This is a genomic window from Ruegeria sp. G7 (genome assembly GCF_056535465.1).
In genome coordinates, this window is sequence record NZ_JBQFIL010000001.1 from 1,806,115 (window position 1) to 1,863,785 (window position 57,671).

Genomic DNA, 57,671 nt, shown 5'->3' on the forward strand with positions numbered 1-57,671 from the left:
AGGACCGCTCGGTCGACATGGCGTTTATTGCGCGCAAAAGCTTTGATCAGATTTACCGGGGCTCGACCCGCCCGATGGATTTCACGTCGCTCTGGTTAGAGCCGCTGTATCTGGGGGTTCGAAAAGGTCATCCGCTGAGTAGCAAACGCAGCATCTGGGCGCATGAAGTTCCCGCAGATCAGCTGATCCGGTTCCCGATATCCTTCGGTTATGATCTGGAACAAGACTTGCCAGAGGCCTCGGATACCGTGGCTGAAGAAACCGGGATTGACGTGACGACCGCCCGGTTCGAAACGGTCTGCCGGTATGTGGCGCAAAGCGATGCCTGCACCATGGTCAATGCCATCGCCGCGGAGCAGTTCAAACGCGACGGGTTTGGACTGACTTTTCTGCCGTTCGATGACAAGGGCAATATGCGCGAATTGGGGGCCCTGACACGACCCCAATATCCCAATCCTGAGATTATCGAGGCGATGAGCAGGCAAATCCATCTTGATCCGCCGCATGGCACTGTTGCGTCGCGCAACGCGAATCTGGTCAAACGACCCATCCCGTCCAACAGCTGATGCGTCCCGCGCGGCTGATCGGATATGGAAATCACCGCTGCCGAACATCACATAGCCCAACTAATTCGTGAATTCATGTCACCGAATAAATGCGCGGTGACAGTCTTTGAGATCTAAGTATCTGACAAAAATGCACTAAATTTCTGACGACCTCGCAGGTTATGTGACTATTTGCGAAGGTTATATGCCCCATTCAAAGGAAGAATTTCAAAAGCTTATGGCGACCCGCAACTGATGAGACAGCGGACAAACGGCCCCGGGTTTGATGTCCGTCCGATTTGAACTCATCAGGGAGATTCCCAATGCTTTCCGACTTTCTCGCATCCCTGCGCGCCAGATTGCTGACGACCTCGTCACTGGCCCAGGAAACGGTCCGTGACGGGCAGACACTGTCCAACGGCTTTTTTCAGAACACCGTGGTCGACAACACCCCGGCCTTTGTTCTGGACAATGATTTCGCGCGCCTTCTGAACTTTGGCCAGATCACCACCAACAACGCCGTGGCGGCCGTTTCGGTCGAAGGTGAAAACGCGCAGGTCTTCAACTTCCGCTCAGGCAGCATCGAGGCGAACTCGGGCCCCGACGCGCTGGCCACCGGCATTCAGGTCACCGGCAGCGCCGACATTCGCAACTTTGGCGAGATCGCGGGTGAGTTTAACGGCGTTCAGTTTGCGGGCGCAGGCAGCTCGGGCACTCTGGACAACTTCCGGGGCGGCGTGATTTCCTCGGACAGCCGCGCAGTTGATATTCAGGGCGAAGGTGTCAGCGTTCGCAACTTTGGCGACATCATCGGCACTGGCGATCAGCGCAACGGCACGATCTACACCAACTCGACCGCCGAAGACGTCACCATTTCGAACTTTACCGGTGGCACCATCGACGCGGGCGCAGAAAACTTCGGCGCGGGCGTGTCATTCCAGGTCGGTGATGAGGTTGGTGACCGCGTGTCCAATACCTTGTTCAACGGATTTGGCGCGACCATTCAGGGTCGTGGTCAGGAAGCGTCGAACACGCCCGGCGCCGGTGACGGTATCCGCATCAACAATGGTGCCGAAGGTACAATCTCGGAAACCGACATTGTCAACAGCGGCCTGATTTCGTCCGACAGCGATCAGGGCACCGCAGGTGGTATCCGCATCGCCGACGGCGCAGCAGCTGAGGGCCGTATCCTGAACACCTCGACCGGTGTGATCGAAGGTGTGCGCAATGGTCTGTATATCGGTGAGGCCGAGCATGATCTGGACGTGCTGAACTTTGGCACCATCCAGTCGGGCAGCCGCGCGGTGAACATCGACGGCACCGGAGTTGATCTGACCAACGGTGGTACCATTCTGGGCACCGATGATCAGCGCAACGGCACGGTTTATGCCGATGGCACGGCGGATGACTTCTCGGTCCGCAATCTGGCCAATGGTCTGATCGATGCGGGCGACGGCAATCAGGGTTCGGGCGTTGGTGCCGAAATCGGCGGGGCCGAAGACGGTGCAAACACCTTCACGCTGGAAAATGACGGTATCATCATCGGTCGTGGCAATGCTGCCGCCAATGTTGGTCTGGCTGGTGACGGTGTGCGCGTCGGCAATGTCGGCAACTCGGGCACAACCGATGCCACCATCACCAACACTGGAACCATCCTGTCGGAAGGCGCAAACGGTACTGTCGCCGGTGTGCGCGTCGTCAACGATGTGAACTTCAGGGGTACGCTGACCAACTCGGGCCTGATTGCAGGGGTGCAGAACGGTGTCTACTTCGGCACGGGTGATCACTCGGGCGGGTCGTTCCTGAACACGGGCATCGTGACCTCGGACAGCCGCGCGCTGAACATTGACGGCTTTGGTCTGGATGTGCGCAACGAAGGTGATATTCTGGGCACAGGCGACCAGCGTAACGGGACTGTCTACGCTGACGGAACAGCCGATAACTATACCTTCACCAACACCGGTCTCGTGGATGCGGGCTTTGACTACAGAGGCTCGGCTGTGTCGCTGCAAACCGGCGATGTGGATGGGGACGTGGTTTCGGCTGCGATCTTCAACGAAGGCACCTTCCAGGGTCGCGGCGACGCAACCGAAGGCAATCAGGTTGGCGACGGCCTGCGCCTGTTCAGCAATGTCGAAGACGCAAGCTTTGCCGGTCTGGTGCAGAACAGCGGCTTGATCGCAGGGTCTGAAGACAGCGACGCTGCAGCCGGTATCCGCATCGATGGCGGGCTCGAGCTTTTGGGTGCCATCATCAACGAAGGTGAAATCCGCGGTCAGATCAACGCGATCGACGCGACCGAGGCAGGCTCAGTGACATTCGTTAACGATGACGAAGGTGTAGTAAATGGTAACGTGTTGCTGGGTGCCGGAGACGACATCGTTGTAGACCTCGGTCAGATCAATGGTGTCGTCGACGGCGGAGCTGGTGATGACGTTCTGATCACTGGTAACGGTGACAACGTGATCGTCGGCGGCCTCGGAAACGACTTCATCGAGGGTGGCGAAGGCTTTGACACAGCCGATTTCTCGGATCTGGATGTGTCTGTCGAAGTCAGCCTGGATGCCAATGGCAACGGTACGGCTGTCCGTGACACCGGGTTCAACGTCAGCGTTGTGAACCAGGCCGTGACGGCACCTGGCCAGTTCGGCTCGGCCATTGCGGATGGAGCGGCGTTTGTAGAACAGGCTGCAGCCAACAACCTGTACTACAACATCCACACAGCAGACTTCCCAGGTGGTGAGATCCGCGGCCAACTGCTGGTCGATAGCGATGTCACCGTGGACGGTATCCGTACCATCACGCTGAGTGGTCCGCTGGATGCGGCGCAAGAGCCTGGACCGTTGTCCGACAGTGAGGCGACCGGTTTTGCCACGGCTGTTGTTGTTCAGAACCTGGAAACCGGTGAGGTCACCTATTCCAGCGAACTGAGCGTCACCGGTCTGAACGAAGCCGATCTGCTGACCCCGATCCCGGGTGTTGTCTCGGCCATCCACCTGCACAACGCACCTGCTGGTCAGAATGGCCCGGTGGTTCAGGACACGCTGGTCGATGCAGGCGCGACGCTGGATGTGGACGCCGTGGGCGGCACCGGAGTTGTTGGGCTGGACGTCATCGACAACCAGATCGAGACCGACATCCTCAGCTCGATCGAGCGGGTTGTGGGCTCGGGTGACAGCGACACCATCGATGTGTCGGGCTTCAACGGTGTCACCGTTGATCTGGACCTCAGCGGTCCGGCCCCGAACCCGGCTGGCAATGGCGACGAAGGTCCGCAGGACGGTGCAATCATCCAGAACGGGGTGATCGTTGCAGAAGTCGATGACTTTGAAAACGTCATCGGCACCAGCGGAAATGACCTGCTGCTTGGCAACAACGAGTTCAATGTACTCGACGGCGGTGCCGGAAACGATGCGATCCACTCGTTCGGTGGGGCCGACATCATCATCGGTGGTGAAGGCATCGATACCGCGCTGTTCACTGCAGGCCCGGGCGTTGTTCTGGACCTTGATGAGGATGGCAACGGTGTTGCCCAGGTCAACGCGCCGGATGGTGCCACCCTGGATCAGGTCTTCGGTTTCGAGAACATCAGCGGCTCGAACAACGCAGGTAGCCCGAATGGTGGTGACGACATCCTGTCCGGCAACTCGGGGTCGAACACCCTGAGCGGTCAGGCGGGTGACGATGTGCTGAACGGTGAGGGTGGCGATGACATCCTGATCGGTGGCGCAGGCAACGACACCTTCGTGTTCGAGGGCGACTTCGGCAACGACGTCATTCAGGACTTCCAGGCTGGCTTCGACCAGTTGGCATTCGGTGACTTCGAAGGCCCGCTGAACGTCAGCCAGGATGGGGCCGACGTGGTTCTGTCCTTCTCCTCGGACAACTCGGTCCGTTTGGCGGGCGTCAATGCCAGCGACCTGACAGACGACGACTTCGTCGCTTGATCAAAAGACCAAGGGGTGGCGGCGCAGGTCGCCACCCATTCACCCTGAAAAGAGATCACCGTCATGTTTCAGAAAAAATCATCCGTCAAAACAGCCTGGGCCTCGCTACGAGGTGGCTTTTTCGCAATCGGCTTTTTCAGCCTTGTTCTCAACCTTCTCATGCTCGCCGGTCCGCTTTACATGCTGCAGGTCTATGACCGCGTATTGACCAGTCAGAACATGGACACCCTGATCGCCCTGACCTTGCTGCTGGGTGGCGTGTTCCTTGTCACCGGCCTGCTGGACCTGATGCGGGTGCGCATCCTGAACCGGCTGGGTGCGCGGTTCGAACTGAAGATCGGCGCGCCGCTGTTGCAGGCCTCGATCCGTCGCCGCCTGCAGGGTAAATCCGCAGCCGGGGATAACCCGGCCGCAGACATCACCGGTCTGCGCGACTTCATCTCGGGGCCCACGCTGATTGCGTTCTTCGATGCGCCGTGGATTCCGATCTACCTGGCGGTGCTTTACATGCTGCACCCCTATCTGGGCGCGCTTGGCCTTGCCGGAGCGCTGACCCTCACAATTCTGGCCCTGATCAACAATTCGCGCGCCGCCGGCGTCATGCAGGACGCATCCCGCGCGCGCAGCAGGTCCGACGCTTTGTTCACCACAAGTGAGCAGAATGCAGAGCTTGTCCACGCCATGGGCATGAATGGTGATCTCGCCCGTCGCTGGACAGCTCTGCAACAGGATGCCCATGCGCTGAAGACCCGCGTGGCCGACCGCATCGCCAGTTTCTCGGTTCTGTCCAAGACGATCCGTATGGCACTGCAATCGGGCATGCTGGGTCTGGGCGCGGCGCTGGCTATCACTGGACAGGCCACCGCCGGTGTTATGATCGCGGCAACCATCGTGCTGGCCCGCGCGCTGGCCCCGATCGACCAATTGATCGGCCAATGGCGCGGTTTTCTGGCGGCGCGCGGGTCTTACAAAAACCTGCGGGCGTTGGACGAGGCATTCCCCGCGCAACCCAAGCGCCTGCGCCTGCCGCGTCCGCAGTTTTCGATCAATACCGTGATCGCTCAGGCTGGTCCGCCGTTGGCGCGCAATGCAACGATCAGCGATATCGAGTTCGCGTTATCGGCTGGTGACGTCATGGCCGTCATCGGTCACAGCGGTTCGGGCAAAAGCACGCTGGCGCGGATGCTTGCCGGCATCTGGACGCCCCAGCGCGGCGCGATCCGGCTGGACGGGACGCCGATGGCGAAATGGGACCCGGAAGAACTCGGCCAAATGGTTGGCTATCTGCCGCAGGACGTGCAGCTGTTCGACGGCACCATTCGCGAGAACATTGCCCGTTTTGCGACCTCGGTCGATGACGCCAAGGTGTTCGAAGCTGCCGTTGCAGCCGATGTGCATGGCCTGATCAGCAACCTGCCTGATGGCTATGACACCCAGTTGGGCGATGGGTTCCACCTGTCCGGGGGCCAGCGTCAGCGTATCGCCCTGGCGCGTGCGTTGTATGGCGACCCGTTCATTCTGGTGCTGGACGAACCGAACTCGGACCTTGATGCGCAAGGAGAGCTTGCCCTGCGCAACGCCATCCGTGCAGCCAGCGCGCGCGGGGCGATCACCTTTGTGATGACCCACCGCCCCAGCACGCTGGAAGCGGTGAACAAGGTCCTGACGCTGAGCAAAGGGACGCAGACCGGTTTTGGGAACAAAGACGATATCCTGCGTCCGCGGCAGCAGACCGGCCTGCCGCCGCAGGCCCCCCCTCAGATCGCGGCGCATGACGCGCAGCAGCCCGCACAGAAAGGAGCAGCCCAATGACACCTGCAGTTTACAACAGCCCCGATCAAGGTCTTCTGCGCCTTGAGGACTATAACAGGGTCGAACAGAAGGCCCCCGGTGCAGGTATCAAGGGTTTTGTGATCCTTGGTCTTCTGATCGTGGCGGGATTTGTCGGAGGCTCGGTCTACTGGGCGGCGGCGTCGAAACTGGACGGCGCGGTTGTCGCCCCGGCCTCATTCGTGGTCGAGGGCAACCGCAAGACGGTCGAACATCTGGACGGCGGCATCGTGCGTACCATTCTGGTCGCCAATGGTGATCTGGTTGAGGCGGGGCAGACGCTGGTCGAACTAGACAGCACCGATCTGGACGTCAATCTGGACGTGATCAAAAGCCAACTGGGCGAGCTGACGGTCCGTCGCGCCCGTCTGGTGGCGCAGATCCGTGACGAAGGCCGGTTCGAACGCGCGGATGTCGATCAGATGATGCGTGTCGAAATGGATCGTGGTGACTGGCAAGACGCATTCCTGACCCAAAAGCTTTTGTTCGACGCAGAACGGCGCACCCGCGCGGCGGAACAGAATCTGCTGAACCAGCAGATCGCCAACCTGCAGGACCAGATCACCGGGCTGCAAGCGCAGCGTCAGGCCAACTCCCGCCAGATGGACATCACCCGCGAAGAGTTGGGCAATCTGGAGACCCTGCAGGCCAAAGGTCTGGTCGCCGCCAACCGCGTCAACGGCCGCCGGGTTGAGGTCGAGCGTCTGATTGGGGTCGAGGCCTCATTGACCACGCAAGAGGCGCAGGCCCGCAACCAGATCAGCGAACTGCAACTGGCCAGCATCGGCCAGCAGACCCAGCGCGCCGAGGCGGTTTCGACCGAGCTGGCGCAGGTCGAGGCGCTGCTGGCCACGCTTGAGCCGCAGTATGTCGGCGCTGCCGAGCGGCGCAAACGCGTTGCGGTGACGGCTCCGGTCAGCGGACGGGTCGTCGGCCTGACGGTGTTTACCTCGGGTGGCGTTGTGCGTCCGGGCGAGCCCATTATGGACATTGTTCCAGCCGATCAACCTTTGATCGTCGAAGCGCGGGTGAACACCGCCGATATCGAAAAGCTGTTCGTCGGCCAATCCACCCGCGTGCGCCTGTCGGCCTTCGATCAGGGTGAGGTGCCCGAGGCGACCGGAAAGATCACCGATATCTCGGCCGACAGTCTTGAGGATGACCGCACCGGGCAGCCTTATTACCTGGCGCAAATCAAGCTGGATGAGGCGCAGCCCGAACAGGTCGCCTCGTTGGATCTGGTGCCGGGCATGCCTGCGGACCTGTTTGTGAATACAGGCGAGCGTACCGCTCTCAGCTATCTGGCACAGCCCTTGCGCGACCGGCTGGCGCGCACCTTCATCGAGTGACTTTTGTGGCCGCCGGCATTTGCGTCGGCGGCTACGCTAACTGAGCGACAGGGCTTGTTGCAGCGCGTGGTAAGATGCCTTGGGCGTGCGCTGCAGCGTGTCGAAATCCACATCGACCAGCCCGAAACGCTTTTCATATCCCAGCGCCCATTCGTAATTGTCCAGCAGTGACCAGACGAAATATCCTTTGACCGGTACGCCCGCATCCAGCGCCGCTCGGACCTCGGCCAGATGCTGATCCAGATAGTCGATGCGGTCCTGATCCTGCCTCCGCTCCGGGCTCGCCATGCCGTTCTCAGTGACGTAAATCGGCAGATCACTGGTGTAGTCTTTTGCGGTGCGGATCAGGAAGCGCGAAAGCGCAGCGGCGTCGATCTCCCATCCCATCTGGGTTTTGGGCAGGGGGCCCGGCACTTCTGTCAACGACGGCCACGGGCTGTCTGCAGGCGCGATCAGCTTGCGGGTGTAGTAGTTCAGCCCGCACCAGTCGACAGGCGTCCCGATCACGTCGAAATCATCCTGCCAGCCTGCGGGCAGATGGGGCGCCAGACCCTCAAGAACATTCTCGGGGTAGGATTTGTTGAACACGCCGCCCAGAAAGAACCGATTGTATATCCCGTCATAAAGCGCCGCCGCGGTCCGGGCCGCGTCGCTGTCATCCGCCGGTTCAGCCCATTCCAGATTGAACACGGCGCCCAGATTGGACATGCCCAGCCCCCGCATCACCTGAATGGCGCGACCATGGGCCAGCAGCACGTGATGCATCGCGCGGGCGGTCGCGCGGACGTCGCGCAGGCCGGGGGCGTGGTGACCGTCGAAATGGCTCAGCCAGCTGACACACCAAGGTTCATTGATCGGCGCAACACTGTGCATCCGGTCGCCGATACGCCCCATGATGACCTGTGTAAAGTCTGCAAACCATCCCGCGATATCGGGGTTACGCCAACCGCCAAGATCGGCCAGCGGCGAGGGTAGCTCCCAATGATACAGCGTGGCACAAGGCTTGATGCCACGTTCCAGCAGCGCGTCCGTCAGTCGGTCATAGAAATCCAACCCTTCCGGGTTCGCTTGTCCGCGCCCTTCAGGCAGAACCCGCGCCCAGCTGGTCGAGAAGCGGTAGCAATCGAAACCTGCATCCCGGATCAGGTCAAAATCCTCTTCGAACCGGTTGTAGTGGTCGCAGGCCACATCCCCGTTCTCAGCCTGTGCAACATTACCCGGTGTGGCGGCGAAACTGTCCCAGTGGGTCACCCCTGCGCCACCCTGCGCATGCCCTTCGATCTGATAGGCCGAGGTCGCAACACCAAACAGGAAGTCTGGCGGAAAATCTGCGCGTTTGTGTTTCATATCAAGACCTTTGTGGTGCCGGGCCCGTTGAACTGCCGACAACCAACTCGGCTTCTAATAGGCATGTTTTAGGAGGGGCGTTCGGGACGTTGATGCGTTCGATCAGCATTTCTGCGGCCAGTTCTCCGGCATGGCGCACGGACGAGCGTGTCGCCGTGAAAATGGGCACATCCCTGCCATTGCGCATGTAGGACAAATCATCGTCATGGGCGATAACAGATACATCATGCCCCATCCTCAGGCCGTTCTCTTCCAACGCACGTCGTACGCCAACGGCCGAGATAATGGACGAAGCCAGTATGGCGGTCGGAGGATCATCGCGCCTGAGCATTTCACAGGCGGTCTGATGACCATAAATCTCGGTCATTTCGGCGCTGCGCAGCAGGTCCGCATCTGGCGCAATGCCGGCCTCAGCCAGAGCAGCCATATAGCCGTTTCTGCGGCGCTGGGCGAAATCCATTTCTTCCAGACCGTTGATCAGTGCGATGCGCCGATGCCCAAGGTCAATCAGGAACCGGGTCGCGCGTTCGAAAGATCGCTGGTTGTTCACATCGATCCAGTCATAGGGCATATCGGCCCCGGTCGATCTGCCATGAACAATGAACGGCACGCCCATCTGCGACAGAACCGCGATCCGGGGCTCATTCACTTTGGGCCCCTGCAACACCACGCCATCGACCACGCCACGATTGAACAGACTGCGATATGAGGCTTCGATCGATGTGTCAGGCGCGTGTGTGAACATCATGTCATAGTTGTTTTCAGCGTATTTCTGGGCCGCGCCAGCAACAAAATCCCCGAAGATAGGGTTGACCATCTCGTGTTGCGAAGAGGTTGGAATCACATGGCCAATCACCATAGAGCGCCCTGTTGCCAGCCCCTTGGCGCGGCTGTTGGGGCGGTATCCGTGCTTGTCGGCGGCGGCCTGAACCCGAATGCGCGTATCCTCTTTCACCTCCGGGTAGCCGTTCAATGCACGACTGACTGTCGTCTGCGAAAGACCGAGGATTTCCGATAGTTGCTTTAGGTTCATATTCTCAAAGCGCCTTCAAATTTGGGCTGATAGAGTTGTGTTGTGAATCTCTTCCGTCGTCAACCTGTTTCGTCACGGCGTGCGTATTGCGCCTGAAAATTGATAAAGAGCTAACGAAATGTTGACAGGGCACAAATGTTAGCGGATAAACCTGATTGTCCAAAGCGCTTTGAAAAAGAATCTCGACGCGCGGAACACAGTGGGAGGAAAATTCATGAAACACTCGCTTTACGCAGGCGCGGCCACGTTCGCCCTGATGGCGGGCGCGGCGCAGGCCGACAAGGTGACCGTGTTCGGGCCCTGGCTTGGGCCGGACCAGGAAAATGTCGAAAAGGTTCTGGATGGCTTCGCCGCCGCGACGGGTCATGAATATGCCTATGTCGGCTCGGACAGTTTCGAGCAGCAGATCAGAATCGATGCCGAGGCCGGATCGGCCCCGAACGTCGCCGTCTTCCCGCAGCCCGGTCTGGCGGCGGATATGGCCAAGTCGGGCTTTCTGACCCCGCTGGGTGACGGCACCGCCGATTGGATTCGCGACAACTATGCCGCCGGTCAGTCCTGGGTCGATCTGGGCACCTATGCCGGGCCGGACGGGGCGGACCACCTGTACGGGTTCTTCTACAAGGTCGATGTGAAGTCGCTGGTCTGGTACGTGCCCGAGAATTTTGAGGACGCAGGCTATGAGGTCCCGACGACGATGGAAGAGCTCAAGGCGCTGACCGACCAGATCGTCGCTGACGGCGAGACGCCGTGGTGCATCGGTCTGGGGTCCGGCGGCGCGACCGGCTGGCCGGCGACCGACTGGGTCGAGGATATGATGCTACGCACCCAATCGCCCGAGGATTACGATGCCTGGGTCGCCAACGAAATGAAGTTCAACGACCCCAAAGTGATCGAAGCCATCGAGGAATTCGGAGCGTTCGCCCGCAATGACGACTATGTTGCTGGCGGCGCGGGCGCGGTGGCGACCACTGATTTCCGCGACAGCCCCAAGGGCATGTTCAGCTCCCCCCCGCAATGCTATCTGCATCGTCAGGCCTCGTTCATTCCGGCCTTCTTCCCCGAAGGCACCATTGTGGGTGAGGATGTCGATTTCTTCTACTTCCCGGCCTATGAAGGCAAGGATCTGGGTAGCCCGGTTCTGGGGGCCGGGACGCTCTGGGCGATCACCAATGACAGCCCCGCGGCGCATGATCTGATTACCTATCTGCAAACGCCCGAAGCGCATGAGATATGGATGCAGCTGACCGGCTTCCTGACCCCGCATAAGGGCGTCGACACGTCGCTGTTCTCGGATCCCACGCTGGCGAAGATGAACGACATCCTGCTGGGCGCGACCACCTTCCGGTTTGACGGGTCCGACCTGATGCCGGGCGGTGTGGGTGCGGGCACCTTCTGGACCGGCATGGTCGACTACGCCGGCGGCAAGCCCGCGCAAGAGGTGGCCGACGAAATCCAATCCTCCTGGGATGCGCTGGACTAAGCGCGTCTGACAGCGGGCGGTCTGCGCGTCAGGCCGCCCAATCCCCCTTTCGCAACGGAGAGCGTCATGCATCCGGCACTTCAGGGCCTGCTGACCATCGCCATCGGCGTGTCGGGCTGTGTGGGCTATTTCTACCTGTCGAACCAGTTTCTCGACAAGATTCTGTTGCCGGCGCGCGGGCCGAATGCAGGTCGCAATATCAACCGCGCCAACATGATCCGGCCCTGGCTGTTCCTGTTTCCCGCGCTGCTGGCGCTGGGTCTCTATCTGGCCTACCCGGTGGTCGAGACGCTGCGCCTGTCGCTGACCGATCGCATCCCCGGCGGCGGCTACGAATGGGTCGGGCTGGACAATTATCGCCAGATGGCCGCCGAGCCGAAATTCTGGGAGGCCATGCGCAACAACATGCTGTGGTTGATCGTGGTCCCGGCGATGTCGACCGCGTTCGGGCTGCTGGTGGCGCAGCTGACGGATCGTATCCGCTGGGGCAACGTGGCCAAGGCGCTGATCTTCATGCCGATGGCGATCTCATTCGTGGGGGCTTCGGTGATCTGGAAGCTGGTCTATGACACACGGCCTGCGGAACAGGATCAGATCGGCATCCTGAACGCGCTTTACATCTTCTTTGGCGGGACCGAGCCGCAGACATGGCTGACCATCCCGTTCTGGAACAGCTTTTTTCTGATGATCGTTCTGGTCTGGATTCAGACCGGCTTTGCCATGGTGATCCTGTCGGCTGCGCTGCGTGGCATCCCCGAGGAAACCATCGAGGCCGCCATTCTGGACGGTGCCAACCCGTTCCAGATTTTTTTCAAGATCAAGGTGCCGCAGATCAAGACCACGATTCTGGTGGTGTGGACGACGATCACCATCACCGTGCTCAAGGTCTTTGACATCGTATTCGCCATGACCAACGGGCAATGGGAAACACAGGTTCTGGCCAATTATATGTTCGACAAGCTGTTCCGCGCCAATGACTGGGGCGTGGGATCGGCTTCGGCCATGGTGATCATGCTGCTGGTGACGCCGATCCTTGTCTGGAACGTGCGCAATGCGCGCAAGGAAATGGAATAGGGGGTGGGCATGAACGATATTGCAGGAACCAAACCGGCCCTCAGATGGGTGGTCCATGCCTCGGTCCTGTTTCTGGTGGTGCTGTGGGTGTTTCCGACGCTGGGTTTGCTGATCTCATCCTTCCGGACGGCGGATCAGATCGCGACCAGCGGCTGGTGGCGGTCGCTGTTCCCGTCCGAGCAGAACCTGACCCTGCGCAGCGCCGCACCCGAGACGCAGGTGCTGGAGAACGGGCTCTATGTGATCGAGGGCAATCTGTTTGATGCAGGTGTCACGGCGAAGATTTCGAAATGGGGCGTCAGTTCCCGCGCGGTCGATGCGTTCACGCCGGGCGAGACCGCCGAGCTGCGCCGGGGTGGCACGATCACCGTCGATGCCGATGGCAATTACCGGATGGAAAACCCCGAGGAATTCTCGGGCAGCCGGGGCGCGCGTGTCTTTGTGACGGCCGAGTTGCCCCCCGAATTCACGCTCGACAACTATCACAAGGTGCTGCTGGCCGAAGACAGCACCGACAGCATGGGCAAGGCCTTTTTCAACACGCTCACTGTGACGATCCCGGCAACGATCATCCCGATCCTTGTCGCCGCCTTTGCGGCCTATGCGCTGGCATGGATGGATTTCCCGGGCCGCGCCCTGCTGATTGCAGCGGTGGTCGGATTGCTGGTTGTTCCCTTGCAACTGGCGCTGATCCCGCTGCTGAAACTTCACCTGAATATCGGGATACCCAAAGGCTATCTGGGCGTCTGGCTGGCGCATACCGGGTTCGGGATGCCGCTGGCGATCTACCTCTTGCGCAACTACATGGCCGGACTGCCGCGCGATCTGATCGAAAACGCCCGGGTCGATGGCGCGACCGAGTTCCAGATCTTCACCAAACTGATCCTGCCGCTCAGCTTCCCGGCGCTGGCCTCGTTTGCGATCTTCCAGTTCCTGTGGACATGGAACGATCTGCTGGTCGCCAAGGTGTTCCTGATCGATGCCACCGGCCAGACCACGGTGATGACCAACCGTATTGTCGAGCTGTTGGGCACCCGTGGCGGCAACTGGGAAATCCTTGCCACGGCAGCGTTTGTCTCGATCGCGGTGCCGCTGGTGGTCTTCTTTGCAATGCAAAAATATCTGGTCCGCGGTCTGCTGGCCGGGTCCGTAAAATAAGGGCGTGTGATGAACGTGCAAACCACAGCATTCAAATCAACCGAAGCAAAGTCGGACTGGTGGCGCGGCGGCGTGATCTATCAGATCTATCCGCGCAGCTTTCAGGACAGCAATGGCGACGGGATCGGAGACCTCAGGGGCATCACCCAGCGGCTGGGCTATATCGCCTCGCTGGGGGTCGATGCGATCTGGATTTCGCCGTTCTTCAAGTCTCCGATGAAGGATTTCGGATATGATGTCAGTGATTACCGCGATGTTGATCCGATGTTCGGCACCATGGCGGATTTCAAGGAATTGCTGGATCAGGCCCATGCGCATGGGCTGAAGGTGATGATCGACCTCGTGCTGTCGCACACATCGGACCAGCACCCGTGGTTCAGCGAAAGCCGCGCCGACCGCGAGAACGCGAAATCCGATTGGTATGTCTGGGCTGATCCCAAACCTGACGGGACGCCGCCGAACAACTGGCTGTCGATCTTTGGCGGCTCGGCCTGGCAATGGGATGCGCGGCGGCTGCAATATTACCTGCACAACTTCCTGACCTCGCAGCCGGACCTGAACTTTCATTGCCCCGACGTGCAGGATGCGTTGCTGGATGTCGCCCGGTTCTGGCTTGATCTGGGGGTCGACGGGTTCCGTCTGGACACGATCAACTTCTATTTCCACGACGCGCAGCTGCGCGACAATCCCGGCCTGCCGATGGATCAGCGCAATGCCTCGATCGCGCCGATGGTGAACCCCTATAACCATCAGGATCACCTGTATTCCAAAAGTCAGCCCGAGAATATCGCCTTCCTCGAACGCCTGCGCGCCCTGACCGACGAATACGAAGGCCGCGCCTGTCTGGGTGAGGTCGGCGATGCGCAGCGCGGGCTTGAGATCATGGGCGAATACACCACCGGCGATAAGCGGATGCATATGTGCTACGCGTTCGAATTCCTTGAAAAGCGCGCGCTGACCGCAGCCTATGCCAAGCAGGTGTTCAATCAGCTTGAGGACAAGGCAGGCGACGCATGGCCCTGCTGGGCTTTCTCGAATCATGACGTGCAGCGCCATGCCTCACGCTGGGGGCTGGATGATGCGGCGATCCGGCAGCACGCGGTTCTGATGATGTGTCTGCGCGGGTCTGCGTGCCTCTATCAGGGTGAGGAACTGGGCCTGCCCGAGGCCGACGTGGCGTTCGAGGATCTGCAGGATCCCTATGGCATCGAATTCTGGCCCGAGTTCAAGGGCCGCGACGGATGCCGCACGCCGATGGTCTGGGCCGCGCAGGACCAACAATCCGGGTTCAGCACAGGCCGTCCGTGGTTGCCGGTCAGCTCGCCTCAGGCCGAGCGGGCGGTGGACCGGCTGGAGCAGGACCCGGCGTCGATGCTGCACCACTACCGCCGCGCCATCGCGCTGCGTCACGCGCATTCGGCGCTGATGTCCGGGGCGCAGTCGGGGATGGCGCAGTCCGGATCGGTGCTGACGTTCATCCGCGAAGATGCAGCGCAACAGGTGTTCTGCGCCTTCAATCTGGGATCAGACCCCGCCGAGGTGACCCTGCCCGGCGGCGACTGGCACGTGATCGGGGAGGAATTGGGCGGCGTTCACGGGGACGGCACGGTCGTGCTGAACGCCGCTCAATTCTGTTTGCTGGCCCGGGAAAAGAGGTAAACCATGTCGGAACTCAAGCTCACGGATGTGGCCAAATCTTATGGCCCGGTCGATGTCCTGAAACATATCGACCTCGAGATCGAGCAGGGCGAACTGATCGTCTTCGTCGGCCCCTCGGGTTGTGGCAAATCCACCTTGCTGCGGATGATCGCGGGCCTTGAAAAGATCACCGGCGGCACGCTCGAGATCGAGGGGCTGGTGGTCAACGATGTGCCGCCCGCGCAGCGGGGCATCGCGATGGTGTTCCAGTCTTACGCGCTTTATCCGCATATGACGGTGCGCGAGAATATGGCCTTCGCGCTCAAGATCGCCAAGATGCCAAGCGCCGAGGTCGATGCGGCCGTGGAACGCGCCGCCCAGATCCTGCAGCTTGAACCGCTGCTGGATCGCTTGCCCAAGGCGCTTTCAGGCGGGCAGCGTCAGCGGGTTGCCATCGGCCGCGCCATCGTGCGCGATCCCAAGGTTTATCTGTTCGACGAGCCGCTCTCGAACCTCGATGCCGCCCTGCGCGTGGCCACCCGCATCGAGATCGCGCGCCTGAAAGAGGCGATGCCCGACAGCACCATGATCTACGTCACCCACGATCAGGTCGAGGCGATGACGCTGGCCAGCCGCATCGTGGTTCTGGCCAACAAGGGCATCGCGCAGGTCGGCACGCCGCTGGAGCTGTATGAAACCCCCGACAACGAGTTCGTGGCTCAGTTCATCGGCTCACCCGCCATGAACCTGCTGCCGGGTACCATCACCGGAACCGGAGAAAACACTACCGTAGCTCTTGAGGATGGCGGGGTCGCTGTGTCTTCGATCCGGACCGAAGCGGCAGATGAAGGAAAAAAGGTCAATATCGGTGTCCGACCAGAGGATATGGTGATGACGGACGGCGAGGGTATCTACTCTGGCGTGGTCGATTTCACCGAGGCGCTGGGCGAGGTCACCTTGCTTTACTTCGCGGCCCCTGAAGACCGCGAGGCTGTGATCGCCAAATTACCGGGCGTTCAGCGCAATCTGCGCGGTCAGAGTGTGTCTGTAACGGCGGCCCCCGAGAAAGTGCATCTTTTCCACAATGGCCAGTCGATGCGCCGCTAGGGGCTAGATATCGCCGCAACGGCGGCGTTTACCGCCTCTTGTGTCAGGTCCAAATCTGTCTGTGTTACGGCCAGCGACGGGTAGAGTTTGCCCGGAGACTTGAACACGCCCTTTTCGCGCAACACGGCGTTATAGCGCGCGTTCCGAGCGGGATCATCGTGGGTCGCACTGCGATAGTCGCGACAGGTCTGTTCTGTGAAATAGATGTCGAACAGCGTCTCATCTCCGCAAATCTGATGTGCAATTCCGGCTTTGGTCAAAGCGTCGGATTGCATCATCTGCAGTTTGCGCCCGATTTCGCGCAGGTGGTCGTAGGCGCCGTCGCGGGCCAGAATCTCCATGGTTTTCAAACCTGCAGCGGCGGCGACCGGGTTGCCCGACAGGGTACCAAGCTGCATCAGCCAACCTTCGGCTCCGACCTTGTCCTTGTCGAAATGCTGCATGATTTCGGCGCTGGCCCCAAGCGCTGCAAGAGGAAAGCCCCCGCCGATGATCTTGCCCAGAGTGCAGATGTCGGGCACCACACCGTAACGTTCTTGTGCGCCGCCATAGGCGAGGCGGAAGCCGGTAACGATCTCATCAAAGATCAGCAACACGCCGTGTTTGTTACAAAGACCGCGCAACCCCTGCAGATAACCCGGCGCGGGTGGGATAATCCGTTGCAAAGGCTCGACCATGATTGCGGCCACGTCGTCATGTTCGTTTAGCAGCGCTGCGACGGCCTCAAGGTCGTTGTAAGGGGCGATCAGCATCTGATCCGCGACACCTTGTGGGATACCGGCACTGTCGGGCACCGCTTGCGGGAAATTCACCCGTTTCGTGGGGGCGAGGCTCATCTGTGCCTCGGCACTCATGCCGTGATAGCCGCCTTCGAATTTCAGGATCTTGTCCTTGCCGGTATAAGCGCGCGCCAGACGGATCGCGTACATATCAGCCTCGCCGCCCGAGGCGACAAAGCGCACCTGTTCACAGCACGGCACGGCGTTGACGATGGCCTCGGCCAGTTCCACGCCTTTGCTATTATTGGCAAAGAAGGTCATGCCGAGGGGCAGCTGTTCCAGTACTGCCTCCATCACCTCGGGGTGGCCGTGGCCCAGTAGCATCGGGCCAGAGCCGATCAGATAGTCAACATACTCGTTGCCATCCTCGTCCCAGACCCGGCTGCCTTCGCCGCGCGCGATCAGGATACCGGGGTCGAAATTGCCAAACCCTCCGGCGGGCAGAACCTGTTCGGCGCGGGCGATCCATTCGGATTGAGTGTGAAGTTTCAGCATCTGTCAGGCCATTTCCAAAATCGGGGTTCCAAGGAGGTCGGGGTCGGGCGTTACGCCCAACCCCGGACCGTCGGGCGGTGCAATCCGGCCATCTGTGCGCACCGGCGCATCCGGGCACAGACGTGGTGACACGTAAGCGGACAGATCGCAGGTGTTCAACAGTGAGCCATGCGGTGTGGAGGCGGCAAAATGCAACGAGGCAGCGGTCACAATGTCCGAGCCCCAGGTGCATTCGGCACATATTTCGGCCCCCAGATGCACGGTTAGATCGCGGGCGCGGCGCATCGCCGACAGGCCACCGAATTTCGACAGCTTCAACGCAACCGCATCCATGCAGCCCAGTTCCGAGGCACGGAGCAATGACGCCAGATCATGCGCGTTTTCATCGATTTTCATCGGCAGCCCAGTGGCCTGACGCACGGCGGCACAGTCCTCGAGCGTCTTGCAGGGTTGTTCCAGCATGACATCCAGATGCGCCACAGCGCGCCCGGTGCGGGTGGCCTGCAGGCGCGAGGCCCCGCAGTTCCAGTCGCCATAGACCAGCGGGCCATTGCCCACAGCCTCGCGCACTTTGGCTAGTCTTTCTGCGTCGGCCTGCCAGTCGCCTTCGACCCCCAGCTTGACCTGAAACTGTCGGATACCAGTTTGATAGGCGGCCTGGGCGATCCGCGCCATCTCATCCGGGGCGACGCAGGTAATGGAGTGATAAAGCGGCATGTCCTTTTGGGCCCGCCCGCCCAAAAGGGCGTAAACCGGTTGCCCCGTGGCTTTCCCGAACAGGTCCCACAAAGCGATATCGACGATCGACTTGGCGTGGGCATGACCTTGCAGAAAGCCATCCAGTTTCCGCATTGGCGCATCGACGCCAAACGGAGACATGCCGAGGATCTCGGGTGCCATCTCGGCCACCGCGCTTGGGACGCCTTTTGCGAAGGCAGGCAGGTAATGCGGAATCGGGCAGACCTCGCCCCAGCCTTTCAGGCCCGTATCGGTTTCCAGACACAGCACATGGGTTTCGACCGTGGCACAGGTCTTGCCGTCGGCCATGTAGTAGGTTTCGTGGCTGGTCAGGTCGATGGACCAGAGAGAGAGTTTTGTGATCTTCATATTAACCACCAGTCGGATTTGGCTGCGGCGGGAGCAGAGGGGCCAGCCCCTCTCTTGGCCTTTGGCCAATTCACTCCCCGGGATATTTTTGGCCAGATGAAGGGGCGGATCATCACGGGGCCTCGTAGGTTGCGATCGGAGGGCCGATGCTGTCGAAGTCAGGCGTGACGCCCATGCCGGGTGTGTCGGGGGCATGGAGTTTGCCATTCCGCGCCACCGCGCCGCCGATCCCGGTTGAGCGGGTGTTGTAATTCATCAGGTCTGTGGTGTTCTGCAGATACTTGGGCGGGGTTGAGGCGGCGAAATGGGCGACGGCGGCGGTGGCGATTTCACCGCCCCAAGTGTCCTCGGCGACCACCGGGAGGCGGTTTTCGATCAGGTAATCGCGTACCCGCCGCGCTTTGCTGAGCCCGCCGAGGTTTGAGATTTTCAGGCAGCATATTTCGGCACCGCGATCCGCGACGATCCGTTGGGCCATGCGCATTCCGGTCAGGCATTCGTCCAGCTTCATGGGCTGATCCGCGACGCGGCGGACCTGCTGGCATTCTTCATAGGTTCGACAAGGCTGTTCGAGTATGAAGTCCAGATCGTTTGTCGCCCGCGCCACTCGGATCGCATTGTCGACGCGCCAGCCCTGATTGGCATCCGCCATCGCCGTTTCCCCGGCGTTCAGCAGCGGCACGGTTGCGCGTATCCGGTCGATATCGGCCGCCCAATCACCGCCGACCTTGATCTGGAACTGGCGATAGCCCTGATCGCGATAGGCATTCATCTCGGCGATGGTTTCATCCGTCGCCTTCTGCGGTGCGACCCGATACATCGGCGCGCCATCGGTCAGCTTGCCCCCCAGCAGCATCCAAACAGGCTGGCCGCAGGCCTGCCCGAGGATATCCCAGCAGGCCGCATCAAACGGAGCCTTGGCGTAGCCATGGCCCTGTACCAGCTGATCCATCAGCTGCTCGATCCGCCCGACCTGTCGCGGGTCTTCGCCCAGCAGGTCGGGGGCGATCAGTTTTGCCAGTGCCGGAACGCCCTGAGAGTGGGCGATCATGTAGTTTTCACCGCAGGGCGTGAACTCGCCACAGCCTTGCAGCCCTGCATCGGTGTCGATGACCACGACCGAGGCCGTCGCCGTTTCTATCGCATTCCCCGCGCCCCAGACATACGCGCCGCCCACATAAGGCAGCCCGGTCTGGTAGATGCGGATACGGGTGATTTTCATGGGATGACTACGATGTTGCCGGTGTGTTTCTTGGCGATGAACGCGGATTGCGCCTGATGCAGCTCGCGCAGCGGATAGGTCGCGGCAAGGGCGGGTTTGACCTCGCCCGCTTCGATGTATCGCACGAGGTTCTGCATGACCTCGGGGTCGATCACGGTCGAGCCGGTGAAGGTCAGATCGCGCAGATAGAAGGTGCGCAGGTCAAAGTCGACCATCGGACCTGCGATCGCGCCCGAGCAGGTATAGCGCCCGCCGCGCTCGAGGATGTCTATGAGTTTAGGCCAACAGGGCCCGCCCACCACATCCGCGAGGACGGTGATCTTTTCATCGCCCAACGCGGTGCGCAGGTCATCGGGTGCCCGGGGCAGGATGCGGTCGGGGCCGAGCTTGGCAACGTCGGCGTGTTTGGCCTCGGACGCCATGGCGATCACCCGTGCGCCGCGGCGTTTGGCCAGTTGCACCAATGCGCCGCCCACGCCACCCGACGCGCCGGGGACCAGAACCGTGTCGGTTTCCCTGACATTTGCGCGGGTCAGCATGCCTTCGGCTGTCGAATACGAGCAGGAGAATGTTGCCAGTTCCGCATCCGACAGGGGGGATTGGATCGCAATGGCGTTGCGCGCGGGGATCGTCGTGTATTGTGCAAATCCGCCATCCCGTTCTGATCCAAAATACCCGGTTTTGTCCTTGTTTGTCGGATCTACGGCATCGCGTAGCCAGCAATCGGTGATCACCCGCTCGCCGATGCGGTTTGGATCGACGCCTTTGCCAATGGCGACGATCTGGCCGCAGACATCCGCGCCCTGAATGCGCGGGAAGGTCAGAGGCGCGCCGCCCCATGTCGGGTCATCCTTGCCCACGTCGTCGAAGGCGCCTCCGGTCGTGGCATCGCTCACGGTTTTCGAATACCAGCCGGATCGCGTGTTCACGTCGGTATTGTTCAACCCACAGGCCCCGACCCGGATCAATACTTCGCCCGGGGCGGGGGTGGGGCAGGGCCAGTTCTCGTGCCAGACCATCTGATCCAGATCACCGTGGCCCATCGTGACCATGGCTTGCATGGTGGCTGGCTGCGTCATTGCGCGGCTTCCAGCGCAGCATCGGTGCGCGGCAGCAGACTTTGCGGGTCATATGCAGGTTCGGACAAGACGCGCGCGGTACGCGGGGTGCCGTGGATGATGACCTGCAGTTCGGTGCCTGCTGCGGCGGCTTCGGGTTTGATGTAAGCAAAGGCGAGGATTTTGCCGACTGTGTGCCCATAAGCCACGGATGCGGTCGAGCCCACTACGCGCCCGTCCAGCAATACGGCTTCGCCGCCATGTCCGTCGATCTCTCCGTCCGGTTCGATTTCGAGATAGGCGCAGATCCAAGGCAAGTCGGTGTTCAGGGTTTTGTCCTTGCCCAGATACTCCTTGTCTGTTCGTGCAAAACGCAACACATCGGCCTCGGCCAGTGTCACCTCGTTGGTCAGCTCTCCGGCTCCCTTGAAGCCTTTCTCCATGCGCATCACATTCATCGCGAAGCTGCCGTAATCGGTGATCCCATGGGTTTCTCCTGCAGCCCAGAGCGCGTTGTAGACGTCCAGACAGGCGGCATTGGGCATGTGCAGTTCCCAACCCAGCTCTCCGGCATAAGACATGCGGAAGGCCCAGACATCGTGGCCTGCAATCTTGATCTGCTGCGCCGAGAGCCAGCGGAATCCGGCATTGCTGAGGTCAGCATCTGTGCAAGCGCCCAACACATCGCGCGACCTTGGCCCGTTCAGGGACAAGGCCGACCAATCGGCGGAAAGCGCGGTGATCGTGACTTCTTCTTCGTTACGCTGTTGCGCCAGATGATCCAGCAGGCGTTGTTCGAAGAATGCTGCACAGACGAGGTAATAGCGATCGTGAGCCATGCGCACGATGGTTGTTTCCAACTCAATCCGACCCCGGCGGTTCAACATATGGGTCAGGGTGATTGAGCCATCCTTCTGCGGCATCCGGTTCGCGGTCAGACGATCCAGCAAGTCATAGGCACCCGGGCCTGAAACCTCGACCTTGGTGAAGGCGGTGAGGTCCATGACGCCGACCCGTTCGCGCACCGCTTTGACCTCGTGCGCGACCATGACGTCGGCTGGCGTTCGGCGGAAAGAGTAGTGATCCTGCTGCGCCACGCCATCGCGGGCGAACCAGCGAGGGCGTTCGAAGCCGTAGACCTCTTCATGCACCGCGCCCTTGGATTTCAGCAGCTCATGTAAAGGTGACGGCTTGATCGGACGACCTGCCAGCCGGTTGAAATGCGGGAAGGGGATTTCGTGACGGAGGCAATAGTCTTCCTCGGCCTTGATCACCTGCCAGTCTTTCGTGGCGTAGCTGCCAAAGCGGCGCGGATCATATTCGCGCATTGAGATATCGGCAGCGCCATGCACCATCCATCGCGCCAACTCGCGCGTCAGACCCGGCCCCCAGCCGATCCCGATCTGCGTACCGCAGCAGCACCAGTAATTCCGGACGCCGGGCGCAGGTCCGATCAGCGGGTTGCCGTCCGGGGGATGGCTGATTGCGCCGTGTACTTCGCGCTGAATGCCAAGCTCGGCGAAGATCGGCATCCGGTTCAGGCTTTCCTCAAGCCACGGCATCACCCGGTCGTAATCCGCATCGAACAGCCAGTTCTCATAGTCCCACGGGCAATGGTCGTGCCAGACCGAATTGGGGTTCTCTTTCTCGTAAATCCCGATCAGGCCGCGCTTTTGCTCCATCCGGATATAGCCCGAGACCTTCTTGTCATCGCGGATCACCGGCAGTTCCTTGTCCAGCGCCTCGAATTCGGGCACCGGTTCGGTCACGAAGTAATGGTGCGTCATCGACGTCATCGGCAGTTGCAGGCCCGACCACTCGCCCATCTGCCGCGCATAGGTGCCGCCCGCGTTGACCACATGCTCGCAGGTGATCGTGCCTTTGGGTGTTTCAACAACCCATTCGCCGTTTTCGGCCTGTGTTATGTTGGTCGCCTGACAATGCCGGATGATCCGGACGCCTTTCTGACGCGCGCCCGCAGCCATCGCCATGGTCACATTGGTCGGGTCCACATGACCATCATCAGGCGTGTGCAGCGCGCCCAGCACGTCCTCCAGATTGTAAAACGGATGCAACTCGGCCACCCGGTCCGGGCCAACTAGGTCTATGTTGAAACCCAGCGAGCGGCCCACGGACAGCGTGTGGCGCAGCCAGTCCATTTCATCCTCGGTATAGGCGAGCCGGAACGAGCCGCAGCCATGCCATGTCACCGCCTGCCCGGTCTCGGCCTCCAAGGCACCGGAATAGAGCCCGATATTGTAGTCGACGCATTTGCCCAAGCCGAAGCTCGAGGTCGAATGGGTGATCTGCCCCGCCGCGTGCCAGGTGCTGCCGCTGGTCAGCTCGGCCTTTTCCAGCAGCACGGTGTCCGCACCCCAGCCCTCGTGCCCAAGGTGGTAGGCAAGGCCCACGCCCATCACTCCGCCACCCACAATAACCACGCGTGCGTGGGTCGGGAAATCAGATGCCATCGGATCATTCCTCTGAGTCGATTTTGTCTCGACAGCGTAAGCAAACAAAAGTACCATCGTCAATCATGAATGGGACAAATGTATCAGATACGATTCTCGAACGGCTGGCGGATGAACTGTCCGAGCTGACGCCCGAGGCGCGCAAAGCCGCGACTTATGTGCTGGAAAACCCCCGTGACGTGGGGGTTTCAACCGTGCGCGAGATCGCCGAGGCGGCAAACGTGAAGCCCAACACCATCGTCCGCATGGCGCGGCAGGTGGGGTTTGAAGGTTACGAGGATTTCCGTGTGCCTTTCCGCGAGGCGATCCGGCGGGGTCAGGCTGATTTCCCCGACCGTGCCCGCTGGCTGCAGGACATTCGCAAGTCTGGCAACATGGGTGGGCTTTATGCCGATATGGTTCAGGACGCCCTGCGCAATGTCGAGGAGACCTTTGCTAATATCTCGTCCGAGCAGTTGAAAGCCGCCGCTGAAGACATCTGGAACTCGCGCAACGTCTTCGTGCTGGGCGTGGGCGTGAACAACTCGAACGCGCGGAACTTCGTCTATCTGGCCTCAACCGGAATGGTGCAGTTCCATGCTATCCCGCGCCCCGGATCAAACCCGATCGATGATCTGGCTTGGGCGGACAAGCGTGACGTGCTGATCGCCATGACCTGCAAACCGTATCGCAACGAGGTGGTCGAGGCGGTGCATGTTGCGCGCGAACAGGGGTTAAAGATCGTCGGCCTATCCGACAGCCCGGCCAGCCCGATCCTGCGCGCGGCTGACCATGGGTTCGTCATCTCGGCGGATACACCGCAGTTCTTCCCATCCTCGGTCAGTACGGTTGCCTTGCTGGAAACGCTGCTGTCCTTCGTGATTGCCGTCGCCAGCGATGAGATCGTCGAACGGGTCGAGACCTTTCACAAACGCCGCCATCAGCTTGGCCTTTACCACTCGGAGGACACGTGACAGCACCCATCCAATCTCTTGCGGCCCGCTACTACACAGACCCAGCCGTCTTTCGCATGGAAACAGACGGTCTGCTGGCGCGCACGTGGCAGTTTGGTTGCCACGCCTCGGAACTGGCCGAACCGGGCGCTTACGTCGCGTTTGAAGTCGCCGGGCAGGACCTGTTCGCCATCCGGGGCCGCGACGACAAGATCCGTGTGTTCTACAATGTCTGCCAACACCGCGCGCACCAACTGGTCGAGGGCACCGGAACGACGCGCGTCGTTGTCTGCCCCTACCATGCCTGGACCTACGAACTGACCGGAGAGCTACGGGCGGGGCCGAACCTCAAGGCGGTTGAAGGGTTCGACAAATCCTCGGTCTGCCTGAACGAGGTCCGCAGCGAAGCGTTTCTGGGTTTTGTCTTTGTCAACCTCGACCCCGACGCCGCGCCCATGGATGACTGGTTCCCGAACGCCCGCGCCGAGCTTGAGGAATGGGTGCCCAATTGGGCTGACCTGAAGCCACTGGAATGGGTCGAGATACCCGAGCTTTGCAACTGGAAGGTGTCGGTCGAGAACTATTCGGAATGCTATCACTGCTCGCTCAACCACCCGACTTTCGCGAATGGAGTGGTTCGGCCTGAGACCTATGACATCCAACCTCAGGGCATGTGCCTGCGGCACACGACCGAGTGTCAGAGCCTTGAGAACATGACCTACGACATTCAGTCAGGCTTTAAGCATTTTGATGAATACTCCAGCTGGTTCCTGTGGCCGATGTTTTCGTTTCAGGTCTATCCGGGGAACGTGCTGAACACCTATCACTGGCGCGCTGTGGATGCCGATCATGTGGTGGTCTGGCGCGGCTGGTATTCGGTGGGTGGCGTGGACGATCAAAAGATACGGCAACTTGCCGCGCAGGATCGGGCAACCACGGTGGAAGAGGATATCCGACTTGTCGAATCCGTACAGCGCGGCCTGCATTCACGCGGCTATCGCCCCGGTCCGCTGGTGATTGACCCCAAGGGCGGCGTAAACTCGGAACACCCCGTCATGCATTTGCAGAAATGGATGCGCGACGCCATCGACGAACAGCCTCAGAGGACCGGATCATGAGCACATTTGACGAAGACCTGTTCCTGAAAGGTCTGGAGCAGCGCAAGGGAACGCTGGGCGCGGAATACGTGGAAAAGAACCTGGCCGCCGCCGACGATTTCACCCGCCCGTTTCAAGAAGCGATGACGGCGTGGTGTTGGGGCTTCGGCTGGGGCGACGACGTGATTGACGCCAAGACGCGGTCGATGATGAACTTGTCGATGATCGGCGCGCTGGGCAAGATGCATGAATGGGAGATCCACTGCCGGGGTGCCATCAACAACGGCGTCACCACCGAAGAAATCCGCGCCATCATCCACGTGATCGGCATCTATTGCGGTGTGCCGCAGGCGCTGGAGTGCTTCCGCGTGGCCCGCAAGGTAATCGAGGGCTAGGCACCTTAGTGAAAATCCCGGCTCGGGAACAGCCGCTTGGCCGGCTCGCGCGGATGGCGGGCACTGGATGCGGTCTGTCGGGGGCGCGGCGTGTCATCCGCTTGCGGTTGGGTGATGCCGACGGCTTCGTCCATCGGATGCCCAAGTTCGGATAGTTTGTGCGACATATCGGTGATCTCCTGCGCGATCAGATGCACGACGATCCCTTCGCGTTGCAGATAACCGCGCACCTGCAGCAATCGCCCGCCCATCACGATCCGACGGAAACGCTCATAGACCTTGGGCCAGACAACCACATTGCTGACCCCGGTTTCATCCTCAAGCGTCAGAAAGATCACGCCCGAGGCGGTTCCCGGCCGTTGCCGCGTGATCACCAGCCCACAGACGCTGTAGCGGCCCAGCGGGATGTCCTGCAGCGTGGCATGCGGCACAAGGCCGGGCATGGACGGGCGCAACAGCTCCATCGGGTGCGCGCGCAGGGTCAGGCGGGTCGAGACGTAATCCTCGACCACTTCCTCGCCCAGATGCATGGCGGGCAGGGTTACCTGCGGCTCATTGATGCTTTCACCATCGATCGGGTCATTGAACAGCGGCAGGGTGGCCCGGCTGCGGATGGCTTTGACATGCCACAGGGCGTCGCGCCGGGTCAGGTCCATGCCGGAGAACGCATCCGCCTCGGCCAGACGGGTCAGCACATCGGGGCGCAACCCTGCGCGCAGCCACAGCGTTTCGGGGTCCGGATACCCATTGCCGCGCGCGGCCACGATCCAATCCGCGTCCTCCTGCTTGAACCCCTTGATCTGGCGAAAGCCTAGCCGCAGGGCCAGCGCCCCATCGGCGCGGCGTTCCAGCAGATTGTCCCATTCCGAGGCATTGACGCAGACCGGACGAATCTCGACCCCATGCTCGCGCGCGTCCCGCACGATCTGGGCCGGGGCATAAAACCCCATAGGCTGCGAGTTCAGCAGCGCGCAGGCGAAAATCGCCGGGTGGTGGCATTTCATCCAGGCCGAGACATAGACCAGCATGGCAAAGGCTGCGGCATGGCTTTCGGGAAAGCCGTAATCGGCAAAGCCTTCGATCTGGCCAAAGCAGCGGTCGGCGACCTCGGGGGAATAGCCATTGTCCAGCATCCCCGTTATGAACTTGTCGCGATAGGTGCCAATGGTCCCCATGCGCCGGAACGAGGCCAGCGAGCGGCGCAGGTGGTCGGCCTCTTCCGCTGAAAACCCTGCGCCAACCACGGCGATCTGCAGGGCCTGTTCCTGAAACAGCGGCACGCCCAGCGTGCGCCGTGTCACCTCCTCCAAAGCGGGGCCGAAAGGTTCGGATTTTTCCAGCCCGTTGCGCCGCCGGATATAGGGCTGCACCATATCGCCCTGAATGGGGCCGGGGCGGACGATGGCGACCTCGATCACCAGATCGTAGAATTCACGCGGCCTCATCCGGGGCAGAAAGTTCATCTGCGCCCGGCTTTCGACCTGAAACACCCCCACCGCATCAGCGGCGCACAGCATGTCATAGGTCGCCGTATCCTCTTGCGGGATGGTGGCGATGCTAAGGGTCCGGCCTTCGTGCTGTTGCATAAGATCAAACGTCTTGCGCAGGCAGCTGAGCATCCCCAACCCCAGAACATCGACCTTGAGAATGCCAAGCGCATCGATGTCGTCCTTGTCCCATTCGATCACGGTGCGGTCTTCCATCGCGGCGTTTTCGATCGGGCACAGCTCATCCAGCCGCTGCTTGGTGATGACGAACCCGCCCACATGCTGCGACAGGTGGCGCGGGAAGCCGATGATCTCGCCGATCAGGCGGACCGTTTGCATCAGGCGCCGGTCCTTGAGGTCGAGGCCCAGTTCCTGCAGCCTTTCGGCGTCAACGCCGCCGTTGCTCATCCCCCAGATCTGGCCGGACAGGCCTGCGGTGACGTCTTGAGACAGGCCCATCACCTTGCCCACCTCACGGATTGCCGCGCGGGACCGGAAATGGATGACCGTAGCACACAGGCCCGCGCGGTGGCGGCCATATTTCTCGTAAATCCACTGGATCACCTCTTCGCGCCGCTCGTGTTCGAAATCCACGTCGATATCCGGCGGCTCACCCCGGTATTTTGAGACAAAACGCTCGAACACCATCGCGATCATGTCGGGGCTGACATCGGTGATGCCCAGCAGATAACACAGGATCGAATTAGCGGCTGATCCGCGCCCCTGACACAGAATGCCCTGCGAGCGGGCGAATTGCACAATGTCGTGCACGGTGAGGAAATAGGCCGGGAAGTCCAGTTCCGCGACCAGTGCCAGTTCCTTTTTCATCAGGCTGATGGCCTTTTCAGTCGGCCCATCGGGATAGCGTCGTTTCAACCCTTCGTTAGCCAGCCGTTCCAGCCGCGCCTGCGGGGTTTCGGCGCTGGCGATCTCGTCGGGGTATTCGTAGGACAGTTCACTCAGGTCAAAGCTGCAGCGGTCTGCGATTTCCAGTGTGCGGCGCAGCGCGCCGGGATGGTCCTGAAACAGCCGGGCCATATCGGCATGGCCTTTCAGCCGTCGTTCTGCGTTGGGCAGGGCGCGGGTGCCGATCTGGTCAATCGTGATGTGTTCGCGCATGCAGGTCAGTACATCGGCCAGTTGGCGGCGGCTGGCGCGGTGCATCAGCACATCCCCCACCGCCACCATGGGGGCCGAGGCCTTTTGTGAGGCCTGCGCGCAAGCTGCCAGATAAGACCGGTCGCTGCCGTCATAGCGTGGTGCAGCACCCAGAAAGACCGCGTTGGGAAATTGCCGCCTGATCCTTTGAATATCCGGGATGGCCTGTTGCACCCCAGCCTGCGGCAGCGCGATCAGGATCATCCCCTGACAGGCCGCCAGCATGTCCTGCATGTCCAGATGACATTCTCCTTTCTCAGCCCGCCGTTTGCCCAGCGTCAGAAGGCGGGTCAGCCGTTCATACGCGGCGCGGTCGCGGGGCAGGGCCAACCAGTGCACCGCGCTGTCGCGCAGCACCAGACGGCAGCCGACGATCAGCTTGGGCAGGACGGGCACGTCCGGTTTGTCGAGTGGTTGCACATGCCCCACCTCTTGCCGGGATGAGGAATCCACCCGGTGTTGCGAGCGGATCTGAACCGCGCCTTCCGCCTCGCGCCGCAGTTCTTTCAACGCGCTCCAGCCCCTGACCACCCCGGCCAATGAGTTCCGGTCGGTGAGCGCGATAGCCTTCAGGCCCAGTTCTGCCGCGCGGGTCACCAGCTCTTCGGGGTGTGAGGCCCCGGTCAGGAAGGTGAAATTGGTGGTCACGCACAGCTCGGCATAGCCAGGGTCCTGCGCGTGCGAGCTGGGCGGGGTCGGTTTGGTCATGCGAATTCCCCATGCACGAACCATCCCGGATTTTGCGGGGTATGAAACAGCCACAACCGCCGCCCTTGCCGGGTTTCAACCTGCCAGTAATCGCGCAGGCCGGTGCGCCAGTTCTCATCTTCCAGCCACCATTCGGGGCAGATGCGTTCGGGCCCGGTCGAGCGGCCTGTGGTCAGCGATATCCGCCGCCAGCGAAAGCGGCGCGGCGGGTGCGGGCCTGAACCTGCGATGGGTTCTGGTGGAAACAGCTGCAGAGGGCGGGGGCGCAGGGCGACCCATCCACCCGCGGGGTCGGAATAGGCGGCGGGCGAGATGATGAAGCTGCGTTCGGGGATGTGGCTTTGCGCGGGTAACAGGCGCCGCACTTGCTCTAACCCGATCCGTGTCCCGATGCGGGTGATCAGGTCGTCCAGCTGATTCGTGTCCTGACTTGCAACGCGACTGATCTGGCGCACCGGCAGGGGCTCAACCAGCGTCGCCTCCAGCCGGAGCTGATCGACCCCGAAGCCCGCCTCGACCTCGGCCAGCCCGCGTTCGAACAGGGGCAGGATGCGATGCGGATCGCGTAAGGCACGGGCCAGACGCAGCTCGACCTGTTGGTGATCCTGATCCACCCGGCGCAAGGTCATGCACAGCTTGCGCGCGCCCATCTCTTGCGCTTTCAGCTTGTCGCAGAGACGTTCCAGCAGCCGTTCCGCCCCGGCCATCATGTCAGACAGCAGGCCAATGGGCTCGGGCAGGGTCATACGCACGCCGTAATGGGGCGGATCGGCCAGCGGCGTGATCTGTTCGGGCTGGTTCCCCAGCGCCTGATCCAGCCGCATCAGCACCTCGGGGCCAAACCGGCGTGTCAGCGGCGCGCGCGGGGTTTGCGCCAACTCGCCAATCCGGCGCAAGCCCAGCCGCTGCAGCGCGATCGAGGTGTCCTCATCCAGCCGCAGCGCCGCCACCGGCAGGGCGCGGATGGCGTTCAGCGTGTCCTCGTCCGCGACCCCCTCGCCATAATGCGCCAGGGCCCAGGCCGCCCCGCGTGTCGGGGCAAGGCCGATCTGTACCGCCAGCCCGGCGCGGGCCAGACGCCTGCGCATATCGGTCAGCATCGCCTCTTCCCCGCCTGCAAGGTGCGCCGACCCGGTGATGTCCAGAACCAGCCCGTCTGCGCCTTCCAACCCGACCCAGGGGCAATAGCGTGTCGCCCAGCGGCGCAGGGCGTGCAGAAACCGATGATCCCCTTGAGGGTCTGCGGGTCGGCTTTGCAGATCGGGGCAAAAGGCGCGGGCATCGGAATAGGGCATGCCGCGATCCAGCCCCTGCCGCTGGGCCTGCACATTCAGGCAATACACCCGGTTTGCATTGTTCTGTTTCAGCGTCAGAACAAACGGCCCACCCACAGGGCGCAGTCGCAAAGCCCGGTCGCTTGCCAGCCGGGGAAACCACAGTGAAACGATACGCCGTCGGGTGCCATCGAGCATGTCGGAAACCAAATGTTCTACATTTGTTCTTTTTAGGTTTCCACAGATGCAGAGTCGAGTCTTTCGTCGTCCAAAAGTGCGTCAGCTATAATGCTTGTTCCGCGACATCTTCCCGATGCCGGGGTTCATGCTGTTGGTTGGATCGACCGATTTGTAGAACGCGGCCAGATCCGGTTTGGCGGCATACAGATGGCCCACATTATGTTCTGCAGGGTATTCGGCACCACGCTGATCCAGAATTTTCAGCATCGCTGTCTTGAGCGCCTTGGGGTCTGCGCCCTTTTCACGATGTAATCCTGATGCAGAACGTGGCACATGAAATGCCCGTAATACAGCTTGCCGACCAGTTGATCGGTCAGTTCGGCAGGCAGCTCTTCGAACCAGTCCACATCATTGCGGCGCAGGGCGATGTCCAGCGCGATGATGTCTTCGACCTCATGCGCGTGCACTTTCATATAGCGGATCGCGGCCCCGGCGGCGGCAAAGCGGTGCAGACCGGCGATCTTGGCCTCGCGCGGGTCGCATTCGAAGAAATCCAGCTGTTCGTCATCCACCATCTCGCGCAACAACGCACGGGCCTCGTCAATGCCGCCGTCGCGCATTTTCAGGATCAGGTGGTGGGAATAGCGTTCGCGATAGGCCCGCATCCGCCGGGGCAGAATATCGGGCCAAAAGCGCATGGCGAACTGCATGAACCGGTCGGTGAAATTCGACAGGCCGGGGATGCCCTCCAGCCGCGCATCCACCGCGCCTTTCAGCGCAAAGAATGTTGGCAGCCGGTCGGTGCCCAGCTTGTCGATCATCACCATCGTGTCCTTGCCGTAGCGGTCCGAGATGTCGAACACCTCTTCGTGCATGTATTCGGCGCTGACGGGCAGGGTCTTGAAGCCCGACAGGATGCGGCGGCGCAGTTCGGTCAGCGCGCTGGTCTCTTTGGCACCGATATAGAACGTCCGCTCGGCATCGTTCTTGGGATAGGTGTCCAGCCGGACGGCGAAGACGGCGAGCTTTCCGGCGCAGCCCGCAGCCTCGTAAAGGCGGGACTTGTCGGCGTTGAAGCGGGCGGGGGTATCGGCATCCACATTGCGCACGCGCCGGGCATAGTCGGTGTCCGAGGCCTTGCGGTTGTCGGTCTCGATATCCGCTGCGCTGAAATCGCCTTTCTGAAGGCGGGTCAGGATGTCCTCGGGCGTGTCGCCAAGTTGCAGGCCCAGATGGTTGACCAGCTCCAGCTGGCCGTCCTGCGTGATGCGGGCATACAGCGAAAGCTCGGTATAGGATGGGCCGCGTTCAACCAGCGACCCGCCCGAATTGTTGCACACCCCGCCCACAACCGAGGCCCCGATGCACGAAGAGCCGATCACCGAATGCGGCTGCCGCCCGATTGGGGCTAGCAGCTTTTCCAGCGCAAACAGGGTGCTGCCCGGAAAGCTGATGACCTGCTTGCCGTCATTGATCAGGTGCAGATCATCCATCCGCCGCGTGTTGATCAGCACCACGTCGCGGTCATAGCGGCCCTTGGGGGTCGATCCCTCGGTCAGGCCAGTATTGGCGGCCTGCATGATGACGACCTTGTCAGCGGCAACACAGGCCTGCAGCACCTGCCATTGTTCCAGCAGCGTGGCGGGTTGCACTACCGCCAGCGCATCGCCTTCGCCCGATCTGAACCCCCGGCGAAACCGCCGGGTGCTGCGGGCCGAGGTCAGTACATGCCGCCGCCCGCAAATGGCCCCAAGACGTTGGATCAGATCGGTATCGGTCATCCCGAAGCCCTCCTTAATACGCGACCGAGGGCAGCCACGTGGCCAGTTGCGGCCAGAGGAAGACAAAGAACAGACCGGTCAGCTGCAGGATCACGAACGGGATGATCCCTTTGTAGATATCGGTCAGCTTGATCTCGGGCGGGCAGACCCCTTTCAGGTAGAATAGCGCAAATCCAACGGGAGGTGTCAGGAATGACGTTTGCAAAGTCACCGCCACAAGGATCACGAACCACACCAGCGCGGGCTCATCCATGACGCCGAAGCCTTCGATATCCAGACCCAGCCCGTTCACGATCGGGCGCATCAGGGGCAAGACGATCAGCGTGATCTCGATCCAGTCCAGCACGAAGCCCAGCAAGAAGACGATGAACAGGATCATGAAGACGGTGCCGTTCGGGCCGAACCCCGTGCCCTGGATCATCTCTTCGATCAGCGCATCGCCGCCCAGTTCGCGCAGGACGTATGAGAATACGGTCGCGCCCAGGAAGATCGCAAAGATGTAGGCGGTGGTGTTGAACGTGGCTTTCAGCACGTTCACCAGTTTCGCCAGCGTCAGCTTGCGATACCCCAGCGCCAGCAGAGTGGCACCCAATGCGCCCACGCCCGAGGCTTCGGTCGGTGTGGTCAGGCCCGCAAAGATCGAACCCAGCACCGCCAGGATCAGCGCCAGCGTCGGCAGAACGGCAATCAGCACGTCGTTGACGGCGGCCCAGTCGGGGCGCTTTGCGCCCTCGGGCACCGGGGCCACGTCGCGTTTGATCAGGGCGATCACGAAGATATAAGTCAGGTACAGCGCGCCGATGATCACGCCGGGGAAGACGGCGGCCATGAACAGGTCACCCACCGACAACGCCATCTGGTCGGCCATGATCACAAGCATGATCGAGGGCGGGATCAGGATGCCCAGCGTGCCCGAGGCACTGACCACACCAGCGGCCAGCGAGGGGCTGTATTTCTGCTCCATCATCGAGGGCAGCGACAGCACGCCCAGCAGCACCACCGAGGCTCCGATGATGCCGGTCGAGGCGGCCAGAATGATACCGATCATCGTCACGGTGATGGCCAGCCCGCCGCGCACCGTGCCGAACAGGCGCTGCATCGAGGTCATCAGACGCTCGGCCACACCGGATTCGTCCAGCATCAGGCCCATGAAGATGAACATCGGCAGGGCGACCAGAACCGCGTTGGACATGGTGGCATAGACCCGGTTCACCACCGCGCCCAGCGTCAGGTAATCCAGACCGGTCAGCGTTTCCTCAAGCCCGGTCCAGTTCATCATGCCGTTGTCGAACAGATAGGCCAGCCCGCAATAGGCCACGCCGACACCCGCCAGCGTCCACGCGACGGGGAAGCCGGTGAAGAGCAGCGCGATGAAGGTCAGGAACATGGCGATGACCAGCTTTTCCTCGGTCGTTTCCACCAGGAAGGTCAGCGCGGTTGCCACCACGGCAAAGCCCAGCAGCGCCCAGATGATCAGACGCAGGCCCTTGCCCTGACGTTCTTCGTCCAGATTGGCGAACAGCGCGTGGAAATCGTGGATCAGCCGCGCGCCCGCTGCCAGCGCCAGCAGGATAAAGCTGGCCGGGATCACGCCTTTCAGCGCCCAGCGGGCAGGCAGACCGGTGGGGCTGTCCGAGGATTCATTCACCCGCCAGCTTTCGTAGAAATAATCATACCCCTGATCGATCATCAGATAGATGAACGGCACAAGCAGGGTGAAAATCCCGATGATCTCGATAACCCGACGCGCCCGCTGGCTGAGCTGCATATGCAGCAAATCGACCCGCACATGGCTGTCGGTGACCAGCGCATACGAGATGCCGATCATCGTTACCAGCCCGTAGAAATGCCACTGAATCTCGTCCAGCTTGGGATAGTTTTGGTTCAGCAGATAGCGCATCGCCACTTGCGACACGATGGCGGCCACCAGCAGCAGGTTGGCCCACATGACAACATGGCCGACCGCCTTGACGCCATTGTCGATGGCAACGGCCAGTTTCTGGCGATCGGGTTCGCCATGCTCAAGGATGCTTTCATAGACTTCAATCGGGTCGTCCTGATGACGCTGGGTCTCGGCCATTGTCTCCTCCTCGAGAGTTAGGCGGTGGGGACGTGAATGCGCCCGGGAGTGTTCGAAAAAGGTCGAAAATCAGAAGGGTCTGGGGGCGGCGGAAGGATGCCGCCCCCAGATCAGCGCAAGGGATCGGATCACTTGCGCGGGAGGAACGCGTTCTCTTTCCACACGGCATAGCCGTCGCGGAATTCGTTCATGTCGGTCAGAACCTTGGCGAAGAATTCATCGTTGGCAGCCTGCTCGGCGGCTACTTCTTCCCAAGTGGCGCGGAAGGTGGCCAGCATCTCGTCGTTCCACTGCTTGATCTGAACGCCGTTGTTTTCAACGTTGTCCAGCAGGGCGGCGTGCTGGATCGCTTCGCCTTCGGCAAAGCTGTCGGCCATCGACGCCTTGCAGGCGTTTTCGATGATCGCCTTGTGTTGGTCGCTGGCTTCGTTCCAGACGTCCTTGTTGATCATCAGCTCGAACACGGTGGCCTGCTGGTGCCAGCCGGGGAAGTAGTTGTACTTGACCAGCTTGTGGAAGCCCAGACGCGCGTCGATGGCGGGCATCGAGAATTCGGTCGCGTCAATCGCGCCTTTTTCCAGCGCCGGGAAGATCTCACCACCGGGCAGCAGCGAGGTGGCAACGCCCAGCTTCTGCATCACTTCACCACCCAGACCGAAGAAGCGCATCTTCAGGCCGTTCAGGTCTTCGGGGCTGTTGATCTCAGTTGCGAACCAGCCCGAGGTTTCGGGGGCGATGATCGCGCAGGGGATGACATGGACGTTGAAACCCGCCTGATCATACATCTCCTGATACAGGTTCATGCCGTTGCCGTAGTACAGCCACGCCATGTATTCGCCCGCCTCGGGGCCAAAGGGCACAGCCGAGAACAGCGGCGCAGCCGGGATCTTACCCGCCCAGTAACCGGCGGTGGTGTAGCCCGAGTTGATCTTGCCCGAGGACACGGCATCCAGAATTTCAAACGGCGGAACCAGCTTGCCGGGCTCATAGACCTTCATCTTCAGCGTGCCGCCGGACATCAGGTCCAGCTGTTCAGCCACGCGCGGGATCGGCGAGCCCAGGCCGGGCAGGGCGGTCGAAAACGCAATCGGGGTTTTCAGCAGCATCTTGTCGGCGGCGTGGGCAACCGGGGCGGCCAGCAACGAGGCTGCAACGGCGAGCGATGTCAGGGTGGTTTTCATGGGTTCTCCTCCAGATATGCGTCAGCCATGGGATCGGCGGACATACTCTCCGCGATTGCGGTGATACGAAGAGGTAAATATTTTTTACCATGCTAAATAGTCAACAACTTTATTTACCACTGTCTGCCTCATCCCCGAGTTATTGACCCGATTTGCGGGGGCGTTCGAAATCGAGAAATTAAGGTATCATTTTGCCTAATTGATATTTAACAATGGGATAGGTGACTATCGAGTATCCGTAATTCTGGGTATTTTTTCTTGCAATGCTCCGATTAAGTGGTAAATTTTATATACAACTAAAAAAGTACAGATATCTGAAACGCAGCGGGGTCGAGATGACCAAGAACAGTCCTTTTGAGCCTGTAGGGCACGAATCAATCGCGGATGCGGTGGTCGAGCAGATCGAGACAATGATCGTCGATGGCATACTGAAGGAAGGCCGCAGGTTGCCCTCGGAACGGGATCTGGCCGAGGCGATGTCAGTCTCGCGCCCCAAGCTGCGCGAGGCGCTGCATGTGCTTGAAAAGCGAGGGCTGGTTACGGTGCGTCATGGCGAAGGCACGTTCATTGCATCGCTGACGGGGCGGGCGATGTCGCCAGCGCTTTTGTCGCTTTATGCCCGGCACGGCAGGGCGTTCTATGACTATCTGGAATACCGGCGCGAGCAGGAAGCGTTTGCAAGTCGGCTGGCGGCGCAGCGGGCCACGCAATCGGACAAGGATCGCATTTCCGAGATCATGGAAGCGATGCAAAGGGCGTGGGAACTCGACGATGCTGACGCCAGCGAAGAGGCCGATATTCGGCTTCATGGGGCTGTAGTGGATGCCAGCCAGAACACCACTTTGATCCACATGATGGCTTCGGTTTACGACCTCACGCGCCAGGGTGTCTTTTACAATCGCCGGTTTCTCAGAACGATGGACGGATCGGGTGAACGGTTGCTGGCGCAACACAAAGAGATCGCGCAGGCCATTCTGGACGGCGAGCCCGAGCGCGCCGAAAAGGCTGCCCGCGAACATATGGATTTTGTCGAAAGCTCGTTTCGCAAAGGACAAGAACAACAGGCGCGCGAAATTCGTGCATCAAAGCGACGACTGTTCTCGGTCTAGGGCAGCGGGCATTCAGTTGGCTTGGGGGTTGTCCGCGCGAAACAAAGCCCACGCATCCTGCGACGTTCCATTGGGTTTTGTGCAAATGCCCACCTGACCGTCTTCGGTATCCTCAATCCGGTAACTGCCACCGATCTCGATGCAGTATGTCGCTGCAGGGTTGGCGAGCCGGGCGAAGCCTTCACTTGTGTGATCCGTGTGGTTTTCGCGAAAATAGGCCCAGGCATCGATTTTGGTACCGTCTGACAGCTGGCATATTCCGGTTTGACCGTCGCCCTGGTCCTGTATGCCGTAAAGCCCGCCCTGCGCAATGCAGTAGGTCGCTGCAGGATTGGCCAGACCAGTATTGGCCAGCGCGACCGCAGGTGACAGGGCCACAAGTGTTATGAATATGATCGTCGACTTTATCATATGTCCCTCGCAGAGTTCGGTTCGTCCTTGGGCAGATTCTCGGGCGCGTAGCCTGGGTTCAACTTCATCCTCTCGTGCACGGATGAATGGATCAAGGCCCCTTCCGGGATAAAGCGTGGCTCTTTCATCGGAAGGTAGAAGCCGCGTTCTTTGCGGATTTCAGGATCATCATGCCACTTCTTGCGCTTTGGCAGATATTCGATGATCCGCCACCAGAAGGTCATCGAGTCGTGCAGCATTGCCTCAGCACTGGGCGCGGCATAGTCGCGCTTGCTGCCGGGTTTGATATGCTTCGGGGTCTCGCCCTGAACAAGGCGGTTGACCATGGTTTCACGAAATTCCAAACCGTGGGTGCGGGCCTCATCAACCATCCAGCCCAAAGGGTATTTCGCCGCGCCACTGTCCTGTTCAGGATAGCCGCTGCCGTTGTCGCCGTGCACGCCCGCGAACCAGACCTGCTGAATGTCTTGCTGTGCTGCATCTTCATCATCCACGAAAGGATGAACCTTGAACAATTGCGGTTCGGTCCAGCGCGATAGACGGAACATGCGCCGTCGCTCATCAATGGCACAGGCATGGCGAAACACCTGTACGCAGGGATTGGTGTGTGTATAGGGCAGCGACTCGAGCGAAGGCAGGTACATCCGGTCCGGGCGGGGCACGATGACCGAGGCGACAGTGTCCCAACACCCCATGAAACGGATCGTCACGCGCCGGGTGTCCAAAACCTCTTGCACGCGCCATGCCAGATCAAATCTGTCCTGAGCCGCCGATTGTTTGTAAGCGGTCAGCGCGTACGAGCACAGATGTTGCTGATGCGCATGCAGTAGGCCAACCATGTTGATGAACCCGGCCAGCACGCGCACCGTATGCGCGCCGCGTGAAAAGCCGAACAGATAGATCTCGTCACCGTCTTCGTAGTGGCGCAGCAGAAACCTGTAGGCATCCAGCACGTTGTTATCCAGCCCATAACCGGTGGCCAGCCCGAAGACGCCCTTGATCTGGTTTTTGAACCGGCTCCATGCGCCGCTGTTGGAAATTGTTCCGACGCCCGGATCGTAAAAGCCGATCTGGTCATCGCTTTCCTTCAGGACGCGGTAGAACTTGAGAACATTGGATTGGTTTTCCTTGATCTCATTGCCGGTGCCATCACAGCATATTACGATTTTTTTCAAAGCAGACCCTCGGGCAAAACACTCAAAGCAATGCCCGCAGCCTATCTGATCTTTTCGGTTCTGTTAATCGCGCAGGTCGCGCGAGCTGTGTGTCAAAGCTGCTCTACCTTGATCGAGTCTTCGGGGTAGAAGGCCAGATGGTCCTTGATCTCGGCGACCGCATCGACCGGGTTCTCGTAGCTCCACGCAGCGTTTTCGGTCACCGACGATTTGTTCACGATGGAAAAATGAGTGGCATCGCCTTTCCCGGGGCAGTGGGTCACCTTGTCGGTCTGGTCCAAAAAGGCCATGGCGATGTCGGACCGGGGAAAGTAGATCACAGGGTCTTTATCTCCGTCCAGCAGCTCAAGTGCGGCGTTGGTCTCGCCCAGAATGGCACCGCCTGACCGGACGCTCCATTTGCCTGCTGCTTTGCGGATCGTGATCTGATTGGTCATGTCTACTCCTTCCCTGGTCTTGTGCGGGCTTACCCCTTGCCCAGTTTATGTAACAATCTGGTGTCAGACCGGCACAGTTGCGGCATCCAACCACAGTTGAGCGGCTTCGCCCAGCCGTGGGCGGATCTTTTCCGCAACGTCGTGATGATAGGCGTTCAGCCACGCGCGTTCCTCGCGGGTCAGCATATCGACCACGATCAAACGCCGGTCGACAGGCACGTAGGTCAACGTCCGCCACCGCAACATGGCCCGCTCGTCATCGCCACCGGGCAATGCAGGGGCCTCTTCCACCACCACGAGGTTTTCCAGACGAATGCCAAACGCGCCCTCGCGGTAGTATCCGGGTTCATTGGACAGGATCATACCCGGCTCAAGCGGCACATGGCTGACCCGCGACAGACGCTGAGGGCCCTCGTGCACGCTGAGGTAAGCGCCCACGCCATGCCCCACCCCATGATTGAAATCCTGTCCCGCCAACCAGAGCGGGAGGCGGGCCACGCATTCGATATCGCGCCCGGCCATGCCGACGGGCCAGCGCAGCATCGACATGGCGATCATGCCTTTCAGCACGCGGGTGAAACAGGTCTTTTCTTCGTCGCCTACCTCACCGATGGCGATGGTCCGAGTGATATCCGTGGTGCCATCCAGATACTGCCCGCCACTGTCCAGCACCAGCAGATGACCATCCTCCAGCCGGCTGTCGGTTTCGTCGGTCACGCGATAATGCATGATGGCACCATTCGGTCCGGTGCCCGCAATCGTATCGAACGAGATATCCTGCAGCGCATTGTCCCGGCGGCGGCTCTCTTCCAGGCGCGACACGACCTGCGTTTCGGTCAGGCTGCCCGGTGTTTGTGCGTCGAGCCAGCAGAGCAGTTCGATGACGGCAGCCGCATCGCGCAGATGTGCCTCGGCGCTTCCGGCGATCTCGGCGGGGTTTTTGCAAGCCTTGGGCAGGGCGCAGGGATCGCCGCCATCGACCATTCGATCCCCCAGCGCATCGGCGACGATCTGCGGCACGGTGTTCGGATCAACCTGAACTGCGCCCTCCAGCGCCTCAACGGCCGCAAGAAACGCTTCGGGTTCGTGCTGCGTCACCTGAGATCCCAGGTGATCCGCCACTTCGGACAGTTTGACAGCGGCCATGAACAGGTCGACACGCCCATCGCTGTGCAGAATGACAAACCCATGGGCGACCGGATTGTAAGCGATGTCCGAGCCGCGGATGTTCAGCAGCCACATGATCGAGTCCGGTAACGTGATCACTGCCGCGGATCGACCGGCGACTGCCAGAACTTTGGCCAGACGGTTGATCTTGCTGTCCGCACCTTCCCCAGCGAACTCAAGCGGGTGGGCTTTTGCAGGGTTCATGGGCGGGGCGGGCTGATCGTCCCAAATCCGGTCGACCAGATTTTCGCATCGCACCAAGGTGACGCCGCTGCCTTCAAGATCCTTCTGTGCGCTGGCGATCTGTCCTTGGGCGTGCAGCCAGGGATCAAAGCCAACCTTGCCGCCATTTGGTAACTGTTCTTTCAACCATGCGCTCAGGCTGACATCCGGCCACGGGACCGGAGTGTAGTCTGCGGCAACCTGCGCCTTCACCTGAGTGCGATAGCGGCCATCGATGAAAACGCCCGCGACATGGGTCAACGCAGCGCAAAACCCTGCAGACCCGGTAAAGCCGGTCAGCCATGCCAGTCGTTCGTCCCGAGGCGCCACATACTCACCCTGATGTGCATCGGCACGGGGAATCAGGAAACCATCCAAACCTTCACGTGCCATCTCGGCCCGCAATGCGGCCAGCCGCGGCGGGCCCTGTTCAGGGCGCGCAGTCACTTCGAAACTCTGGAACATCAAGGGGCCTCATGCGTCGGTCTTGCTGCGCGCAAACCTGCGGCCTGCGCCAAGAAATGTCCAGCGCCCAGATGCTCTGTTGGTCGTCGCTTACCGGAACGCCATGCGGTATCTAAAGGCGCGCGCGACAGGCATCCTCATCCCACAATGAATGCGCGATTGAGGCGACATCGGCAGCGTTGCGACAGAACAGTCTTTATTCGTCGGAATAGAGGGGCGCGTTTCGTCACTTATCTGCTGAGCGCGTTCAATCGCGCCGCATGTCGCCGCGATACAATCCACAGAAAAGACAACGGAACGGTCCATGTTTCAGCCCGTCAAGGCAAAGCTGCGGCCCTAGTCAGCGTGCGGCCATCGACCAATTCGCGTTTGAAGGGGACGCTTCTAAGCGTTCATCGCCAAAGACAAGTCGTTAACTGGCCCGCTTCATTCCCATGACCCGTGCGCGCGCCCGCGGATCACTGTCGAACAACGCCGCCAGTTGCTCGGTCATGGCTCCGGCCAGCTGTTCCACGTCGGTGATCGTCACCGCACGGTCATAATACCGCGTCACATCATGGCCAATCCCGATAGCCAGCAGCTCAACCATCTTGCGCTTTTCCACCATCGCAATCACGTCGCGCAGATGTTTCTCAAGATAATTCGCGGGGTTCACGCTCAACGTTGAATCATCGACCGGAGCGCCATCCGAAATCACCATCAGAATCTTGCGCTGTTCACGCCGCGCTAGCATCCGACGATGCGCCCATTCCAGCGCTTCACCGTCGATGTTTTCCTTCAGCAGCCCTTCTTTCATCATCAGACCCAGATTGTCCCGAGCCCGCCGCCAAGGCGCGTCCGCGCCCTTGTAGATGATGTGGCGTAGATCGTTCAGACGCCCCGGCTGTTGCGGGCGCCCATCGTTCAGCCACGCTTCACGCGCCTGACCGCCCTTCCACGCCCGCGTGGTAAAGCCCAGAATTTCGACCTTAACATTGCAGCGTTCCAGCGTGCGCGCCAGAACATCGGCGCAGATCGCAGCAATTGAGATAGGACGCCCTCGCATCGATCCCGAATTGTCCAGCAACAGAGTCACCACCGTGTCGCGAAACTCGGTATCCTTTTCGACCTTAAAGCTCAGCGGGGTGGTGGGGTTGGCGACAACCCGCGCCAGACGCCCGGCATCCAGAATGCCTTCCTCGCGGTCGAATTCCCAGCTTCGGTTCTGCTGCGCCTGCAACCGGCGCTGCAGCTTGTTGGCCAGACGACTCACTGCGCCTTTCAACGGCTCCAATTGCTGATCCAGATAGGCGCGCAACCGCTCCAATTCAGCCGGTTCCGCAAGATCCTCAGCCGCGATCTCTTCGTCATGGGTGTTCAGATAAACCTTGTAATCCGGATCGGCCTCGGACGCTGGCGGTGGGGCAGGGGGTTCCAGCGGAGCTTCCCCTTCGGGCATCTCCGCCTCTTCTCCCATCTCCTCATCGGCCATCTCATCCATCGAGACCTGGGCCTGAGACTGATCCTGCTGCTCTTCCTGCGTCTGCTCAGGCGTTGCGTCGGCGTCCTGTTCGTCCTGATCATCCTGCCCGGTGCTGTCGGGATCGGGCTGTTCTTCGGCGTCGTCCTCGGCCTGATCTTCCTGCTCGTCGTCCAGTTCGTCGGGGTCGTCCCCCAGCTGGTCGCCATAGCCCAGATCCTTGATCATCTGCCGCGCGAACTTGGCAAATTCGGCCTGATCCGAGAGCACCTCGTCGAGGTTCTCCAACACACCACCAGCCTGTTCCTCGATAAACCCGCGCCACAGGTTCATGACGTTCTCTGCGGCAGGCGGCATATCCCGCCCCGTCGCCAGATGCCGGATCAGGTAACCGGCGGCAACGGCCAAAGGCGCATCCGCAGGCTGCTTGCATTGGTCATACCCTCGCCGGATCGCCTCATGCCCGATCTTGACGTCGATATTCGACGCGGTCCCCGGCATGTCCCGTGCGCCCATCGCCTCGCACCGGGCCACTTCCATGGCCTCATACAAATCGCGCGCCATATCTCCCGGAGGTGCATAGCGCGCGTGGGTCGCGTCATCATGGTATTTGCGCTGCAAGGCCAAGGCATCCGCCGTCCCGCGCGCCAGCAATACCTCTTCCCGTGTCATACGCCGCGAGACCTGAGGCAACCGCATCGACTCACCCGTCATGCCCGACGGATCAACCGTATAGGTCACGTTCAATTCGGGGTCGTCGGCCATCACCTTGGTGGCCTCGGCCAAGGCCTTCTTGAACGGATCAGCAGGATTGTCGTTCTTCTGCACCATGTTCAGACGCCCTTTGTGCTGCAGCGATCCGGTGCCTCAAAGTGAAACCGGATCCCCCTTCATCTGGCCAAAAATATCCCCGCCGGAGGCATTGCACCCGGCACGGGCGCAATTCACAGCCCTAGCCCAAACTCGCAGAGGCTGCACTTTCAGGCAATTCCTCATCAAAGCAACGCTGATAGAACTCGGCGACCGTCTGGCGCTCTAACTCGTCACATTTGTTCAGGAACGACAGGCGGAAAGCGTAGCCGACATCGCGGAAAATCTCGGCATTCTGCGCCCAGTTGATCACGGTCCGCGGGCTCATCACCGTCGACAGATCACCATTCATGAACGCCGTCCGGGTCAGATCGGCCACCGTCACCATCTGGCTGACGGTCTTGCGGCCTTTCTCGGTGTTGTAATGCGGCGCCTTCGACAGCACGATCATCGTCTCGGCATCATGGCTAAGATAATTCAGCGTCGAGACCAGCGACCACCGGTCCATCTGCGCCTGGTTGATCTGCTGCGTCCCGTGATACAGGCCGGTCGTATCGCCCAGACCCACGGTGTTCGCGGTGGCGAACAGGCGGAAGTTGGGGTTCGGCGTAATGATCTCGTTCTGGTCCAGCAGGGTCAGCTTGCCGTCATGCTCCAGCACGCGCTGGATCACGAACATCACATCCGCCCGGCCCGCATCATATTCGTCGAACACGATGGCCACGGGGTTGCGCAGGGCCCAGGGTAGAATGCCCTCATGGAATTCGGTCACCTGTTTGCCGTCGCGCAGCTTGATTGCATCCTTACCGATCAGATCGATCCGGCTGATATGGCTGTCGAGGTTCACCCGCACCGCAGGCCAGTTCAGACGCGCAGCGACCTGTTCGATATGGGTCGATTTCCCGGTGCCGTGATAGCCCTGGATCATCACCCTGCGGTTATGGGTAAAACCCGCAAGAATGGCCAGCGTGGTCTCGGGATCGAACTTGTAGGTGTGGTCAATGGCCGGGACACGATCACTGCGCTCGGCAAAGCCCTTGACCGCCATGTCGCTGTCAATGCCGAACACGTCACGGACCGAGATATCCTCGGTCGGCTTTGCGTTGATGTCGATCGATCCGTCAGCCATGCGCCTTGTCCTTATCCTTTGGCCCGTTCACCGGGTTTGAACCCGTGTGTGGTGCAACATATTGCGGGCAAGGGCAAGGGAAAGAGGCGACTTCATTCCGGCGATGCGTGGTTTCGAGAGCCGAGGCCAAACTCCGCCCTTGGTCAGACGCCTTGCCCGGTCTGAGGTCGAGGCCCGACAATATGCTATTGTCATAAAAGTGATGACGCACTGGCACAAACGATCCGATCGGGATCCGCCGGGAAAGGGGACAGCGATGAGCATTATGAGTATTCAGAAATACCGGGTTTCTACCAGCACCAACCTTCGAAACCCCAGCGCAGCGAAGTTTCAGCTGCATCTAACAGGAAATCCGATACATGGAGACGTCGCAGAAGGGTGGATTCACTTCTACCCTGCTATGTTCCCCGACACGATTGGAGCTGTTCACAACGACACGCTGAGGGCCCGCATCTTGGCAGATGATTTTGCGTATTGGTACGACATCCTGCGCCACGAGCACCCGGTGTTCCTGTACTATATGATCGACCCGAATTCAGGGGACCGCAAGTTGAATTCAGTGGGGCTTGGCACCAGACAAGAGGGTCCCGGCGAAGGTCCGACAGATCAAGACGCCTAGTCCGGTGGCTTATTTAAAACTCCGGCTGTCCTTGATCTGATCCCAGGCCCAGACGACCTCTTGCAGCTGCTCTTCCTGAGATCGGTCGCCGCCGTTCATATCCGGGTGCAGCACCTTGATCAGTTTCTTATAGGCCTTGCGGATCTCGGCCTTGGACCAGCTGTCCTGCGCCTCGAGGATCTCGATGGCGCGGCGTTCGGTGGGGGGCAGGCGGCGGCCGCCGGAATTGGCGCGGCCGGGGTTCTTGGTGGCGTTCTCGCCCAGAACCTGATGCGGGTCCTCGATGCCCAGACGGGCCCAGGCGCGGGCCTCGGGGTCGCCCATGGGTTTGGTCTCACGCTCCCAGACCTTGTCTTTGGATCGCTGCGCGTTCAATTCGGCCTCGGTGGTGCCGTCGAAGAAATTCCATTTCTGGTTATATTCACGCACGTGCTGCTGGCAGAACCAGAAGAAGTCATCCAGAACATCCGGGGCCTTGGGCGCGCGGAACTTTCCGGCCTCTTCGCACCCCTCATGGTCGCAGATTCGGGTCGAGGTTTCGGACGCACCCGACATCCCCCGGCGCCCGCGCGGCTTCTTTTTCTTGGCGCTGGACACGGACATATCGAACCCGAAGGGATCTGACTTTACCATCTGCTCAACCTCACGAACGCATCTTTTCGACTCGGAGGCAGCAGTTTAATCTAAGGAGCCGAAAGTAGAAGAGGGGGGCGGCAATTAATTTGCTGCTGAGCACAAAAATGAGTGTGACCAAGGAAATCCATGATCGCCTGCAGGTGGCCTTCGATCCGCGCGAGCTGGAGGTGGTTGATGACAGTGAAAGCCATCGCGGTCATGCCGGCTATCAGGAAGGCGGCGAAAGCCACTTTAACGTGCGTATTCGTGCGGCGGCCTTTGCAGGGCAGTCCCGCGTGGCGCGTCATCGGTCCGTACATAAGGCACTGGGCGATATCGTGCCGCGTATCCACGCGCTGGCACTGGATATCGACGTTTAGGCCGCGCGCAAGGGCCGCAGCGACCGGATATTGCGAAAGAACACGCTGGCGGCCACAACGCGTCAACACATGAACGCAGGTCCAAACCCGAGGCTGGCGCAGACATGACCGACGAGACCGAATCGCCGAAGACTTACCTCAGACGCCTGCTTGCGGTTGCGTTCGGTATCGGCGTGGCATTGTTGGTGATCCTGTCAGCGTTTCTGTATATGTCACGTGAGACCGGTGGGCGCATTGGGGATATGCGGCAAGCTTGGCAAAGCTATTCGTCCGAAACCACACCGCGCGGATACTGGATTTCCGATATCCGCGAGTATTTCGGCTATGGCGGTCTGATTCACAACTTCAAGAACTATGTGCTACGCCATGATCCAGAATATGGCCCAACCCTGCGGCAGCAATCTGACAATCTGCTGGACACGATCGAAGCCTATCGCGCGGCGAACACCTCTGCCGGCGAATTGCAGGCTCTGAAGCGAATCGAGGACGTGGCTCATGAGTACATCGGCAACGTCCCCCGCATTGAAGCGGGCATTGCGGCAGGGCTGAACGCCGAGGAAATTGATGCGCTTGTCCGGGTCGATGACAGCGATGCGCTGGCGGCGCTGGCGACTTTGGAGCAACTCTGGATCGCCGAGCGTGATCGCAGCCTCACCGGGATGGTGCGCGCGTTTTCCGATGGCGAACGGCTGGTGCGCAACTTCTCGGTCCTGCTGGTCGGTTTGATCGTCGTCGTGGGTGTGATTGCGGTTTTGACGACCTTGCTGATTGCGAACATCCTGCGCACCAATCACCGCTTGCAGACAGAGCTTGCGCTGCGCGAACAGGTCGAGTTGGCGGAACGCAAACTGGCGCGCGCTGTTGAACAAAGCCCGGCTTCGATCCTGATCACCGACACGGATCTGAAGATCGAGTACGCCAACCGCAAGTTCTTTGAGCTTAGCGGTTATACTTCGGACGAAGTGTATGGCCATACGCCGCGCATGCTTCAATCAGGCCATTCCGGGCAGGGCGTCTATAGCGATCTGAAAGAGCGTCTGGCGCATGGCCAGAGCTGGTACGGGGTTTTTCGGAACCTGCGCAAGGATGGAACACACTACTGGGTCTCGACAGCCATCTTTCCGTTGGTTGGGCAGGATGGGACGATCACGCACTATATTGGCATCGGCGAGGACCTGACCGAGGCGCGCCGTACAAACGAGCAATTTGCGCAAGTCCAGAAAATGGAAGGCGTTGGCATTCTGGCGGGCTCGGTCGCGCATGATTTCAACAACGTGCTCATGAGCATTACCGGAAACGCCGATCTGATCGAGATGGATGCAGATGAGAACGCCGACATCCAGACGTCGGTCAACCATATTCGGATCGCCGCACGCCGGGCACAGGCTTTGGTGCGCAAGATGCTCACTTTCGCCCGACAGCGCCCGCGCAACCCGACGCGCGGTGATATGGTCAAGGCCACGCAAGAGGCGCTGGATCTGATATCGGTATCCGCGCCGCCAAATGTCGAAACGCGATTTGACGTCGACCTCGACCAGGCGTTCTCGGATTTTGACGGGACCTTGTTCTTCCAGACCCTGCTGAACCTTTGCCACAATGCTTTCGAGGCGATGGGCGATCAACCCGGCGAAGTTGTGCTGCGCATCTCCAAGGCAGAAAGCGATGCGCTGGATGATCTTCCGGACGAGGCCATCGGGGTCATCCGCCTGGATGTCCAGGACACCGGCCCCGGCATGTCGGCCGAGTTGCAGCAGCAGGTATTCGAGCCATTTTTCTCGACCAAGCCGGTGGGTAAGGGGACCGGTCTTGGCCTGACCATCGTTCGCAACAGCGTCGAAGAATGTCATGGCCGGGTCGAGCTACAGTCCGCGCCCGGCGAGGGCACCCTCTTCAGTTTGTTCTACCCGCTCATGCCTGCACTCAGCCAGACCGAACAAGCCGAGGTCGCGGCGATTACCGGACAAGAGCGGGTCTTGCTGGTCGATGATGACGAAAACGTACTTTACGTAACCCGCACCTTGCTGACCCGCTACGGGTATCGGGTCGAGGCGTATTCCGATCCCCTGAAAGCAAAGGATGCGTTTGAAGCGGCACCTGACAGCTATGATGTGATTGTGACCGACCTCAAAATGCCCGGGCTTATGGGCACAGGTCTGATCGACTCGGCCCGGGATGCACGCGGTGATGTTCCGGCGATTCTGATCAGTAGTTATTTCGATGACATGGATAAGTTGTCAAACGCCGACAATCTTATAATGGCGCAAAAACCGATAGAAATACAACAACTTGCAAGGTTTATCCGGTCTTCGGTTGGCTAGGCGTCGTTACATTTCTTAACATCTTTTCACGGTCTTTAACCCTGATCAAATCACCACGAAACATCTGCCCCTTAGGTTTCGCTTAGCCGATCCTCGTCCAAACTGAGTGATCGGACTAGCGAAAAAGGGGCTTTTAGATGATGACCAAAGCCAGAACATGGTTCTCGGCGCTTTCGACAGTTTCGCTGCTGACGATGGGCGTCGCGCTCCCGGTTCACCAGGCCCAGGCGGATGAGCCGGGCCCGGTAGAAGCCATAGAGTTCGACCCAGCCAAGGCGGCCCTTGGCAAACGACTTTTCTTTGATCCGCGACTGTCGGGCGACGGCGCGCTGGCCTGTGCCAGTTGCCACCAGCCGGAGAACGGGTTCACCGACGGGCAGGCCCTGTCGGACGCCTATACCGGCAACCTGCATTTCCGCAACGTGCCGACGCTGATCAACAGCGCCAAGCGCGCCGCGTGGTTCCATGACGGGCGCATAGGGACCAACCTCAACGACGTGACCCGCGAAAGCATCACCGAGACCTACTCCATGAACATGGACATGCGTCTGATGCAGGAACGCATCAAGCAGGACCCGGTCTACGTCGAAATGTTCGAAGCTGCCGGATTTGGCGAGCCTTCGAACGGTGGTGTCCGCAACGCGATCCCGGAATATCTGAAAACGCTGATCTCGCGCGGCGCGCCCTTCGACACCGGAGAGATGTCGGATGAGGCCAAGGCAGGCTATGAGCTGTTCAACGCCAGCGGCTGTAATTCGTGCCACTCGGGCGAGCGGTTCACGGATGACCTGCCGCACAATATCGGCGTTGGCGACAATCCCGACATCTGGGCGGACCCGACACGTCACATCACCTTCGTGACGATGATGAAGTTCCTCGGCGTCGAGAACTACATGAACCTGCGCGCCGATCCGGGCGCCTATATCCGCACCCACACCGCGGATACGTTCGGCACCTTCATGACCCCCACGCTGCGCGAGCTGACCTATACCGCGCCGTATATGCACAACGGCACGATGGAAACGCTGGAAGACGTGGTGGCCTTCTACAACGCCGGTGGCGGTGATGATGAAAACAAGGATCCGCGCATCAAGCCGCTTGGCCTCAACGAGACCGAACAAGCGCAGCTGGTGGCCTTCCTGAAGGCACTGTCCGGCGAACCGCTGACCGGTCCTGACTTCGTCGCCGAGGAAATCGATACGGACTATGCGCCGATCGAAAACTGGCGCGAAACGACAAACTGAGGAGTGGACCCATGAAAGACCTTAAGTCTTACCTTTCAGGCACAATCGCCACCGCTGCCTTGTTTGCCGCCATCGGTTCGCAAGCGTTTGCTGCGGACAGCATGGAGATTGAGGCCGGTATTGGCGGGGCAGACCCTGACCCCGATGCGCCGCTGGTAGCGCTGGGCGAGCCGCCCATCCCGTTGGACAACCCGCAGACCGAAGCCAAGATCGAACTGGGCAAGATGCTGTTCTTCGATCCGCGTCTGGGCGGGAACGAGACAACACCCTGTTCGGCCTGTCACTTGCCCGATGTGGGCTGGGACGTCGAAGCGCCGATCTCGTTCGGCTATCCGGGCACGACCCACTGGCGTAACAGCCAGACGGTTGTGAACTCGGCCTATTACGGCAAGCTGTTCTGGGCAGGCTCAAGTAAAAGCCTCGAAAGTCAGGCCAAATCCGCCGCTGGCGGTGCGGTCGCGGGCAACGGTGAATCCGACATGATGGAGGCCCGTCTGGCCTTTGTCCCCGAATATGTCGAACGCTTTAACGACGTCTTCGGCGACCAGTGGCCACGCATCGGCAACGCATGGCGGGCTATTGCTGCGTTTGAACGCACCATCGTTCAGACCGACACGCCCTTCGACAACTACCTGCGCGGGGATGATGCGGCGTTGACCGAGGAACAGAAACGCGGGCTGGAGCTGTTTACCGGCAAGGCGCAATGTTCCGAATGCCACAACGGCGCGCTGCTGTCGGATGAGAAATACTACAACACCGGCGTTCCGCCCTATAGCGGCTGGGAAGATGACGGTCTGGCGCAAGTGACCTTCCGGTATGAGCTCTATTCCAAAGGCTCGACCGAGGATTTCTACCGCCACACCAAGGACGATCCCGGTTTCTATTTCCGCACCAAGGAAAAGGCCGATCTGGGCAAGTTCCGCACGCCAAGCCTGCGCTACACCCTCTACACCGAACCCTACATGCATAACGGCATGTTGGAGACGCTTGAGGATGTTGTCGAGTTCTACAACCAGGGCGGTGGCGAAAACGAATTCGCAGCAACCAAATCCGATCTGATCCAGCCGCTTGGCCTGAATGATCAGGAAAAGGCGGATCTGGTGGCCTTCCTGAAATCCCTGTCCGGCGACGAGATTCTGGTCGAAGAACCTGATCTGCCGGATTACCAGCCGCTTCCCGCGGCAGCAGAGGAGTAAGCGTCATGAAAGATCATAACGCAACCGGATGCAGTTGTACGGGTGAGGCCAAAAAGGCCTGCACCGTGAACCGCCGCCAGTTCCTGTTCGCCTCGGGCGCAACAACCTTTGCCGTGATGGTGGCCATGCCCACCCGCCACGGTCAGGCCGAACAGGTTCCTGCCCTTGTGTCCACCTATCCGCGCAAGCTGATCGGCAAACTGTCCGAGTTGGAACAGGATGTTCCGGTCGAGTTCTACTACCCCGATGAGGGCGACTATTCGGACTCGATCCTGGTCAAGACCGGCGTGGAAAGCGGCGGCGGCATTGGTCCGCAAAAGGATGTTGTGGCCTTCAACCTCACCTGCACCCATCAGGGCGGGTCGATGTATGACAGCTACAAGCCTGAACATAAGGTGCTGGGCCCGTGCCCGCTGCACCTGTCCACCTATGACGTGACACGGCACGGCATCCTCGTCTCGGGGCAGGCCTATCAGTCGCTGCCGCAGGTCCTTTTGGAACTGGACGGTGACGATATCTACGCCGTTGGCATGTTCGGCCTGATCTACGGCCGCTACGACAACCTCATTGCATAAGGGAAACGGAATCATGGCAACCCCGTATTACGTACCCGAAACCAACGTCCCGCTGCCGCCCAAAAGGGCCGAGGTCATCTCGACCGCCTGCGACTACTGCATCGTGGCCTGTGGTTACAAAGTCTACCGCTGGCCCGTGACGGCCAAACCAGGTGGCCCAACTGCGGACGAAAACGCCTTTGGCGAGGATTTTCCCGTTGCACCGCTGGGTGCATGGGTCGCGCCGAACCAGCACAATATCGTTCTGCACAAAGGTCAGCCGCACCATGTGGTGATCATCCCTGACAAGGACACGCAATACGTCAACACCGACGGCGACAGTTCCTTGCGGGGCGGGTGTATCGCACAGAAATGCTATAACCCGCAGACGCCGACACGCGACCGTCTGAAGACACCGCTGATGCGGATCTATGGCACGCTGATGCCGGTTCCGTGGGATCTGGCGCTGGATGTGGCGGCTGAGGTGGGCAACCATGTCATCGCCAAGCACGGCACCAATGCCTATGGCGTGAAAACCTTCAGCTATCAGTATATCGAGAACACCTATGCGATCTCGAAATACGCGCTGCGCCATATCAACACCGCGAACTTCACCTTCCACGACACGCCGTCCGACGTAACCTCGACCCCCGGTTTCCGGGATGCAGGTTTCGACAACTTCGGCCCGTCCTACGAAGACTGGCGCGATGCAGAAACCCTTCTGGTTTGCGGTACCGACCCGTATGAGACCAAGACCATCCTCTATACCCAGTGGATGATGAAGGGGATGCAGAACGGTCAGAAAGAAATCTATCTGATCCCGCGCCGGTCTGCCGGTGTGGCCCATGCTGAGAAAATGGGCGGTCTGCATATCGACGTTCTGCCCGGTACCGACCTGCTGGTCGTCAACGCCATCGCCCGCGTCATCGTGGAAAATGGCTGGGAAGACAGCGACTGGATCAAGAAATGGGTCAATAACAAGTGGGAGAGCTCGTCCGGCTTTGGTCAGGGCACCCGCAACACGCCATGGCAGTGGCGGACGACTTGGGGCAAGTTCCAGACCGCAGGGTTTGAGGACTGGAAAGAGTGGCTGCTGTCGCAAGACGAGTTCTCGCCTGAAAATGCTGCCGCCATGGCCGAAATCGACGTGCAGAAAATCTATACTGCCGCCGAATGGCTGGCCAAACCCAAGGCGGATGGCACGCGACCCAAAACCTCGGTCATGATCGAGAAAGGGTTCTACTGGTCCAACAACACCGGCAACACGCAGGCGATCTCGGCTCTGGGTATCATCTGTGGCTGTGGCGGTCGTCCGGGTCAGGTCATTGGCCGGGCCGGTGGTCACCAGCGGGGCGGCGTGAAGGGCGGGAAATACCCGCGCAACAAATCGCCCGAGAAACTGCCCGGTCGCCGTCGCCGCGCCATGGATACCGACCGGTATCTGATCGCAGGTCATACCCGTATGGCCCATGTGATTGGTACCACATGGATCCAGTCCATGTGCGGCAGCCAGCAACTGGCCGACAAGTTCGAGGAACTGACCGTCCGCAACCCGCATCAGATCGCCAGCTTCGACAAGCAAGAGATGATCGACACGCTGAAGGCCCGCGCCGACAGCGGCGGTATGGTGGTGATCAACCAGGACATCTATCTGCAGGACCCGATCGGCAACCGCTACGCCGACATCGTGTTCCCCGCAGCGACCTGGGGTGAAGAGGACTTCCTGCGCGCCAACGGCGAACGCCGTCTGCGTCTGTACCAGAAGTTCTACGATGCCCCCGGTGCGGCGAAACCTGACTGGTGGATCATTGCACAACTGGCACAGCGGATGGGCTTTGACGGGTTCGACTGGCAGAACTCGAACGAGGTCGCGGAAGAGGCCGTGCGCTTTACCCGCGGGTCGCGCAAGGACTTCCACGCGGTGCACCGTCTGGCCAAGAAAGAGGGCAAAACCCTGCACCAGAAGGTCCGTGAGTTTGGCACCGATGGGGTGCAATGCCCGGTCATGCTGGATGCCGATGGGGTCACGCTGATTGAAACCAAACGTCTGCACGACACAACCCGCGAACTGCCCGAGACCGGTGCGGCTGGCGCGGATGTGTTCAACAAGAAGCTGACGCATTTCAACAGCCAGACCGGTAAGTGCAACATCCAGAAGTCTCCGTGGGGCCTGTTCTCGGACTATTGGGAATGGCTGAAACCCAACAAGGACGAAGGCGAGCTTTGGGCGACCTCGGGTCGGATCAACGAACGCTGGCAGTCCGGCTTTGACGACCGCCGCCGCCCGTATATCGTGCAGCGCTGGCCGGAGAACTGGGTCGAGATTCACCCCGACGATGCGGCCGAGCGTGGCATCGAAAGCGGCGACTATGTGATGGTCTATTCGGAACGCGTTCCGGGCAACAAGACCACGCTGCTGGGTGTGGAAGGCGATGACTTCCAGTTCTCGAAACTGATGGAGAACGGGCATATCGAACTGACCAAAGCGGCGATCACCGCCGTGGCCATGGTCACGCCCGCCATCAAGAAAAGCGTTGTTTACATGGACTTCCTGCATATGCAGCAGCCGGCAAACGCGCTTGAGGGCCGGATCGTCGACTGGATCAGCGGCAACTACAACTACAAGATGGGCGTTGCCAAGCTGCGGAAACTGGGGCCGAGCCCCTACAAGACCTCGTTCCGCACGATGTCCTTCGCACCGCGCGACATCGCCTGATGTCTTTCCGGGGGGCGGTCGCCATGCCGCCCCTCGGGTCTGGTCCCACTGCAGAAGGGACCACATGGAAGGCAGGCTTCGGTTGGGAAACCTGTCTTCCACTTTCACCCAACCTGTCCCAACGCAAAACATGGCAGACCCGATATGACACTGAAATCCGATACCGCCCTGCGCGATGAGGCCGCTGGCCTGTTTTCCGAATATGCGAAATCCGACTATGACGTGATCCGTTTGCGCGCCATTCAGGCGCTGACCGCCATCGGTGCCGCCAACAGTCCGGCCTTGGTCGAGGCGCTGCTGGATGATGACGAAGACGTCCGTCAGGACGCGGCCCAAGCACTGGGCGCGCTGGGCGTGCAGGACGCCGCACCCCAACTGCTGGAAAACCTGATCCACGATCCCTGCGGCGAGGTGAAACTGGCCTGCGTCACAGCTCTGGCCGAGTTGAAGTCCGAAGATGCAGCCCCCTATCTGCGCACGCTTGTGACCGGACGCGGCGAGGACATCACATGGGATGAAGACGAGCTGCACCAAGACGAATGGGACGACTGGCTGGACACCCAGATCGCAGCCATCAAGGCGCTGGGTCGCATGGGCGACGCTGCCGCCATTGAGCCCATCGTCATGGCGCTGATGGACGAAGACGGGCAAGAGCTGGGCGATGTGGCGTGCGAGGCGCTGGGCCGGATCGGCCAGCCCGCCGTGCCGACGCTGGGCGTGTTCGCCCAATCCCAAAACCGCCGCCTGCGCCACCGCGCCCTGCGCACGCTGGCCACCATCGGCGGGGCCGAGGCCGAAGCGATCCTGCGCAAGGCCATCGCCGACAAGGACGGCGCCGTGCGCCTGATCGCCTATGAGGCGCTGATGCCCGGCGATCCGGCGTTGGTCGAACAGGCGCTGACCGATGCGGTCGAGGATATCCGCATCGCGGCCCTGACCCAGTCCGGCTTTTCTGAACCCGAATTGCTGGATCGCATGATGCGCGACCCCGGTGCCAAGGTGCAACTGGCGCTGCTCGACCGGCTGGACCGCGACACGCCGATCACGGATCAAGAAGACCTGCGTTGGCAGGTACTGGATTTCCTCGCCACCGGCCAACAGCCCGAGGTCTCGGCGCAGGCACTGGGTCTGCTGGCGGCGCTGGCCCCGGACTTGGTGGCCGATCGCCTGAACGCGCTGTTTTCGGTCGATGCGGACGACCTCAAGGCCGAGCGCATCCAATGGGCCATCGTCGACGCGCTGGCGACCTCGCCCCTGCGCGAGGCGGCAGAATGGCTGCAACGCGCCTGCCGTGCGCCCTTCCGGTCGGTGCGGCTCAAGGCCGTGGCCTCGCTGGCGATGATCGTCACCGACACCGCCCGCCCGCATGTGAACCAGCAGCAGGGTTGTGAATTGCTGCTGTCCTTCGCGCTGGCCCCGATGCCTGTGGCCGCCGAGGAAGCCCCCGAAGAAGAGACAACGCAAACCGACATCGCCGCGCTGGAAGAGGCCGGGCTGGACGTCTCGGAAGGCGGCGAGAACGGCCCGACCTCAAGCCTCGGCGCGATCCTCGGTCACGACGCCATCGCGGCAGAAATGACGCAGGAAGCGCAAGAGGATGAGGTGCAACCGCTGACCCCCCGCGAACAGGCGCTGCTGGCCAAGGCGACCCGCCACCCCAAACGCCGCCGCGTCGCGCTGGACGACAATGCCGAAGCGCTGGAGCGGGAAACACGCCTATCCGCCATCCGTCTGCTGGGCGAGGTGCCGGGGATGCAGATCATGCTGGCCCAGATTGCACAGGACCCCGAGACCGAGATCGCGCAACAGGGTTTCTCGGCACTGGCCGCCGCGGTCACCCGCAACGGTGTGGAACTGGAGCACGACCAACTGGTGGACCTGATTACCAAGGGCCTGTCGCACACCGACTCAAGCCTCTCGCTGCAGGCGTTGAAACTGCTGCAACAGGCCGATCTGCCACCGCAGGACAGCCTGCGCGGCAAGCTGCGGGCGATGGTGAAAACCGGCGATACCGCCTTCCGCATCGACGCCATGCAGATCCTGACCCGCTGGGACGGTACGCCAGATGTCGCGCGCAGCCTGCTGGATGACGTCTCGGCCCCGGTGCGGCAGGCGGCCATGCGGCTCTTGTCGGAAACCGCGCCCGATCAGGCCGGCGCCGCCATCGTGCCCTTCCTGATGGCCAACCCCGAGCAGCGGATCGTGACCTATGTCAATGACAGCGCGCCTGCGGTGGTGTCCATTGGTCGCCAATTGCTGACCGAACTGCGCGACGAAAACCGCCGCGCGCAATGGCCGGTGATGATCAGTGCATTGGCCGATCTGCTGGGGGCCGACTCCCGGGCGGCGTGAACCCCGGAGGGACAGATGAACATATCGCTGAAACTGACTGCGGCGATCCTGGCGGGGGCGATGGCCTTTGGCCCCGCCGCACAGGCCGACGACCTGCCCGAGGTCGCGGTGGTGCATCAGATCATCGACCTCAACGCCGATACCCCGGCCCATGCGTTCCGGTTCGAACCCAAGTTCCTGCAGGTCCCTGCAGGCGCAACCGTGCGCTTCAAGGGCTCGACCGGGCGGCATACGGTGACCGCCATCACCCGCATGATCCCCGTTGGTGCCCGCAGCTTTGAAATTCGTGGCAAGCCCGAGATGGACCTGACCTTCGAGAAAGAGGGCGTCTATGGCATCCGCTGCCGTGTGCATGGCCGCCACGGCATGGTGATGCTGCTGGTCGTTGGCGACCCCAGCTCGAACCTCGAAGAGGCCAAGGCTTACCTGCCCAAGCTGGGTGAGGCCGAGCAGGCCGGCTTCGAAGAACTCTTCGCCTATATGGAGGCCCAAAATGGCTGATGGATGCGCCTGCGACCGCCACGCCCATATGTACCTGACCGTTGACGACGCGCTGCGGCGCGGACTGTCCGTTGCTGACCCCCTCACGGACACCGAGACGCTGCCGCTGGCGCAAGCCATCGGTCGGGTATTGGCCGAGGATTGCTCCAGCAAGGTCGATATGCCCGCTTTTGATAATTCGGCGATGGACGGCTATGTGCTCCGAACCGCCGATCTGGGTGAAGGGCCGCTGTTCGAACTGCCCGTCGCCGGGCGCATTGCCGCCGGAGACAGCGGTGCCCATGACGCGCCCCAAGGCAGCGCCCTGCGCATTTTCACCGGCGCGCCGGTGCCGCCCGAGTTTGATGCGGTGCTGATGCAGGAAGACTGTGACGCGACCCCCGACCGCATCCGGTTCAGCCGCCGCCCCAAACCCGGCCAGCATATCCGCCGCGCAGGCGAGGACCTGCAGGCCGGCGCGCCCATCCTGCGGCGCGGTTGCGAGATCACCGCGCGCGAAGCCGCCGCGCTGGCCTCGTCGGGATACGGAGAAGTCAAGGTCTACCGCAAGCTCAAGGTCACCATCTTCTCGACCGGTTCCGAACTGCGTCAGCCCGGCGAAGACCTCGGCCCGGGCCAGATCTACAACTCGAACCGCTACATGCTGCTGGCCTTGCTGGACAAGCCGTGGATCGACCTGACCGACCGTGGCCCCGTTGTGGACAGTCCCGCCCTTCTGGAACAGGTCCTGCGCGAAGCCTGCGAGACGTCCGATTTGATCATCACCACCGGCGGCGTCTCGGTCGGCGACGAAGATCACATGCCGCGCCTCTTTGCCGAGATCGGCGGCGAGGTCGACGTGATGAAGGTCGCCATGAAGCCCGGCAAACCGATCAT

Annotated in this window: 41 protein-coding genes and 1 pseudogene (2 of these 42 only partly in view); 23 read left to right on the top strand and 19 right to left on the bottom strand. The window is 60.8% G+C overall.

The features are described 5' to 3' along the window. From ACR3EN_RS09135 to ACR3EN_RS09150, 4 genes are all read left to right on the top strand, one after another. A protein-coding gene (locus ACR3EN_RS09135; RefSeq protein ID WP_480825243.1) for a LysR family transcriptional regulator crosses the window boundary here: on the top strand, positions 1-566 show its 3' portion. The gene continues 409 nt to the left of window position 1, outside the view; the window shows 566 of its 975 coding nt (coding positions 410-975); the start codon falls outside the window, past its left edge; it ends in the stop codon at positions 564-566. A 302-nt stretch (positions 567-868) separates the two neighbouring features. Beyond that, positions 869-4,492 (top strand): beta strand repeat-containing protein, encoded by a 3,624-nt coding sequence (locus ACR3EN_RS09140; RefSeq protein ID WP_480825241.1) that lies wholly within the window; start codon positions 869-871, stop codon positions 4,490-4,492. A 63-nt stretch (positions 4,493-4,555) separates the two neighbouring features. Next, on the top strand, positions 4,556-6,304 hold the full coding sequence (locus tag ACR3EN_RS09145) for a type I secretion system permease/ATPase (protein ID WP_480871182.1): 1,749 nt from the start codon (positions 4,556-4,558) through the stop codon (positions 6,302-6,304). After that, positions 6,301-7,671, top strand: a complete 1,371-nt coding sequence (locus ACR3EN_RS09150; protein ID WP_480825237.1) for an HlyD family type I secretion periplasmic adaptor subunit — start codon at positions 6,301-6,303, stop codon at positions 7,669-7,671. The genes ACR3EN_RS09145 and ACR3EN_RS09150 overlap by 4 nt, the downstream gene beginning before the upstream one ends. A gap of 36 nt (positions 7,672-7,707) precedes the next feature. Here ACR3EN_RS09150 and ACR3EN_RS09155 read toward each other — a convergent pair whose 3' ends face one another. Further along, complete coding sequence (locus tag ACR3EN_RS09155) at positions 7,708-9,018, bottom strand: GH1 family beta-glucosidase (protein ID WP_480825235.1); 1,311 nt, start codon at positions 9,016-9,018, stop codon at positions 7,708-7,710. Between the two features lies 1 nt (position 9,019). Further along, positions 9,020-10,051: a LacI family DNA-binding transcriptional regulator gene (locus ACR3EN_RS09160; RefSeq protein WP_480825233.1), complete on the bottom strand. Its 1,032-nt coding sequence runs from the start codon at positions 10,049-10,051 to the stop codon at positions 9,020-9,022. 214 nt (positions 10,052-10,265) lie between these two features. Between ACR3EN_RS09160 and ACR3EN_RS09165 the strand changes: the two genes are divergently transcribed. From ACR3EN_RS09165 to ACR3EN_RS09185, 5 genes are all read left to right on the top strand, one after another. Further along, entirely contained in the window at positions 10,266-11,534 is a 1,269-nt protein-coding gene (locus ACR3EN_RS09165; protein WP_480825231.1) for an ABC transporter substrate-binding protein, read from the top strand. A 66-nt stretch (positions 11,535-11,600) separates the two neighbouring features. Next, positions 11,601-12,608, top strand: coding sequence for a carbohydrate ABC transporter permease (locus ACR3EN_RS09170; RefSeq protein WP_480825229.1), 1,008 nt, complete (start codon positions 11,601-11,603; stop codon positions 12,606-12,608). Between the two features lie 9 nt (positions 12,609-12,617). Next, positions 12,618-13,766 (top strand): carbohydrate ABC transporter permease, encoded by a 1,149-nt coding sequence (locus ACR3EN_RS09175; protein ID WP_480825227.1) that lies wholly within the window; start codon positions 12,618-12,620, stop codon positions 13,764-13,766. Between the two features lie 9 nt (positions 13,767-13,775). Next, entirely contained in the window at positions 13,776-15,425 is a 1,650-nt protein-coding gene (locus ACR3EN_RS09180) for an alpha-glucosidase (RefSeq protein ID WP_480825225.1), read from the top strand. A gap of 3 nt (positions 15,426-15,428) precedes the next feature. Beyond that, positions 15,429-16,511 (top strand): ABC transporter ATP-binding protein, encoded by a 1,083-nt coding sequence (locus ACR3EN_RS09185; RefSeq protein ID WP_480825223.1) that lies wholly within the window; start codon positions 15,429-15,431, stop codon positions 16,509-16,511. Here the strand turns inward: ACR3EN_RS09185 and ACR3EN_RS09190 are convergent. The 5 genes from ACR3EN_RS09190 to ACR3EN_RS09210 all read right to left on the bottom strand — a co-directional run bounded on the left by ACR3EN_RS09190 (position 16,508) and on the right by ACR3EN_RS09210 (position 23,643). Then, the gene (locus ACR3EN_RS09190; protein WP_480825221.1) at positions 16,508-17,785 is read right to left on the bottom strand and encodes an aspartate aminotransferase family protein; all 1,278 of its coding nucleotides are present in this window, start codon (positions 17,783-17,785) and stop codon (positions 16,508-16,510) included. The genes ACR3EN_RS09185 and ACR3EN_RS09190 overlap by 4 nt on opposite strands. A gap of 3 nt (positions 17,786-17,788) precedes the next feature. Next, complete coding sequence (locus ACR3EN_RS09195) at positions 17,789-18,892, bottom strand: mandelate racemase/muconate lactonizing enzyme family protein (protein ID WP_480825219.1); 1,104 nt, start codon at positions 18,890-18,892, stop codon at positions 17,789-17,791. A 112-nt stretch (positions 18,893-19,004) separates the two neighbouring features. Then, positions 19,005-20,114 carry a mandelate racemase/muconate lactonizing enzyme family protein gene (locus ACR3EN_RS09200; protein ID WP_480825217.1) on the bottom strand — a complete coding sequence of 370 codons (1,110 nt, stop codon included), beginning with the start codon at positions 20,112-20,114 and terminating at the stop codon, positions 19,005-19,007. Beyond that, a complete protein-coding gene (locus ACR3EN_RS09205; protein ID WP_480825215.1) occupies positions 20,111-21,193 on the bottom strand; it encodes an alcohol dehydrogenase family protein in 1,083 nt (360 codons plus the stop codon). The genes ACR3EN_RS09200 and ACR3EN_RS09205 overlap by 4 nt, the downstream gene beginning before the upstream one ends. Next, on the bottom strand, positions 21,190-23,643 hold the full coding sequence (locus ACR3EN_RS09210) for an FAD-dependent oxidoreductase (RefSeq protein WP_480825213.1): 2,454 nt from the start codon (positions 23,641-23,643) through the stop codon (positions 21,190-21,192). The genes ACR3EN_RS09205 and ACR3EN_RS09210 overlap by 4 nt, the downstream gene beginning before the upstream one ends. Before the next feature lie 65 nt (positions 23,644-23,708). On the opposite strand from ACR3EN_RS09210, the gene ACR3EN_RS09215 reads away from it, so the two are divergent. Genes ACR3EN_RS09215 through ACR3EN_RS09225 form a run of 3 tightly spaced genes read left to right on the top strand, consistent with a single transcriptional unit; the run spans position 23,709 to position 26,067 of the window. Beyond that, positions 23,709-24,596, top strand: a complete 888-nt coding sequence (locus tag ACR3EN_RS09215) for a MurR/RpiR family transcriptional regulator (RefSeq protein WP_480825211.1) — start codon at positions 23,709-23,711, stop codon at positions 24,594-24,596. Then, the gene (locus tag ACR3EN_RS09220; protein WP_480871184.1) at positions 24,593-25,693 is read left to right on the top strand and encodes an aromatic ring-hydroxylating oxygenase subunit alpha; all 1,101 of its coding nucleotides are present in this window, start codon (positions 24,593-24,595) and stop codon (positions 25,691-25,693) included. The genes ACR3EN_RS09215 and ACR3EN_RS09220 overlap by 4 nt, the downstream gene beginning before the upstream one ends. Next, positions 25,690-26,067 carry a carboxymuconolactone decarboxylase family protein gene (locus tag ACR3EN_RS09225; RefSeq protein WP_480825207.1) on the top strand — a complete coding sequence of 126 codons (378 nt, stop codon included), beginning with the start codon at positions 25,690-25,692 and terminating at the stop codon, positions 26,065-26,067. The genes ACR3EN_RS09220 and ACR3EN_RS09225 overlap by 4 nt, the downstream gene beginning before the upstream one ends. A gap of 5 nt (positions 26,068-26,072) precedes the next feature. Here the strand turns inward: ACR3EN_RS09225 and ACR3EN_RS09230 are convergent, their stop codons facing one another. The 5 genes and pseudogenes from ACR3EN_RS09230 to ACR3EN_RS09250 all read right to left on the bottom strand — a co-directional run bounded on the left by ACR3EN_RS09230 (position 26,073) and on the right by ACR3EN_RS09250 (position 35,916). Continuing rightward, positions 26,073-29,420, bottom strand: coding sequence for an error-prone DNA polymerase (locus ACR3EN_RS09230; RefSeq protein WP_480825205.1), 3,348 nt, complete (start codon positions 29,418-29,420; stop codon positions 26,073-26,075). Next, positions 29,417-30,892 (bottom strand): Y-family DNA polymerase, encoded by a 1,476-nt coding sequence (locus ACR3EN_RS09235; protein ID WP_480825203.1) that lies wholly within the window; start codon positions 30,890-30,892, stop codon positions 29,417-29,419. Before ACR3EN_RS09235 ends, ACR3EN_RS09230 begins: the two co-directional genes overlap by 4 nt. Positions 30,893-30,973: 81 nt before the next feature. Next, positions 30,974-32,655, bottom strand: a pseudogene (dld, locus tag ACR3EN_RS09240) (D-lactate dehydrogenase). A 13-nt stretch (positions 32,656-32,668) separates the two neighbouring features. Beyond that, positions 32,669-34,735, bottom strand: coding sequence for a TRAP transporter large permease subunit (locus ACR3EN_RS09245; protein WP_480825199.1), 2,067 nt, complete (start codon positions 34,733-34,735; stop codon positions 32,669-32,671). 128 nt (positions 34,736-34,863) lie between these two features. After that, positions 34,864-35,916 carry a TRAP transporter substrate-binding protein gene (locus ACR3EN_RS09250; RefSeq protein WP_480825197.1) on the bottom strand — a complete coding sequence of 351 codons (1,053 nt, stop codon included), beginning with the start codon at positions 35,914-35,916 and terminating at the stop codon, positions 34,864-34,866. A 335-nt stretch (positions 35,917-36,251) separates the two neighbouring features. Between ACR3EN_RS09250 and ACR3EN_RS09255 the strand changes: the two genes are divergently transcribed. Further along, a complete protein-coding gene (locus ACR3EN_RS09255) occupies positions 36,252-37,025 on the top strand; it encodes a FadR/GntR family transcriptional regulator (protein ID WP_480825195.1) in 774 nt (257 codons plus the stop codon). Between the two features lie 12 nt (positions 37,026-37,037). Here ACR3EN_RS09255 and ACR3EN_RS09260 read toward each other — a convergent pair whose 3' ends face one another. The 6 genes from ACR3EN_RS09260 to cobS form a co-directional block, all read right to left on the bottom strand. Beyond that, positions 37,038-37,436, bottom strand: coding sequence for a putative hemolysin (locus tag ACR3EN_RS09260; RefSeq protein WP_480825193.1), 399 nt, complete (start codon positions 37,434-37,436; stop codon positions 37,038-37,040). After that, on the bottom strand, positions 37,433-38,611 hold the full coding sequence (locus ACR3EN_RS09265) for a DUF2235 domain-containing protein (protein WP_480825191.1): 1,179 nt from the start codon (positions 38,609-38,611) through the stop codon (positions 37,433-37,435). Before ACR3EN_RS09265 ends, ACR3EN_RS09260 begins: the two co-directional genes overlap by 4 nt. Positions 38,612-38,703: 92 nt before the next feature. Then, positions 38,704-39,048 carry a DUF427 domain-containing protein gene (locus ACR3EN_RS09270; RefSeq protein WP_480825189.1) on the bottom strand — a complete coding sequence of 115 codons (345 nt, stop codon included), beginning with the start codon at positions 39,046-39,048 and terminating at the stop codon, positions 38,704-38,706. 63 nt (positions 39,049-39,111) lie between these two features. Next, on the bottom strand, positions 39,112-40,902 hold the full coding sequence (locus ACR3EN_RS09275) for an aminopeptidase P family protein (protein WP_480825187.1): 1,791 nt from the start codon (positions 40,900-40,902) through the stop codon (positions 39,112-39,114). Positions 40,903-41,314: 412 nt separating this feature from the next. After that, entirely contained in the window at positions 41,315-43,192 is a 1,878-nt protein-coding gene (gene cobT / locus ACR3EN_RS09280; protein WP_480825185.1) for a cobaltochelatase subunit CobT, read from the bottom strand. 121 nt (positions 43,193-43,313) lie between these two features. Then, positions 43,314-44,300, bottom strand: coding sequence for a cobaltochelatase subunit CobS (gene cobS, locus ACR3EN_RS09285; RefSeq protein WP_480861321.1), 987 nt, complete (start codon positions 44,298-44,300; stop codon positions 43,314-43,316). Positions 44,301-44,556: 256 nt separating this feature from the next. Here cobS and ACR3EN_RS09290 point away from each other — a divergent pair, with 256 nt between their 5' ends. Continuing rightward, complete coding sequence (locus tag ACR3EN_RS09290) at positions 44,557-44,919, top strand: hypothetical protein (protein WP_480825181.1); 363 nt, start codon at positions 44,557-44,559, stop codon at positions 44,917-44,919. Between the two features lie 9 nt (positions 44,920-44,928). On the opposite strand, the gene ACR3EN_RS09295 is transcribed toward ACR3EN_RS09290, so the two are convergent. Then, positions 44,929-45,552 carry a DnaJ domain-containing protein gene (locus ACR3EN_RS09295; protein ID WP_170716335.1) on the bottom strand — a complete coding sequence of 208 codons (624 nt, stop codon included), beginning with the start codon at positions 45,550-45,552 and terminating at the stop codon, positions 44,929-44,931. Between the two features lie 107 nt (positions 45,553-45,659). Between ACR3EN_RS09295 and ACR3EN_RS09300 the strand changes: the two genes are divergently transcribed. The 9 genes from ACR3EN_RS09300 to ACR3EN_RS09340 form a co-directional block, all read left to right on the top strand. Then, positions 45,660-45,914, top strand: a complete 255-nt coding sequence (locus tag ACR3EN_RS09300) for a BolA family protein (RefSeq protein WP_480825179.1) — start codon at positions 45,660-45,662, stop codon at positions 45,912-45,914. A gap of 104 nt (positions 45,915-46,018) precedes the next feature. Further along, the gene (locus ACR3EN_RS09305) at positions 46,019-48,232 is read left to right on the top strand and encodes an ATP-binding protein (RefSeq protein ID WP_480871188.1); all 2,214 of its coding nucleotides are present in this window, start codon (positions 46,019-46,021) and stop codon (positions 48,230-48,232) included. A gap of 137 nt (positions 48,233-48,369) precedes the next feature. Next, positions 48,370-49,476 (top strand): cytochrome-c peroxidase, encoded by a 1,107-nt coding sequence (locus ACR3EN_RS09310; protein ID WP_480871190.1) that lies wholly within the window; start codon positions 48,370-48,372, stop codon positions 49,474-49,476. Positions 49,477-49,487: 11 nt separating this feature from the next. Next, positions 49,488-50,672 (top strand): cytochrome-c peroxidase, encoded by a 1,185-nt coding sequence (locus tag ACR3EN_RS09315; protein WP_480825173.1) that lies wholly within the window; start codon positions 49,488-49,490, stop codon positions 50,670-50,672. A gap of 5 nt (positions 50,673-50,677) precedes the next feature. Next, positions 50,678-51,247 (top strand): arsenate reductase (azurin) small subunit, encoded by a 570-nt coding sequence (locus ACR3EN_RS09320; RefSeq protein ID WP_480532654.1) that lies wholly within the window; start codon positions 50,678-50,680, stop codon positions 51,245-51,247. A gap of 13 nt (positions 51,248-51,260) precedes the next feature. Next, complete coding sequence (locus ACR3EN_RS09325; RefSeq protein WP_480871192.1) at positions 51,261-53,942, top strand: arsenate reductase (azurin) large subunit; 2,682 nt, start codon at positions 51,261-51,263, stop codon at positions 53,940-53,942. Between the two features lie 144 nt (positions 53,943-54,086). Continuing rightward, the gene (locus ACR3EN_RS09330) at positions 54,087-56,294 is read left to right on the top strand and encodes a HEAT repeat domain-containing protein (protein ID WP_480871194.1); all 2,208 of its coding nucleotides are present in this window, start codon (positions 54,087-54,089) and stop codon (positions 56,292-56,294) included. A 15-nt stretch (positions 56,295-56,309) separates the two neighbouring features. Beyond that, a complete protein-coding gene (locus ACR3EN_RS09335) occupies positions 56,310-56,795 on the top strand; it encodes a plastocyanin/azurin family copper-binding protein (RefSeq protein WP_480522035.1) in 486 nt (161 codons plus the stop codon). After that, positions 56,788-57,671, top strand: partial view of a molybdopterin molybdotransferase MoeA gene (locus ACR3EN_RS09340; protein ID WP_480825167.1) — the 5' portion only. The gene runs 361 nt beyond the window's last position; only the first 884 of its 1,245 coding nucleotides appear in the window; the start codon lies at positions 56,788-56,790; its stop codon lies off the right edge, out of view. Before ACR3EN_RS09335 ends, ACR3EN_RS09340 begins: the two co-directional genes overlap by 8 nt.

What these genes read in the sequence shown, in the direction of transcription:
- ACR3EN_RS09140 (WP_480825241.1), top strand. Translation starts at nt 869, where the DNA reads ATGCTTTCCGACTTTCTCGCATCCCTGCGCGCCAGATTGCTGACGACC.
- ACR3EN_RS09145 (WP_480871182.1), top strand. Translation starts at nt 4,556, where the DNA reads ATGTTTCAGAAAAAATCATCCGTCAAAACAGCCTGGGCCTCGCTACGA.
- ACR3EN_RS09150 (WP_480825237.1), top strand. Translation starts at nt 6,301, where the DNA reads ATGACACCTGCAGTTTACAACAGCCCCGATCAAGGTCTTCTGCGCCTT.
- ACR3EN_RS09155 (WP_480825235.1), bottom strand. Translation starts at nt 9,018, where the DNA reads ATGAAACACAAACGCGCAGATTTTCCGCCAGACTTCCTGTTTGGTGTT.
- ACR3EN_RS09160 (WP_480825233.1), bottom strand. Translation starts at nt 10,051, where the DNA reads ATGAACCTAAAGCAACTATCGGAAATCCTCGGTCTTTCGCAGACGACA.
- ACR3EN_RS09165 (WP_480825231.1), top strand. Translation starts at nt 10,266, where the DNA reads ATGAAACACTCGCTTTACGCAGGCGCGGCCACGTTCGCCCTGATGGCG.
- ACR3EN_RS09170 (WP_480825229.1), top strand. Translation starts at nt 11,601, where the DNA reads ATGCATCCGGCACTTCAGGGCCTGCTGACCATCGCCATCGGCGTGTCG.
- ACR3EN_RS09175 (WP_480825227.1), top strand. Translation starts at nt 12,618, where the DNA reads ATGAACGATATTGCAGGAACCAAACCGGCCCTCAGATGGGTGGTCCAT.
- ACR3EN_RS09180 (WP_480825225.1), top strand. Translation starts at nt 13,776, where the DNA reads ATGAACGTGCAAACCACAGCATTCAAATCAACCGAAGCAAAGTCGGAC.
- ACR3EN_RS09185 (WP_480825223.1), top strand. Translation starts at nt 15,429, where the DNA reads ATGTCGGAACTCAAGCTCACGGATGTGGCCAAATCTTATGGCCCGGTC.
- ACR3EN_RS09190 (WP_480825221.1), bottom strand. Translation starts at nt 17,785, where the DNA reads ATGCTGAAACTTCACACTCAATCCGAATGGATCGCCCGCGCCGAACAG.
- ACR3EN_RS09195 (WP_480825219.1), bottom strand. Translation starts at nt 18,892, where the DNA reads ATGAAGATCACAAAACTCTCTCTCTGGTCCATCGACCTGACCAGCCAC.
- ACR3EN_RS09200 (WP_480825217.1), bottom strand. Translation starts at nt 20,114, where the DNA reads ATGAAAATCACCCGTATCCGCATCTACCAGACCGGGCTGCCTTATGTG.
- ACR3EN_RS09205 (WP_480825215.1), bottom strand. Translation starts at nt 21,193, where the DNA reads ATGACGCAGCCAGCCACCATGCAAGCCATGGTCACGATGGGCCACGGT.
- ACR3EN_RS09210 (WP_480825213.1), bottom strand. Translation starts at nt 23,643, where the DNA reads ATGGCATCTGATTTCCCGACCCACGCACGCGTGGTTATTGTGGGTGGC.
- ACR3EN_RS09215 (WP_480825211.1), top strand. Translation starts at nt 23,709, where the DNA reads ATGAATGGGACAAATGTATCAGATACGATTCTCGAACGGCTGGCGGAT.
- ACR3EN_RS09225 (WP_480825207.1), top strand. Translation starts at nt 25,690, where the DNA reads ATGAGCACATTTGACGAAGACCTGTTCCTGAAAGGTCTGGAGCAGCGC.
- ACR3EN_RS09230 (WP_480825205.1), bottom strand. Translation starts at nt 29,420, where the DNA reads ATGACCAAACCGACCCCGCCCAGCTCGCACGCGCAGGACCCTGGCTAT.
- ACR3EN_RS09235 (WP_480825203.1), bottom strand. Translation starts at nt 30,892, where the DNA reads ATGCTCGATGGCACCCGACGGCGTATCGTTTCACTGTGGTTTCCCCGG.
- ACR3EN_RS09245 (WP_480825199.1), bottom strand. Translation starts at nt 34,735, where the DNA reads ATGGCCGAGACCCAGCGTCATCAGGACGACCCGATTGAAGTCTATGAA.
- ACR3EN_RS09250 (WP_480825197.1), bottom strand. Translation starts at nt 35,916, where the DNA reads ATGAAAACCACCCTGACATCGCTCGCCGTTGCAGCCTCGTTGCTGGCC.
- ACR3EN_RS09255 (WP_480825195.1), top strand. Translation starts at nt 36,252, where the DNA reads ATGACCAAGAACAGTCCTTTTGAGCCTGTAGGGCACGAATCAATCGCG.
- ACR3EN_RS09260 (WP_480825193.1), bottom strand. Translation starts at nt 37,436, where the DNA reads ATGATAAAGTCGACGATCATATTCATAACACTTGTGGCCCTGTCACCT.
- ACR3EN_RS09270 (WP_480825189.1), bottom strand. Translation starts at nt 39,048, where the DNA reads ATGACCAATCAGATCACGATCCGCAAAGCAGCAGGCAAATGGAGCGTC.
- ACR3EN_RS09275 (WP_480825187.1), bottom strand. Translation starts at nt 40,902, where the DNA reads ATGTTCCAGAGTTTCGAAGTGACTGCGCGCCCTGAACAGGGCCCGCCG.
- cobT (WP_480825185.1), bottom strand. Translation starts at nt 43,192, where the DNA reads ATGGTGCAGAAGAACGACAATCCTGCTGATCCGTTCAAGAAGGCCTTG.
- cobS (WP_480861321.1), bottom strand. Translation starts at nt 44,300, where the DNA reads ATGGCTGACGGATCGATCGACATCAACGCAAAGCCGACCGAGGATATC.
- ACR3EN_RS09290 (WP_480825181.1), top strand. Translation starts at nt 44,557, where the DNA reads ATGAGCATTATGAGTATTCAGAAATACCGGGTTTCTACCAGCACCAAC.
- ACR3EN_RS09295 (WP_170716335.1), bottom strand. Translation starts at nt 45,552, where the DNA reads ATGGTAAAGTCAGATCCCTTCGGGTTCGATATGTCCGTGTCCAGCGCC.
- ACR3EN_RS09300 (WP_480825179.1), top strand. Translation starts at nt 45,660, where the DNA reads ATGAGTGTGACCAAGGAAATCCATGATCGCCTGCAGGTGGCCTTCGAT.
- ACR3EN_RS09305 (WP_480871188.1), top strand. Translation starts at nt 46,019, where the DNA reads ATGACCGACGAGACCGAATCGCCGAAGACTTACCTCAGACGCCTGCTT.
- ACR3EN_RS09310 (WP_480871190.1), top strand. Translation starts at nt 48,370, where the DNA reads ATGATGACCAAAGCCAGAACATGGTTCTCGGCGCTTTCGACAGTTTCG.
- ACR3EN_RS09315 (WP_480825173.1), top strand. Translation starts at nt 49,488, where the DNA reads ATGAAAGACCTTAAGTCTTACCTTTCAGGCACAATCGCCACCGCTGCC.
- ACR3EN_RS09320 (WP_480532654.1), top strand. Translation starts at nt 50,678, where the DNA reads ATGAAAGATCATAACGCAACCGGATGCAGTTGTACGGGTGAGGCCAAA.
- ACR3EN_RS09325 (WP_480871192.1), top strand. Translation starts at nt 51,261, where the DNA reads ATGGCAACCCCGTATTACGTACCCGAAACCAACGTCCCGCTGCCGCCC.
- ACR3EN_RS09330 (WP_480871194.1), top strand. Translation starts at nt 54,087, where the DNA reads ATGACACTGAAATCCGATACCGCCCTGCGCGATGAGGCCGCTGGCCTG.
- ACR3EN_RS09335 (WP_480522035.1), top strand. Translation starts at nt 56,310, where the DNA reads ATGAACATATCGCTGAAACTGACTGCGGCGATCCTGGCGGGGGCGATG.